This window comes from Amycolatopsis sp. NPDC114503, assembly GCF_055633655.1.
In genome coordinates this window covers 1-53064 of the sequence record NZ_JBVKDT010000024.1, presented here as the reverse complement: position 1 = coordinate 53064, position 53064 = coordinate 1, and the positions used below count along the sequence as shown (strand labels likewise).

Here is a 53064-nt window from a genome sequence, read left to right as displayed (position 1 = left end):
ACTGGTAGAGGAAGTACGCGGCCCGCGCCCACCGCCGGACCGCGGCGCCGGTGTCGCCGGCGGTGCCCGCGGCGAGCGCGGCGGCCAGGGCGGCGACGGCGGCCTGGCGCAGCCGGGCCCGGTCGCGGGAGGAGGCGGTCGCGGCGTAGACCGGGTCGCCGCCGGTTTCGAACCGGCTGGCGTCCAGGCCGCGGGCGACGATCCGGGCGACCATCTCGTCGCCTGCGGCGGCCGCGGCGGCTCCGCGCAGCAGCCGGTTGCCCGGCACCGTGCCGTCGTCGAGTTCCACGAGGTTCTGCAGCACGTCCTGGCGGGGCGCTTCGGCGGCGAACCGGTCGGCGGCGCAGCGGCCGAACACCGCCAGTGTGTGAAACGCCGGAGTGGCGATACCGCCGCGGTAGGTGCGGGTGGCCTCGTCCCAGACGGCGCCGTCGCGGACGCGGCCGCAGTAGCCGAGCCGGTCGTAGTTGGCGTCAGAGTCGGTGACCGGGGCGCGGAACCGCTGCGCGGTCACGGGGATGCCGTGGCCGCCGCGGTCGTCGGCGAGGTCGAGCGCCAGCCGGTAGCGCCAGGACGCGGCCGAGGCCAGGGCAGTGATGCTCGCGCGGGCCAGGTCGCGACGGGCCGACGCGGCGGCGAGGTGGTGCACGACGGCGGCCGCGATCGTGCGGGCGGCGGCGGCCTGGTGCTCAGCGAAGCTGTAGATCCCCGCCAGCCGGGCCGGGTCGTTGGTGCGGAGGGCCAGCGCCGGCGTCGGGAACGCGGCCGCGGTGATGCTGTCGACGGCGGTGTCGGCCGTGGCGTGCTGGGGCATGAGGTGCTCCGGTTCTGATCAGCGGATATGGAGGCGGAAACGGTTGTGCCGCAACGACAAGGGACGGCGCGAACCGAGTTGGTTCGCGCCGTCCCTTCGTCGTTGCGGGGTCCTCGCTGAGGTTTTGTCCATCGGTGTTCCGTGCGCAACGCCTTGGTCGCGTCGTCGACGACCGTGGGTCAGGTTGCCGCGTCGCACGCTTCAATCAGCCACGCCAGCCGCTGGCGCACCGGGTCGTAGGTGGCTGGAACCCGCGGACAGGAAGGATCCTGTCCAGCGCAGGCTGAGCCATCCGCCAGGCACTCCATCACCTGATCCAAACGACTCCGGCTGAACGACGAGGCCAGGTCAGCTGGCCGGGCGTTCGACAGGACCCTGACTTGGACAAACGACGGGCGTCATCGCCCCATCTTGCCGATCTCGCTCTCGTGCCAGTCGGCGCTGTCGCGCCATCGCTGCAGGGTCTCCGCACTGAACTCACCGCTGTATTTGTCGGCGTCACTGCGCAAGCACTCGGCTGCCCATTGGTTGTAAGCGTCCCAATCGGCCGGGGTGTATTCGGTGAAAGGTTTGTCGCTGGTCGATGTGCGATCTGGTAGCGGGGCGTCATCCGTCATGACGGGACTCCCCACGGTGTTGGCAGTACCGAACTCCTCGTCGAGAAGATTGTCCGGCACCCAGGGGGCTTGTTCGTGGGCGCTGACGCCCGCGTCGCCCTGGGTCTTCATCTGGGCGGCCAGATCGCGGTACTCGCCCTCCAACGCCGTCAGCTGGCCATTCATGTCCTGGACCGGACCGGTCACCTGGGCGCCCCATTTCCTGCCGCCGAGGGTGTCGGCGAACGCGCCCAGATCGGCGCGGTACTCCGCGACCCGGTCGGCCGCGGCGATCAGCCGGGTCACTGCCTGCTCGTACACGGTGGTGCCTCCTGTTGTAAGGAATGTCGTCGACGGTCGGGGTCAGGTCGTCGCGTCGCACGCTTCGATCAGCCACGCGAGCCGTTGGCGCACCAGGTCGTAGGTGTTGACTCCGCGGACGGGAGGGATCTTGTCCAGCGCGGGCTTGGCGTCTGTCAGGCGCTCCATCACCTGTTCCAGGTGACTCCGGCTGAACGGCGAGGCCAGGCCGCTTGGCCGACCGTGCCCGGGCGTGTCGCTGTCCTTCGCCAGCCAGGCCAACATGAAAGGCGAGTCGAAGTTGATCAGTCCGTCTTGCTGTTGTATGGCTCCGATGAACGTCGCATCGTGGTCGATCGGGTGCACCGCGCCGTCGTTGTCGACGATCCAGTTGGAGGAGTTGCGGTCGATGTTGAGCGCCAGGTAGTCGAACAGGCCGATCTCCTTGGCCCCCGGAGCCCGCAGCCACGGCTTCAGGTTCTCGCGGTACTCGTCATCGGCCTTCGACCACCTCGCCAGCCACTCGGGGTCCTCGACCTGCTCGCAGGTGGCGGTCTCGTCGTCCAGCAGGGCGACATCCTCCGGCGACATGGCCGAATGGGCCAGCTCTGTGCCGGTCCGGCCCTCGAAGTACGTCATGAGCACGGTGTTGGCACCGACACGCCGCACCTCGAGGTCGGTGATGCCCACCGCGTTGGCCACCGCCGCCGCAGCGACCTCGCGATCTGCCCGGTACGGGTCGTCGGGGTCGGGGTGGAAGACCTTGCGGACCGCCACGCGCCCGTCCGTGTCTTGGACCAGATCCACCGCGGCGCTTTTGCCAGGAGGAAGGGTCTTGACCACCTTCAGCTCGCTGCGGGGCAGCCCCGGGGGCTTGGCGGCATCCGCCATGACGGAACTCCTTACAGCATCGGCAGTACTGAACTCCTCGTCGAGAAGATTGTCCGGCACCCAGGGCGCTTGTTCGTGGGCGGCGACGCCCGCGTCGCCCTGGGACTTCATCTGGGCGGCCAGATCGCGGTACTCGCCCTCCAACGCCGTCAGCTGGCCATTCATGTCCTGGATAGGACCGGTCACCTGGGCGCCCCACTTCCTGCCGCCGAGAGTGTCGGCGAACGCGCCCAGATCCGCGCGGTACTCCGCGACCCGGTCAGCCGCGGCGATCAACCGGGTCACTGCCTGCTCGTACACGGTCTTTTCCTTTCGTCAGGCGCGATCGAGGATCGCGGGAGCCGGGGACTGGCCTCCGGGGCGAGGCAGTGCGGGCGCATACGAAGTGCTCCTTTGCAGACGGTCAGTCCGGAAACGCCGCAGGGCGGCCCGGCCGGAGTTTCCGGCCGGGCCGAGGGGCGGACGACTCGCGTCTTCCCTGAAAGACAGCGGATTCCGGAAGAAGCGATGGTGTGCTTCGGGTCAGCCGCAGCGGCGCAGGACCGAATCGAGCGCGTCGTGCTCGGCCGGGTCGACGGTTGCGGCGTACTTCGTCTTGACCGCGACCCACTTCTGCCCCGTACTCGCATTTGTGCTGGTCAGGAAGCCATCGTGCCGGATCCTGCGATCCTTTCTGGCGGTTCGCGCGTTTGGTGACGGCCAGGAGGACGTCGGGGTCGTTGGCGTAGGCCTGCCGCTGGGCCGGGCTCCAGCCGCGGGTGCCCGAGCGGCCCATCTGCTCGAGCGGGACCATGTGGTCGATGTCGAGGTCGCCGGGGTCGGCGGTGGTGATGTTGTCGTAGGGGCTGGTCCAGGAATTGCCGTGCCCGACGTAGGGCTGGCAGGTGCGAGGGTCGCGTGCGACCGGGCCGCCGCCCGCGTGGCGGCCGTCCCGGATCAGCACGAGTTCGCGGGTGTCGCAGCCCGGCCCGGCGCCCGGCTGCGGGATCCAGTGCTTCCAGTCCGCCCGTTTGTAGTGGGCTCCGGTGTCTTCCGGCGCGATCCGCAGGGCCGCCAGCTGGGCTCGCGCGGCGGAGGCCGCCGGCTGGGTGCTGGCGGTGCTCGGACCGCCGGGGGCCGCGGCCGGAGGCGTAGCGGTCGCGGCAGCGTGGCCGAACCCGCAGCCGGAGAGGCTGAGCGACAGGAGCGCGGCGGTCGCCGCTCGGATCCGAGCCGCTGTGGGAACGATCATCGCGACCACCGCCGCACCGGCTTGCCCTGACGTTCGGCGGAGGCGATCTCGGCCTTGGTCGAGGCGCCGATGTAGCCGGTGGAGTCGGAGACGACGACGATCTCGTCGGCGAGGTCCATCTTCGCCCGGTGCAGCGCGTCCAGCCGCGGTTTCAGCGCGGCCTTCTTGGTCTCGGTGTCCCACAGCGGATGCGGCTGCTTCAGGTCGCATCCGGGAGCGAGGACGATGCAGCCGGCGGCGGTGAGTTCCCGGTTGGCTTCGTGCATCTGGGCCATGAAGCGCGTCGAGCCGCACAGGCAGACGACGAGGGGCTTGGTCGCGGTCGTCACGGGCACACCTCGCCGGTGACGTGCTCGCTGCGATCGCGTGCGGTCCGGCGGTTCACGTCGCGGTGACTCAGATCGACCGGCCAGCCGGCGAGGCGCAGCCGGGCGGCGATGTCGACGGAGACGACGACCGCCCGGCGCGTCCCGTCGGCGTCGCCAATCGCGAGCGTCGCCGGGATGTTCGCCTCGAACAGCCCGGTGACGAGCATGGCCAGATGGCTGATCAGCCCGGCGGCGCCGCGGCTGTTCAGCACGGCGGAGCGGACGGGTGCCTCGTGCCCGGTCAGATCGCGCAGTGCGGGGTCGAGGCTGGGGTCGGGCAGAAGTTCTCGCAGGTCCACGGTCACGGCGGACGGCGGAGGAGGGCTGTTGAGATAGCCGAACGAGTGGATCTCCACTGGCTTGGTCACGACGGTGTCCTTCGGTGAAGTGGCGAATGCAGGGTGAGCCGGTCGGCTCCGCCAGCGCCCGGGACCGTCCGGACAGGACGGTGCCGGGCGCTGGAAGTGCGACCGGGCCAGGACTGGGCGGCAAGGAGTTGCGGAAACGAGGAAAGGGGCGGCCCGGCCGGAATCTCCGGCCGGGCCGCCCCTTCGCGGGCGGTTGGTGTTTCTGCGGCTGGGTCCGCCCGCGGCTATGCCCGCAGAGCGCTGCTCCCCGATTGGCGGGGGCTGAGGTCCCACGGGGACGCCGTGATCGGCTGCCGCGCTGCGGCGGTGCCGGCCGGGTCCCGGTCGCAGTGGTCCAGACCGTCGACGACGGCGGTGATGCGCCGGACGCGGGGCTGCTCTTCGTCCAGGTAGTCGTGTTCGTCGCGCCAGTTCCACGGGCGGCCGCGCAGCAGTTCGGCCACGATGCCGGGCACCTGCTGGTCCGCTCGGCTGGCGATGTAGGTGGTCAGCGCGACCAGTTGCGGGTCGGTCAGCTCGGCGGCGGAACCGAAGTCGCGCACGAAGTGTTCGTACGCGGACGCGTCGGCTTCCTCCCGCGCCTCGGCGACGCGATCGAAGCGGCGACGGCGGAACATGCCTGCGACAGCGAGCACGAGGCTCGTCGCGGCGAGAGAGGTGGCGGCGTTGGCGACGCCGGACCGGACAACCGGACCGGACAGCGGTCGCAGCGTCGCGACGGGCAACTGCGTGACGATGTCGTGCCCGGCGTGTCCGGAGAGCAGCCACCGCAGCACGTTCACGAACGCGCTGAACACGAGCAGGAAGGTCAGCACTCCCCCGATCACGGTCCCGGCCAGCGCTGCGGCGCCGCGCGGGTCGGTGTCGACGAACCGCAGGACGTCCTTGGCGGTCTGCTTCAGCAAGGTCAGGCACCGGGTGGCCCAGCCCGGCTTCGCCTCCGGCGCGGCCGCGGGCTGTTCGACGTCGTCGACGGAGGCGGCGGTGTTGTTGTTGGTGTGCATGGAAAAACCCGATCTGCGTGGTGGTTTCCGGTGATATGGCGGTGATTCAGGGCGGCGCTGCTTACTGGTCGCGGCCGAGCAGCTGGGAGATCAGCCGGATCTTCTCGCCGGATCCGCCGCAGCGTGGGCACTTGTCCCAGTACTTGCCGCTGGGCGAGTAGCTTTTCTCGCCCTTGCACTTGGAGCAGCGGGCGTAGGGGAAGTGGTAGGCGAACAGCAGGTACACGGCCGCGATCGCCGCGAGGACAAGGAATGGCACGGGACTGCCTCCGATCGGTGTGCTGGAGCGCGGAAACCGCGACGGGCGGGCCTCCAGGTTCTGGAGGCCCGCCCGCCCGTGGTCGGTCGATGCTTGGTCAGAAGCTCGGGAACGCTGCTGCCGTGGTTGGCTTGTTCTCAAGGCGGAGGGCGGTCTGGATCTCCGCGTCGGCGTGGCTTTCCCAGGCGGCAGCGAGGGCGAATCGCGTGTGGACGTCGTACGGGCGAGTGGAGGGGTCCCAGGCGCGCAGCACGGTCAAGACTTCCTCGACCGCGGCGAAGACCGTCGTGGTCACGTCGGTCCGGTGACGGACGCAAGGCTGGCGCATCGTGGTGTCGCTCAGCAGCAGCTTCACGATCCGCGCGGCCTCCAGGTACTGGGGGCGTCCGAATCCCTGATCGGCGGCGAGGACCAGGCGGTGGTGCAGGGCGAGCAGCCCGGCGGGCAAGTCCTCCCCGAGCAGGCCGGCAGCGGTGGCCTCGTTCAGCCATTCCGGCGACCGGTGCGGAGTGCCGGGCGCGAACGGCTCGGCCGGGGTGGCCGCGGCGATCGCGCAGTTTGCCGGGCGCTTGCGACGAAACATGTTCTCCTCCAAGGAAATGCGGATGCCCCCTTCTGCGGAGGCTGCGGTTCACTCGCAGGTGGGGACGGATGGCTCGTTGCTGCCTGCGGTGTCGTCCGGAGCGGCAGCGCAGGATTGATCAGGGTCCGTGTTCAGCGCGTCGAGCGAGGCGGTGAACTGGGCATCGGATTGGTAGACGGTGCCGCCGGAGCGATGGCGGGCGGCACGGCGGCGGATGCCTCGCCGGGTGGGTTTGCGGATCGGCACGATGTGGTTGCCTCGCTTTCCGTTGCGGTTCCTGGCAGACCGGGAAGCCCGCCAGTCATGGTCAGGCTGGCGGGGAACCCGGACGGTCAGGCGTCCTGTGTGGCCGGCTCGTACACGCCGCGCCCGGTCTGGCGGATCAGGCGGAGGCCGCTGAGCGTTTCCAGGGCGTCGTAGACGCTGGAGCGGGCGGCTTTCGCGGCGTCGACGATGTCGCCGGTTTTGGTGGTGCCGCCGCGGACGATGGCCAGCACCTCCGACTGCACCGGGGAGAGCTGGTCGCTGGGTGCGGGTTTGGCGGCGGCGGTGCCTCGCTGTCCCCACCGGCCTTTCTTCGGCGCGGCGGCCGCGACCGCCGGCGAGCCTTTGCTGTTGAGCAGCTCGAGGTCCGGGAACGTGTGGGTCGCCCCGGGCCCGCCGACCTGCCAGCGGCCGTTGACCGCGGGGCCGAGGATCGACTCGATCGCCCGGACGTCGGCCGGGTGCGGGTCGGGCTGGTTGAAGAACGCGTCGAACGCCGACTCGGTGGTGTAGGGCGGTGCGGGCTTCCCCTTGGCCGCCATCCGGTCCGCGTTGGCCTGCGAGGGCAGGAAGTCCCAGCGGGTCGGGGCGTCGTAGTGGGCGTGCACGGCCATGCCCGGCACCGGACGGCCCTCCTCGTCGACGGGCAGCTCGTTCGGGTCGAAGTTCAGGCCCGGCACGAGGTCGGAGCCGGACTTGGAGTTGACCCGGAACGCGACCACCTGGGACGCGAACGCCGAGCGGGCGTGGTCGGTGCCCCACTCGGGCTGTCCCTGGGACTGGTTGAGCGCCACGCCCCAGATCCCGTACGCGCGAATGATGTTGACCGTCTCGGTCCACACCTTCTGGCAGAACGGGTCCTTCGCGACCAGCGAGTACTCGTCGTGCAGCCACATCCAGCCCGGGATCTCGGCGCTCGGGAAGATCTGGTCCGCTCCGAGCTCGGCGGCCAGCTCGCCGCGGGCGGCGAGCATCGCCATGACCAGGTACGGCAGTTTGAGCACGTTCTCCTTGCCGATGATCGCGATCCGGGCCCGCTTGGCCAGCGCGGTCGAGGAGTTGCCTTTCGGGTCGGCGTAGAGCTGGTTCATGATCTTGGTGGACAACGCGTTGACAGTCAGGACGTTGGCGGCGCCGGACTTGCCGCCGCCGGTGGAGCCGACGACCATCGTGGCGACCATGCCGCCGTCGTCCCACATCGTGATGTCGATCTCGCCGGAGCCGTCGATGAACCGGGCGACGCCCTTGATCTTGCCGTCCTCGACGCGCGGGCCGGTGAAGAAGCGCGTCTCGGCGACCGGGTCCTTGACGATGACGGTCAGCACGGCCTTGCTGGCGCCGGAGCCTCGCGGGGCGCGCTTGAACAGGACCCGCTCGAGGTCCTCGCCGAGCCCGCCGGCGAGTTCTTCCCGGTTGGCGAGCAGGTGTTTGAGCGACTGGACGCCGCGTTTGAGCTCGACGTCGTAGGTGACGGTGAACTCGCTGTCGCGGCGGTTGGTCAGCCTCGATCCCTTCGCTTTGCCTTCGCCGGTGGCGTTGTTGTCGTTCCAGGCGATGCAGTACGGGTCCGTTTCCGGCGGCGGGACCCGTTTCGCAGCCGGTTCCGGCGCAGCTTCGAGTTCGGCGACGGGTTCGGGCCGGTAGGGCTCCAGGGGCGGCACGTCCGGGCCGACCGGGTTGGCTTTCCACCAGCGGGCGCCGCCGGCGAGCGTGCCGACCATGACCGCCAGCACGGCCGGCCAGGACAGCCCGGCAGTGCCGACCCAGTAGACGATCCCGGCCGAGCCGAGCCCGGCGAAGACGGCTTCGGGCAGCCACCGCGGCTGCCGATGGTGCAGCGTCACCGCGACGACGGCCAGCACCGCGACGACGGCCATGCCCGCGGCGACCGCTCCGGCCGAGACGCTGGTCGTCCAGGTGAAGAACCGCACGACCTGCGTGGCGAGCAGGCCCCAGACGAGCGCGGCGGCGCCGGGCAGCCAGGGGTAGCGGCGGCGGCGGTTGCGGGCGCGGATCATCCGGCGGCGTTCCTGTTCGTACGGGCCGGTCGTGGCTTGTTCCGGTTGCGGGGTCTGGCCGGGGTTGCCGCCGTTGATCTGTTCGGCGGCGGCGACGTGCTGTTCGCTGGCCCACCGCCGGCCTTTCTTGGGGCGGCGCTCGTCGACGAGCTTGTCGGCGTTGCGCTGCGCGCGGCGCAGTTCGGTCGCGAGGGAGTCCGCGAGCACCGCGTCGAGGTTCTTGGCGGAAGGCTTGGCCACGGCGCCGGGTTTCGGCGCGAACCGGGTCTTGCGGGTGACCTTGGCGTTCTTCTTGTTGTTGGCGAAGCGGGTTTTGCGGGTCGCGGCGGTGGAGGGCATGACGTGTCCTTTCCTCACGGGGGATGGCCGGATGCTGGCGTCGGGGAAAGCGATCAGCCCCGCCCACCGGGGAGGCGTGGGCGGGGCTGATCGCAACCCGGGCGGCAGTCGCCGGTCAGCTCAGGCCGAGCGATTCCTTGGTGGCGTGGGTGATCATGGTGTTGTTCAGGCGCGCGTCGCGCACGATCTGGCCGCCGACGCCGATCTTGTCGGCGACCTCGACGAGGCTTTCGCGGACGGAGCTGATCCGGTTGTTGGCGCCGGTCAGGACGTCCAGCCCCGCCCAGCGCTGTTCCTGGAATTCCTGCAGCAGGGCGTCGTTGTCGTTGGCCATCGTCTCCAGGTCGCCGGCGGCGTCAGTGAGAGCCTCGGCCATCTGGTCGGTGGAGGCGTCGCCGTTGATGTTGGTCATGCGGTGTTTCTCCGTTCTGCTCAGACGAGGATGGAGTCGTCGGCGGGCACCCAGGGGGCTTGTTCGTGGGCGGCGACGCCCGCGTCGCCCTGGGACTTCATCTGGGCGGCCAGATCGCGGTACTCGCCCTCCAACGCCGTCAGCTGGCCATTCATGTCCTGGATAGGACCGGTCACCTGGGCGCCCCACTTCCTGCCGCCGAGAGTGTCGGCGAACGCGCCCAGATCCGCGCGGTACTCCGCGACCCGGTCGGCCGCGGCGATCAACCGGGTCACTGCCTGCTCGTACACGGTGGTGCCTCCTGTCGGGGTGGCCGGCGCCGCGCTGGTCGCGGTGCCGGTGGCGGGGGCGGAATCGTCCTCGACCACTTCGGCGTCGAGGACGTTCGGGTCCTGGTCCGATGCGGACGCCGAACCGGCTTCCAGCTGCAGCGGTTCCGGCGGGTGGGGGCGCACGACCTCGCTGTCCACCCGGATGGGGTCCTTCTTTTCGGAGTCGCGTCCGGAGTCCTCGGGCGGATCGAAGTCGGAGGCGCGGCCGTATTGATGACGCCGCGCCCATTCCTCGTCTGTCGGGGGAACGTCTGTGCTGCCCATGGACGCGTAGTAGGAGTAGACCGACTCTTGCGGCCCTTGTTCCCGCGCTTGCTGGTAGAACGACTGCGCGGTCTCCGAGCCGTTGAGGTTGTCGGCTGCGGACTTGCCGCGGCCGGAACCAGGCGCGGGGCCGGCCCGGGTCTCGGTCTCGGCGGTGCCGGCCGGGTTTGCGGAATCCTGGTTCGCCTGCTCGCCGCGGTTTCCTGCCGGTTGCCCGGCAGCGGACGGGTTCGCGGGACCGGGCCCGGCGGCCTTCGGGGGTTCGGTTCGCCCGCGCTCGGTCTGGCCGGTCTCGTCCTGCCACATCCGGTAGAGGATTTCCTGGTGCGTGGGCAGGGAACCGTCCGGTTTGACGCCGAGGGCTTCCATGGCGTTGCGGTACCGGGCCCATTCCCCGGAGCGGGCCTTCTCCCGCCATTCCTCCCGCTCGCGTTTGCGCTGCTTGTCCTCGCCGCGGGTCAGGCCCAGGAACCAGTCGCGCCACCGATCCGCAGAGGCTTTCTGGTTGTTCAGTCGCTGCTGGCGCTTGTCCAGTTTCCGCTGGCGGCGTTCGGTGTAGGCCGCGTCGCGGGTGTCCTTCTGCGAGTCGAGCCAGTTCTGGCGGCGGCGGTGCCGTTCGGTCATGCGATCGGCGGCGCTTTGGCAGGCGTTGGCCCACGCGGTCGAGGCCATCAGCCCCAGCCCGCTGCGCCCCTTGGGCCGGCCGCGGCGAGTCTTCGGCGCGCCGCTTTTCTCGTGCGCCAGCCGGGCTTTGACGACGTTCGGCGGTTCTTTGCCGTTGTGGTAGGCGGCCTGTGCGGTCTGGGCGTTCTTGTGGGACTTGAACAGGAACGCGACCGCCAGGAGGGTCATCAGGAACGGATCCACTGCTGCTCCTTTCGATTCGGTCCGGGTTGGTCGGTGTGCGCGCGCCGGGCCGGGACTCGAACCCGCCCACCGGCACCGCCGGAAGTGGCGAGGCCGGTGCCGTTCCTGGATTTCGGCGCTGCCCCAACGGGTCGGGGCGTCACTTGAACAAGGAGAGCGCGGCGGTCCCCATCGTGTGGACAGCGCTGTCGGCCCAGCCGTAGATCATCGGGATGGCGGCGAGGACGGTGCCGACGACGGCCAGGACGCAGACCACGAACAGCGACTTGAACTTGCTTTTCGCGGCGATGCCCTTGCCGCGCACCCGGGAGTAGGCCCACAGCGCCATGCCGATGACGAGCGCGCCGACGAAACCGACGCCGACGGCCTGGGCGGTGAGCTGCTGGCCGTTGCTCAGCACGCTTTTGGAGGTCGAGGCGAAAGCGTGGCCGAGCCAGCCGCCGGCCGCGCCGCCGACGCCGAACCCGCCGACGACGGCGAACCCGGCGGCGACCTTGTCCCAGGGAACGCCTTTGCCGGGCACGTCCACGAACACCAGGATGACGGCGATTACCAGCAGGATCCCGCCGAGATAGAGCATCGAGGTGGGAATGATCCAGGTGAGAGACATGATGTGTCCTTTCCGGACAGTCGATTTCGGTCAGAGGATGTGGCTCAGGACGAACAGCAGGGCGAGGGTGATCACGAACCCGACCGGTTTGCAGCGGGCGACCTGGATGGCCCACAGCGGCAGGTAGGTGAGGCCGAACGCGGCCAGCACGCACAGGCCGTGCAGCACGCGCAGGACCGTTTTCTCTTTGGCGGTCCAGTCGCCGCTGCTCGCGTAGGCGAACACGGCGGCCGAGGAGGGCGAGCGCTGCGACCAGTGCGGGCGCAGCGCGAGGATCTCGCCGAGCCAGTCCAGGAACCGCACGTCCAGCGGAGCCAGCGACGGGACTGCGGCCTCCGCCTCGCCCGCCTCGCCGCGTTCGGCCTGCCCGGCCGGGGTGTCGGGCGCGGCGGGCACGACCGGGATGGGGCCGGTGATCTCGGCGTCGGTTTCCGGCGGCGCGACCGCCGGCACCAGCTTCAGGTCAGGCCGCTGGCCCTGTGGCTCCGGTGCCGGGGGCTGTGGGTTCCGGGTGTGAGGGGCAGGGGTGGGTTCGGGCATTCCGCCTCCTTTCGTTGCGTTCGATCCGGCGCTGGTCCGCGCGGAGGGCTTGGTCGGCCCGGGTTTCCTGGGCCTCGTGCAGCTGCGCGAGCAGCGTGGTCATCGCGTCGGTGATCCGGTCCAGGTGCCGCGCCGTCTCGTCCGGGTCCGGCTGGTGCGCGCCGTCGGCGGCCGCGGCGCGCAGCGCGTTCGCCGCGGCCGCGAAGCGTTCCTGCGCGGTGACGGCCCTGCCGTAGTCCGTGGCGAACCGTTCGCGTTGGGTGCGCACCCGGCGCAGCGCGGCGAGGGCCGTGCGGACGCTGCGACGTTGCCGGGACGCGTGCGGGACGGGCACCGGGGTTGTCACGGCGGGTTCCTCCTTCGGGATCGGTGGTCGTGTCGGTGGTTGCGGGTACCGTTGAGCTGCCGGAACACAGGAAGGGAGCGGTGCATGGGACGCCGAGACCGCTACGAGCTGCGGATCGCCCGCCTGGACGGCCGCGCGCTGCGGCACGATCCGGGGCCGGTGACCGAGTTCTTCGAGCTGGAGGACGACGAGGAGTTCGAGAAGGCCTGCGGCAAGCACTTCGTGCCGCTGGCGTGCGCGGCCGAGCAGTCGCGGGTCTACGACCGGCTGCGGGACATGCCGTTCCTCGACGACTACGTGCTGGAAGTCCTGCACCAGAACCGGACCAAGCCGGTCGCGACGTCCCGCTCGACCTACGGCCGGGACATGACCGAAAGCCGGTTCGGCTAGTTCTTTCCACTTCAGGCGAGCCGTCCGACTCCCACAGCGCCCCGGCCCGCTCGCAGGGCCGGGGCGCTGTGACTTAGGGCGGTTCAGCCGGCGTCGGCCAGGGCTGTCTTGATGTCCCTGCACCAGTTCTCGATCGTGGTCGAGGACGCGGGCAACGAAAAGCCGGCGGCGGTCAGCGCGTCGCGCAGCTTCGCCGGGGTGGCGGCCTTCCGCTCGACTCCCACGCGCAGGGCGTCGGCTTTGCTCGCCCGCCCGCCGCGCTTGCCGACGGGCTTCTTCTCCGCCGTCGCTTTCGGGGCCGAGCCGGTCGCCGGAGCGGTCGCCGGGGCGACCGGTTTCCGGACGGATTCCCGACGCTGCTTCGCCACTTCGGCCCGGTAGGCGTCGTACGCGGCGCGTTCGGCGTCGGCGCGGGCCTTGATCTCGGCTTCGATCTCGGCTTTCTCGGCCTCCCACGCCGCCAGTGCCAACCGCCGCTCCAGCTCCTCGAACAGGTGGCTGAACACGTGCGCGGCATAGCCGAGCAGGCTCACGGTTCCGGCGGCCAGGCCGAGCCAGCCGGCGAAGTGGTTGACGTTCATGTAGGCGGCGAATCCGGCTGCGGCGGTGCCCAGCAGCAAGAACGGGGTGAACTCCCGCCAGCTGCGGTTCAGGCCGATCGCGCGCAAGCCGCGGCTGGAGCAGGCCACCATCATGAACTCGAACACGCCGCCCAGCACCGCGGCGACGACCCAGGCGACTGGTCCGCCGCCGAAGAACTCGGCGAACCCGAAGACCTGCCCGGCCAGTCCCGCGACGACCGAGAGCCACACCACGTGCGGGAACGCCTTCGCCCACCAGTCGACTACCTCGGACCCTTGGCGTTGCGGCTTCGACGGGACCACCAGCTCCGGCGGGGGCGGCGGTGCCGGCAGGCCGGCCGTGGCAGGCGGGGGAAGCGAGTCGGCCGGGGGCTGGGGCGGAGTGGGGGCCGCCGTCCGCTCCCGGTCGGCGTTCTGCACGGGAGCGGGCAGCGGGGCTGGGGGCGGTTCCGGCGCGGCCGGGGCCGTATCCGGTTTCTGGCCGGCGGCGACCTCCTGCTCGATCGCGGCCGTGTTGATGGCGATGTCGGCCGTGATGGCGTCGAACAGGTAGCGGTCGTCGGGCTCGGGGGCGTTCGCGCCGAGGGCGTCCACGACGTGTCTCCTTCCAGACAGCGACGGAGGGGGGATGCGGTGAAGTACGCCGGCCGAGGTCGCCCTCGGCCGGGAGGACCGGACGATCCGGTGGCCGGGGGAACACACGCGGGTCGGGGAAGGAACCGGGGCGGGGAGGATGGCCCCGGTTTTGCCCGCGTGTGCTCCCCCGGTGCCGGAGCACCGGGTCAGATGGCTTGCAGGTTCGCCAGGGAATCCCAGAGCTGGCTCTCGTGGGCTTCGACCGCAGCCAGCCGGAACTGCGCGCGGCCGGCGTCGACCGCGGTCGGGGCTTCGGCGATGTCAGTCCGGTACTGCCGCAGGTAGACCTCGTCGGCGCCGATCTCGGCCCACACGCTGCGTCGCATCTCGTGGCCCAGGTCTGTTGTGGCGATCATTGCGCACCTCCGTATGTGAAGTGGTTCCAGTGCCGCTGCAGGTGCTGGCCCGCCAAGGTCGGGGCCAGCCAGGCGTCGCACTCGGCGCCCGGGTGCTTGCCGCGCAGCCGGGCATCGCCGGGGGCCAGGGCCGCCAGGTCGTTGTCGAGCAGCTCCGCGATCGCACGAAGTTCGGCGTCGGTGGCCGGACGGCCGTCGACGCGCCACTGCGTACCGTCGTCGGTCCAGGCAGTGGCCTCGCAGGCGGCCTGCAGAACGCGGTGAAGCGGCCACTCCGCTCGTGGCGCCGGTTCCTGAGGCCGGTAGTCCTCGAGGATCGCGATCCGGGCGGTCACGCCGCCCGCCGCGACTCGTTCTGCTTCTGCCGCCGTGCCCGGCGGCGCTTGAGCGCCCGGCGCTCGTCCTCGGTCATGCCGCCCCAGACGCCGGCGTCCTGGCCGGAGGCCAGAGCCCAGTTCAGGCAGTCCGACTTGACCGGGCAGCGCTGGCACACGGCCTTGGCTTCGCGAGCCTGGAGAACTGCGGGGCTGGACGTGCCGACCGGGAAGAACAGCTCCGGGTCTTCTTCGCGGCAGGCCGCGTCGTGGCGCCAGTCGCTCATGCCGCACGCTCCAGGTCGAGGTCGTCCGGCTCGTCGACGAGGGCGAGAGCAGGCAGTTCGGCCCGCAGCCGGAGCAGGTCGCTGTGACGAGCCGCGACCGCAGAGGCGGTGTTCGCCGCGGCGAGCCGCTGGTCGATCCGGTCCTCGTCGGCCCAGTGCTCGACCGCCATCAGGTCGGCCGCGGTGGGTTCGTAGTCCGGCAGGTCGTACCCGGGCAGGTCCGAGGGCGGAATCTCGATCGCCGACAACGCGGTCGCCGACAGCAGGTCGCGGTCCCGCCCGCGCACCGCCAGCGCGTCGTCGTGTCGATCTGCCGGGGCGACGAAGTCGGCAAAGCCGAAGAAATCAGCTGCGGCGACGTACGTGGCGTCGCCGAAAACCTCGAACTGGTCAGTGGTGCTGCAGGTACTGGTGGTGGTCATGCCGTACTGCTCCCTTCCAAGGTGGCGGCGCTAACGAGGTGAGGCCCGCCCCGACGGGCCAGGTCGTCGGGGCGGGCCTGAGGGGTGGTGGTTCCCCGGCACGTCCTCACCCGCAATTGCTCGCCGCGCGAAGCGCGCGGCGGGACGGCGATGCGGGTGAGGACGACCGGCAAACACCACGGGGTGTCTGCGGAAAGCCGCCTCCCAGTCGGTCCGCGAGGGGAGGAACGCGGACGGGGTGCGACCGGAAGACGGCGAAGCCTTGATGTAGGCGGGACCGGCCTTTCAGAGCACGTCCATCACCAGGTGGGTGAGCGGGACGACAGGCGGTCAGGTGCTCATTCGCTCGCTATGCAGTTCTCTGCGGTCCCCGCGTCTACAAGGGATTTCCGACCGGCATAGCCGGGGAGGTGGACCGAACCACCACGGGCGCAGGCCCGGTTCGCGCTGTCCTCGTCAGGGCTGGGACCTGGCCGAGGGCCGACAACCGACTTTGTGCATGTTGGTTATCGTGGTTATAACCAACATAATCACTCAGCACTGTCGGACTGTCAAGGGGTTGGATATGGTGGTTATAACCAAGCCGCGAAGGAGGCACCGCGTGCACGCTTACGAGCGCATCGCGCAGACGCTCGCCCGTGAGATCGACGAAGGCGCCTGGATCCCAGGCACGTCGCTGCCCACGCTCCCCGAGCTCGAGGAGCGTTTCGGAGCCTCGCGCATCACCGTGCGCGGCGCGATCGACCAGCTGATGAAGCGCGGCCTGGTCTACACCGGATGGGTCGACGGCCGACGCGGCACGATCGTCCGCTACCGCGGCCGCACCCCGATCGTCGCGAACCTGGCACTGCGCCCGGACCGGCCCCGTTCCACCAACACCGACGCGTTCACCGAGGCCGCCGAACGGGCCGGCCGGACGCCGTCCAAACGCTTCGAGATGAAGATCGAGATCCCGCCCGAGGCCATCGCCGACCGGCTCGGCATCGACCGGGCCGAACCGGTCGTGGTCCGCATCCTCACCCAACTCCTGGACGAGGAGCCCTGGAGCATCGAGGCCGGCTACTACCCGATGGACCTCGCCCGCGAGGTCGGGCTCGACAGCCCGACCGACATCCCCGGCGGCACCATCCGCAAGCTCGCCGAGGCCGGCTACGCCGAGATCGCCCACGTCGACGAGGTCACCGACGAGAGCGCCGACGCCGACGAGGCGTTCCACCTGGCCATCCCGGTCGGCAGCCCGCTCCTGGTGCAGGTCCGCACCGCCGCCACGGCCGAGCGCATCACCCGGGTGATGCGCTACCTGCGCCTCGGCGGCCGCACCCGCCTCGTGTGGGAACAGGGCGACCAAGACGGACTCGACCTCATCGCCGCCAAGCAGCGGGTACAGGTGAATCCATGAGCGGCTACCTCATGCGCCAGGCCACGGCCGACGACGACGGCCAGGTCATGGCCCTGCTCGACGCCCGCACAACCTGGCTGCGGACCACGGGCACCGACCAGTGGTCCACCCGGGATTTCGCGCCGATCATGGCCGACGCCATCGAACGCGGGGAGACCTGGCTGCTCTTCGACGGCGACCAGGCAATCGCCACTCTGACCCTGACCACCGTCGCCGACAAAGACTTCTGGAGCCCGAAAGAGCGACTGGCCCCGGCCTTCTACCTGTCCAAACTCGCCACCCGGCTCGACCGGCGCGGCGAAAACCTCGGCGCCCTGCTGATCGACTGGGCCCTCGGCTACGCCTCCGAGCGCGATGTGCTGTGGCTGCGCTGGGACGTCTGGCGCGGCAACGAGAAACTGCAGCGCTATTACCGCGATCTCGGCGCCCAGCAGCTGCGTGTCGTCGAGAAACCTGGACGCCACAGCGGCGCGCTGTTCCAACTCAGCAAGGCGCCGCGAGCACTGGACGTGACCACCGTGACCGAGTTCGCACCTATCGCGACCTTGCCCAGCCATCCCGAAGTCGTCATCCGCGGCGAGTTCGACGATCTCTCCACCGGCAACCCGACCGGTGGCCACGAACATGTCCTGATCGTCGACGACTGGATGCTGACGGACACGATCCCCCTCTCTGTCACCCACCAGCACCGGCCAGTGCTATTCGATGCTGGCGACGGATGGCACGTCAGCAGTTATTTCTCCTACGCGCTCAACCCCTGGCCGCCCAATCTCGACGCCACGCTGCTCCGCAGAGGACACACCTACCTCCTCCGGCTCGGAGACGACCCGAACACCGTCGTCCTCGTCGGCAACCGAACTCCAGACTGCACATCCACCTGACCGCAGTCGCGATCCCGCATACGGAGCCCTCGCCAATCAGGTGAGGGCTCCGTATGCGTATATGGCCGTTTCCACTGTGAAGTTCTCAATGAACACCTCTACCCGCATCAGGCTTAGTCATCCTCACTTTGACTAAGCCTGTGCATGAAAAAAGCCTGGTCAGAGCCGAGCGACGTAATCATGTCGGACGCGCGCGATCTCGCTGCGGGCTTCGTCTCCCCAGGACACGAGGGGCTGGATTTCGGCCCAGTAGTCTTCGTATTCCTTGAGGTTGGTCGGGTCGGTGATCACGGCGGTGGCGCTGATGGTGCCCAGCAGCGCGGCGTGCTCGTCGTACAGGGAGAACGGGTGCAGCGCCGGCACTGTGGCCGGTGTGGTGGACGGGATGATGCCGAGTTTCACGTTCGAGCGTGTGCTGACCTCGGCGAGGTGGTCGAGTTGTTCGACCATGGTCGAGGCGCTTCCCATGCACCAGCGCAGCGCGCCCTCGGCCATCACGATCTCGATCTTTCGGCCGGTCGTCAGGATCGCCTGGCGTTCGAGGCGTGCCCGGACGGTGCGGTCCCGGTCCTCTTCGGACAGTGATTCGCCGAAGAGGGCGGTCGCGTAGTTCGGGGTCTGCACCAGGCCGACGACGACGGAGGGCGAGAACTCCCGGATCAGTTCGGCGGTGTGCTCGATTTTGCCGATGCGTTCCTGCATCGCCCAGCCGCCTCGTTGGAGGATCACGCGGGCGCTGTGGCTGGTCTCCTGGAGGTCTTTGGCCATCTGCATCAGCTCATTCCGGGTCTCGACCGGGGCTTTGTAGGCGCGGCAGAGGGCCTTGACGTCGTCGGGGCTGGGCACGCCGGCACCGCGTTCGATCCGGGAGACCTTGCTTTGGGACAGCCCGGCCTGCTTGGCGGCGGCGATCTGGCCGAGGCCCGCGTCTTGGCGCAATGCGCGCAGCGACGCGGACAACGGCGGGGTCGGGTTCGTCAACGGGGCTCCAACGCGGCGGGTCAGGCGACATTGCGATTGCTGCGCCAGGCCCCGGGATGGGCGGCCCAGTAGTCGCGGAACGGCTGCGCCGCGGACCAGGCGGCGCGCACGCATGCTTTGTAGCGCACCAGCTGTTGCGGATCGGCGACGGGTTCCGCACCGGTGAACCGGCCGCCGTCGTCGTAGTGCATGAGCACCAGGTGCTGCTCGTCGATCAGCCAGAAGTCCTGGAAGACCAGGTCGGCGGGCGCGTCGCGTTCGCTGAGGTCGAGGATGCCGACGTGCTCGCCGGCTTCCTCGTTGAGCTGGTAGCCCCATTCGAAGGCGTAGCGGAGGTAGTCCGTCAGCGGCGAGCGGACGACGTGCACCCGGTAGGTGTGCTTGCCCTCGGCGACTTCGCCGCGCAAGACGTCCAGCCAGGCTTTCCGGCGCGTCATGTCCAGCGGGAGGCCTGCGACGTAGCGGCGGAAGTCGTCGCCGTCGCTGTCCACGTCGAGGTGGTCGTGGGTTTCCAGGCGCCATAGCGTGCGAGTGAACCGCGCGTCGATGTAGTCGCCGAGCTGCTGTTCATCGAGCATGGGAAGCCTCCTTCGCGTGCGCGGCCGCGACCTCGACCGCGTCCTCGCCGTCGGGCATCTGCAATTCGGCCAGCGCTTCCGGATCCGTCACGCGCTGCCCGACCACCAGCACGGTCTCCCGCTCGGTCGGCAGCAGCCGGGTCTCCTCGGCGACCACGCCTTCGCGCAGCAACCCCACCGGGATCTCCACCACCGTCTCCCCCGCCGCCAGCCCGACCTCAACCGCGGCGACCGGGTCGACGACGTAGCCCTGGACCACCACCGTGCCGCGGTCCGACCGGTTGACGTTGGGACAGGTGCGGCCGTTGGTGCACATGGTCTCTTCCAGCGTGAGCTTCATCCGGCACTCCCGGCGAGTAGCGCGACACGAACGTCACCGAGTGTGCGAGCACGACCCGTCTTAGTCAATACCAGGATGACTAGCTTCGCCTCGACCTAAGCTCGAGCTAAACAGCCCTGATGTACAGGTCGTTATACAGCGTGTTTCCCCTGGTAGATGACACGTGTCCACATCTCAGTCGACGTACAGGAAAGATTCGTTTCCCGTACACAGACAACCGCTGCGACACGCCCGACCGCGGACTCGATGCGGAAATTTCTAGATTTTCAGGTAGCTTGGCCGCCACGCGCACCACAGGAGGCCCAATGACCACGGCAGTCTCAGAACCATCGACGAATACCGTGTCGATCACCGAGCTCCACAAGGACATCGGCATGATCCGTGAGGCCGCTCAGTCTGGACGCGAGATTCCGCTGTCGTACCACCACCGGCTCATCTCGCACGTCGTACCGGACGACGTGCGAGCACAAGAGCGCGCGGAGATTGAACAACTCCGCCGCGAGGTCGCCGACCTGCGGAACAAGCTCGGAAGGGTGTCTGCTGTGTAGCCCCAAACTGTCGCTGCGGACGCCTCACCAGCGTCGGCGCGAATGACCCCAGACAGACGGAAACCCCCTGCGTTCTCGTTCCTGGCCAGGAATCCGCAGAGAGCTCCGCAACGAAGTGGGAACACCACTCACCATTTAGCCGCCCCTCACGGGAACCACCACGTCGGACCTCTCGGCCCGCGGCTTTTGGTGATAGTACCGCATCCACTCGGCCAACCCCGGGGTTTCGGGACCATCATCACGGTGACGTGGTGCTCCACAAGATCCACAAGGAGCACTACCTCTCATGAAGCGCAACGCACCACCCGCGCAGCAATCCGAGGCGTTCAGCATCGAATTCGCGATCTCGCATGCAGACCCAGCTATCACGACCCGGCACGAGGCGCTCCGGCTTGGAGCGACGGAGGTGTCGGCATGAACCGCAGCTCTCTCCCCCAGCAGATTCTCCGGGGTCCAGGAGACACCAGCAGCACGTTCGCCGACACAGCACCGTATGTGACCGCGATGGGCATCAGCCCGGCGAAGGCGGAAGTGCCGCTGTGGGTCAATGCCTGTGTTCTGTTTGATCCTCCGGCGGTCAACGCGGCCGACAAGGTCATCACGGCCGACAAGGTCATCACGGCCGTGACGTTCCTGATGGCCTCAACGGTTCGCGTACACGGCGACCTGGCGGTGAAGCTCTCGCCTACGCGCCTGGCGCTGCTGTGCGGGTTCAAGCGTCCTGAAAAGTCGAAGTGGCTGACCGACTATCTGCAGAAGATTGGCTTCCTTCGGATCGTCGACGGCGGCGTCAATCCGAAGACCGGTCGTCGCCAGGCTCGCCGCGACGCCAAAGGCCGGCCGATCGAGAACGAATTCCTGGTGTACCCCAACCCGCCCACGCATTACCGGGGGCCGCAGACCCTGGCCGAGATCGACGCGTTGATCGCCGAGGACATCGCTGAAGCGGAACTCGCGCACGAGAAGGCGTCCGGATCTCGAAGCAAGCGCAGTAAGCCGCGCACCATCCCGATTCGCCCGCGAACACTGTTCGAAGAATCGCCAGGCCAGCCCACACTCCCCCCTAGGGGGATGGCTGATCAGACCACCCTCCCCCGGGAGGGGATGGATGAAGATCTGGATCTGTTTTCGCAGGTCAGCCCATACGCCCCAGAAGGGGGACGGGTTCCGAACCTCCATCCCCCCCAAGGGGAGGATGGAGAAGTTTTCGCAGGTCAGCCCACTCCCCTTGAGGGGGGGACATATCAGATCGATCGATCTTCGATCTCCGAAGGAGAGATCGAAGATCTGATCGAGCCCGTGCCGGGCGGAGCGGCGGAGCCGCCCGCCACGGGCAAAGACGAGCGCCGATTGGCAGAGGTGCGACGGGTGGTACGGCGCCTGCCGTGGCGCAAGTGGGCGGAAGTCAGCGGGGTCGAGTTCCAGCTGATGGAGAGCGACGCCGATCTCATCCAGGCTGCGATCTGCCAGGCGATGGCCACCTCGGACATCACCCTGGACCAGGTCGCCGAGATCGGCCGGGCCGCATTGGGCGAGGCCAAGCGCAAACCCGTCGGATACGTAGCCGACGCGTTCCTCAAACACCTGCCCAAGCGCCTTCGAGCCTTGTCCGTCGAGCCATTGGACGAGGACCCGCTGCCTTTGCCCGGTGTCGCGAAACCACAGGCCAGCACGGCCAAGGCGGTCAGTCACCAGGCGGTTCCTGCTGGTCCCGAGCCGACGCCGGTGCTTCCGGCTTGCGCGACCTGCGATGCGTGCGAAGGCGAGACCTATCCGAGCGCGCGGACTGTCACCGGTCCCGACGGTCGGGAACAGCGCTGCCCGGACTGTCTTCCGCCCGCTGTCGCCTGATCACTTGTTCTGACCTGCACGAACTGGAGAATTCACATGACCGACACGATGATCGTCGATCCTGGTTCCGATTACGGCGACAGCTCGATGCCGCCGCACGACATGGTCGCTGAGCAGTCCGTGCTCGGCGGGATGATGCTCGCGACTGACGCGATCGGCGAAGTGTCCGAGCGGATGTCCGACGGAGACTTCTACCGTCCTGCTCATTCCGCGATCTACCAGGCGATTCTTGCCCTCTACGGCAAGGGGGACCCGACCGACCCGATCGCGGTGTCGGCCGAGCTCGAGCGCCGCGGCGAACTCGGCAGGGCAGGCGGGGCACCGTACCTGCACAACCTGATCGCCGTGGTGCCAACCGCGACCAACGCGGGCTACTACGCCGAGATCGTCGCCGAGAAGGCGAAACTTCGTCGGCTGGGCGAGGCCGGGATCCGCATCCAGCAGCTCGGCCACGTCGGGGTCCAGGGCGGCGACGAGATCGCCGCGGTCCTCGACCGCGCGCAGGCTGCGCTGGACGCGGCCGTCGACGATCGCTCCGCCAGCTCCGGGTACACGTTGTTCACGGACGGCCACGTCGACTGGCTGTCCGCGCTGGACGACATGCAGGCCGGGCGGATCGAGCCGGGCCTGCCCACCGGGTTTCTCGACCTCGACGAGCTGACCGGCGGGTGGAAGCCCGGCCAGCTCATCGTGATCGCCGGCCGCCCTGGATTGGGCAAGTCGACCCTGGCTGTGGACATGGCCCGCGCTGCCTCGGTCAAACACGGCAAGACCAGCGTGATCTTCTCCCTGGAGATGTCCGAAAGCGAGCTGCGGAACCGGATCATCTCCGCTGAAGCGAAGCTGCGCCTGCGCGACATGATGACCCCGCACACGCTCCAGCCCGAGAACTATCAGCGGATCTCCGATGCCTTCCAGCGCCTCTCCGCAGGCGGCCCGCTGATCATCGACGACACCGCCAGTTCGACCGTCGCGCAGATCCGCGCGAAAGCCCGGCGGATCAAGGCCAAGCACGGCCTGGGCCTGATCGTCGTGGACTACCTCCAGCTGATGAGCTCCGGCAGCAGGGCGGAAAGCCGGCAGGTGGAAGTCAGCGAATTCTCCCGCCAGCTGAAAATCCTCGCCAAGGAGCTGGAGGTTCCGGTCATCGCCCTGTCCCAGCTCAACCGCGGGCCCGAACAGCGCCAGGACAAGCGGCCCATGCTGTCCGACCTGCGCGAATCCGGCGCGCTGGAGCAGGACGCCGACGTGGTGATCCTGGTGCACCGCCCGGAGGTCTACGAGGACGACTCCGGACGCAACGGCGAAGCCGACCTGATCCTCGCCAAACATCGGGGCGGCCCCACGCGGACCGTCACCGTCGGTCAGCAGTTGCACTACAGCCGCTTCGTCGATCTGGCCCGGTCATGACCAGGCTGACAGGCGAGGACGACAACCGTGGCTACACCAGCCTGGAACAGATATGGGAGCAGGCCGCGACGACGTTGTGCACCGTGACCGTCGCCTACCAGCTGCACTATTGCCGGTTCGCCAGCCGTGCCCGGCAGTGATCCACATGCCCGATGTGCCTGCTGAAAGCCCTCTGAGCCTGCCTCTGGCAGCCGAACGGCCACATCTTCGCCCCAGGACGCCGGATGGCTGCCCGCGAGGCTCTCCGGGGCGCTGAGCGCCTGCCCAAGATCGTGAAGCGGCATGTTGAACCCTTTGGAGAAGGAGATGTTCATGCAGGTCAAGAGGGGTTTCGTGCTTCGGTTCAGCCCGGACGCGGTCCGTCGGCTCGCCGACGGTACAAAGCGGGCCACCGTCCTGCGCGCCACCCAGGCGGCCCGGCTGCGCGTCGGACAGGAGATCACCGCGATGGTCTCCGGCATCGACGACGTGCGGCTGCCGTTGCGGGTCGAGCAGCTGCACACGCTGGCGAACCTCGGCGCCTTGCCCGCAGCCGCGCGCAAGGCCGGCCTCGCCTTGGCTGACTTCACCGCACTGCCGGACTGGCGCAGCTACCAGCGCACCGCCGCCCGCGGCAACGCCGGCGCGGCCGCGATGCTCGTGCTCGCCCTGGCCGGGCCGGTCGCCGGCACCATCCCGGATAAGCCCGTCCGTCGCCGCGCCTCCCCGGACTCGGTGAAGGGACGGCCGTGGCACCGGGTTACCGACGCGACCGACATCCGCCCGGCCGACCAGCTCCACGACGCTGACCGCGACGAACTGCGCACCCGGATCGCCGCGGCGATCCGCGCCGGCCGACCCGGTCGCGACGAGATCCGCGCGCTCGCTCCGGTCACCGACGCACTGCTGCGCTCCGGCCGGTGCGGACCGGCCGGTCTCGGCAGGCCGCACCGCCGGCGGCTCGCCGGCGAGCTCTCCCCCGCGCTCGCCTGGCTCGCCGAGCGCGGCCTGCTCGCAGGGGACGATCCCGACCGGACTTGGAGCCGTGACCTGCTGACCGGCCTGCGGATCAACCAGGACGACCGTCCGCCACAGCCGGACCACACCCCAGAACGTCACTCTCGGTGATAGTCCGGAAGTCCGATCCAGATCCCGGCCGGACAGCCGGGTTCGGACCCCAACGCGTGGCGCGCGCACGCGTACGCGTTAGGCCTGCTGTTGTCAAGCCGAAGTCCGGCGTGAAGTCCAGGCCGCCGGACTTTCACGGAGCGTGAAAGTCCGGCGGCAGGCGAGGACATCCTCTGGACAGCATGTCCGCTGTTCCTGCGGCATTGGCCCGCTACCGCATGCCGGTAGCGCTCCTGCGCTAGTTGCGTTCCCCAGCTCGCTGAGACACGGCAAACAACTGTTTCCGATGCTCGTACGCGCCCCGCTTGGCCGAGGAGCGGGTGGTGGAGCTCCACGGGGCCGGGTTCTGCCTTTCCCCGGGGCGTGCGGCCCAATCGATCACCTGGTTGCCCGATCGCCGTTCTCTGGGGCGCGCCGCGTCTGCAGCGATCGCCGGTTTTGTCCGCCTGCGACCGGGCGGCGAGGTTCGGCAGCCGGTCAGGTTCTGGGGTGTCGCCCGCACCCCAATCGGCGCTCCGGGTTCAGGGCTGGATGCGACGAGCTGCACCCCAACTGCGCGTCCGCGAGGGAAGCGCCGAACCGCCCCACCTGCCACCCCAATCGCAGTCCTGCCGCCGCCCGTGAATTGGGGCTGCCGACCGCCTCAGCGTCAGCACCCCAATTCACGGGTTCGCCTGCGGATTTGGGGTGCCAGGTGGGGTGTGTCGCCGGGGTGGTCCACTCCGGCTGGCTTGGGGTGGTCGAACCATCTCTGGTCGGGTAGCGCTCCTCCCCTCTTCGGGCCGGAGACAGGGCTCTCTGCGAACTGCCGTGGGGACCTCCGCCGGACGCGGAACGAACGTCAGCAGAGCTGTGTATAACGAACTATACGGCGTGGCTGAGTGTCATCTCGCGGGCGGCCGAGCCGACCTGACCGCAGCCGTTCGAGGGCCGGCGGTCCCCTTGGGGGCAGGTGCCACCTGGCCAAGAAGCGCAGGGCCGCGGTGACCGAGGCCAGCAACGGTCACGGCTTGGCCAGCGAGATCGCCGACCAACTCGGCCACGTCAGTGCACGCGGTCTACAAGGCACGCCGCGCTCGGAATGGCTCGACCTGACCGTTGAGGCGCCCCTGCGTCCTCGGGGAGCGCGAAGTTTCCGAAGGCCCTCGCACGTAGCAGGTTGGACCTGACCGCAAGGCCGCCGGCTGAAACCAGGGGCGACGCAGTCATCGGCCCCGCGCATCCCAGCGCCGCGGCGAACAGATATCCGCCTGCTCCCTGGTTCCCCCGTCGGCGACGTGTCCCTTGATCGCACCAACCCAGAAGCCCAAGAGGGCGGAAACGACTGCGCCCCGCCAATCCTCGGGAGGAAAGGCGGGGCGCATCCTGTGTCCAGGAAGGGGCGTGCTCAGTTAGGACTGCGCAGTTACTCCGCTCGGCGGGTGAAGAAGTCAAGATCGACCGCAGGGCCAGCGTGCTTGGCGATGAACTCGTCCAACTCGAAGCGATGCTCGACGAGGAACTGCACGATCAGTTCGCCAACCTGTCGCTGATCCAGCTTGTAACGCGCGCCCAGCACGCTGGTCATCGTCCTGCCGGTCTCGTAATGGCCCTCGGAGATGCGCAGGCCCCAGACCTTGGCGTTCGCCAGCTGCTGCTTCTCGGTCATCTCCAGATCGCCCTCGCCGGCAACGTTCACGGCCGGGCTGGTCGACAGAGGCGGTCGGGCTGGCTTTTCACCACCACCAGGAAGAGCGCCGCGGCGACGTGTACGCGGTTGCTCGCCGCCGGGGACGGCACCGTCGCCATCCGGGTAGTCGTCGTCTTTGGCCATGATCAGATCTCCTCGTTGATGGTGGTCGTGGCCAGCTGGTGAATCCTGCTGGCGATCGGCTTGTAATGCGCGGTCAGCGCGGTTTTCTCGGCACCGTCTTCAAGGAACGCGACAGGCTTCAACTGGTCGTCAAGCCGCGACAACGTCGCTCGCAGCGGAACAGTGCCCCAGTGCCGTTCCTCGCCGAGGTCGTCGATGATTCGCTTCGTCCAGTGCTGATGGTTCTTCGTCTGCTCCCGGACGGCATTGATGACGAACCCCACGATGTCAAGGTCTGGGACAAGCAGCTTCTCCCGGACGTAGTAGAGCTGCGCCTGAGTTCGTTTCAAGCCCCGGTAGGAGCGGAAGCTGGGCTGCGTTACGAGCATGACGTCATCGGCGTCTGCCCATGCCATCTGCGGAAGAACGCCAAGCGAAGGCGGACAGTCGTAGAGAGTGACGTCTACGTCGTCGTCAGTGCCCTCGAGCGCCGCGCGCAAGCGCAAGTAGTGATCAAGGTTAGGGGCGACCGAATTGGCCTCTTCGAGATCGAAGCGCGCTGGGATGAAAGTGAGGTTTGGACCCCAAGGCACATCCCATCGGCATGCCTGGATTGCCTTAGAAGCCGTGCCGGTCACTAGTCGCTGACGCTGATATGCATCGGTGATTGCTTCGAAGACGCTGGGAGCGTCCTCTTCTTCCTTGACCTCGAACCCGAGCGCCGCTGATGAGTCGGCTTGCGGGTCAAGATCGATGATTCGAACACGCAGGTTGTAGAGCGTGATCAGAAAGACTGCAAGGTTGATGACCTCGTTCGTCTTGCCAACTCCGCCCTTGTTGTTGCACACAGCGAGTCGATAGCTCACACGAGCACCCCTCCCGAGACTGCGAACGTTAAGACGTTACGAACTTAATGATGAGCGTTAAGAACGTAACTCTCTAACGTCTCCTAGTCACGCATGAGTGCGCGTGTCGTCTTCATTGGACCTCGTCTCCTGGCTGTTCTTGCAGGTGGGAGACCAGTCGAGAGCTACTCGGCGGCGCGCTTGAGCGCGTCGAGCCGTTCGGCGAGCTCGGAGGCCTGCTGCGCGGCCAGTGCGCGGGCGACTTGGTCGGCCTGCCCGGCCGCCGCTTCGAGCAGTGCCGAGACGGCGACGTGCCGGGGAGTGTCTCCGCCGAGCGTGTTCTGAACCTTCCGGACGGCCTGGTCGAAGCCGTCGAGTGCGGACTTGGAGGCGTACAGGGAGCCGCGTTTCATGCCGGGCGCGTCGGCCTTGGGGCTCCGGCCAGGCGGGGTGCTGGATGTCGGCATAGGAGAGAGCGTAAGCCCATACCGGCCCGGACCGCGTGCATCCGCGACCCCGCAATATGTATGACCAGGTAATCACCTGTATGGGCCATGTATGGGCGTGTGCGGGTGGGTTATGGTGGGTTGATGAGCGAGATCGATGAGTTCGAGGCGCTGGGGCGGGTCACCGTCGACGGGCGCCGTCGGGTGCCGCTCGGGCAGGCCGATGCCGAGCCGAAGGCCCGCTACACCGTGTTCGTCGGATCCGGCGGCGAGATTCTGCTGCGCCCGGTGCGCGGCGGGACGGCCGGCGAGGAGGCGGCGGAGACGACCGCGCGGCAGCCGAAGCCGGCGGGGCGGTTCGGCGTCAGCCCGGCCGGTTGCCCGGTCTCCAGCGTCGGCGGGCCTGCCGCATAAGCCGCCGGGTGACCTGCGCTGACACGCCGTCCAAAGCATGAGTCGCGCAGGCCACCCGGTTCCAGCCCCGCTTCCTGCATTCGCCAGAACACGAAAAGGGGGACCTTCAGTGTCTCATCAGGACCGCGCGCTCGACAGCGCGCTCGCCTACCACCAGCTCGTCGCCGACGGCATCGACAGCGCCGAGGGCCACCGCGCGGCCGCGAGCCTCGCCGGCGACGTCGCCCGCGCCTACGACACGCTCGCGGAATCCGCCGGTGCCGCGTCGATGGCGCAGGCGTTCGCGACGGCCGCGCGCAAAGCCCGCCGCACCCGCGAGGCCCATCTGGCCGTGGCGGGCCTGGCCGACGAGATCACCGCGATCGGCGAGCAGGTGAGCGGCCGATGACCCGGCTGCGCCGCCGCCGTGCCGAACAGGCCCGGCGCCGCAACCGCGTCTTGCTGCTGGCGGGCCTGGCCGGGTTCGCCGTCGCGGCCGTCGTGTTCTTCGCGGCCGGGCTGGTCGGGCCCGGCCTGGCGGCGGCGGTCGCCGGCGCGCTGACGGTGGTCGCGGCCGGGTGGCATGCCCGGCCGGCCAACTGGTCGCCGGAAGGCCGCGCGGGCAAGCGGCGGTGACCGGTCGTGGCTCTGGTCGAACTGGAGCTGTGGGACGGGCGGCGCACCTGGTGCCACGGCGTCCGCGAGGGCTTGCCCTGGTGGAAGTGGCGGTGGGCCCCGGACGGGCTGATGACCAAGCGGCAGCTGCACGCCGCCGGGCGGCGGCTGCGTCCCGGCCAGGAGCCCTACGGCCTGATCACCTGCCATCGCGGCAAAAGAGTGGGCGTGCTCTGGCGCGTTGACCAGACGCTGCCCGCGGCCCGGGTCACCGATGCGAAACGCGCCGCGGTCGCGGCGATGGAACGCGGCGCCCGCACCTGCCGCGGCTGCGGCGAAGTCCGCAGCTACCGGATCCCGGCCAGCACCCGCCGCTGCTGGGACTGCATGGACGAGACCGGCGACTACGGCCAGTCCGCCGTCGCCTGACCCCGAAACCCCTGTGACCCTTGGAGGAACCGATGGGCGCCAGCACCATCGAATGGACGGACCTGACCTGGAACCCCGTCACCGGCTGCGACCGCGTCTCCGCCGGCTGCGACAACTGCTACGCGCTGACCATGGCCAAGCGGCTGCAGGCGATGGAAGCCCGCCGGATCGAACTCGGCCAGCTCGACCCCGCGCGGGCGAAGTACCAGGCCGACGGCGACCCGCGCACGTCCGGGCACGGGTTCGGCCTCACCGTGCACGAGGACGTCCTCGCCGACCCGCTGCACTGGCCCGGCGCACGGAAAGTGTTCGTCAACAGCATGAGCGACCTGTTCCACGACCAGGTCCCCGACAGGTTCATCGCCGCGGTGTTCGCCGTGATGGCCCTGACCCCGCAGCACACCTACCAGCTGCTGACCAAGCGCCACGTCCGGATGCGGTCCCTGCTGGGCCGCGCCACCTTCGCCCACCTGGTGGCCGAAGAGGGCCGCGCCCGCTTCGCCGGCTGCCAGCAGGACTGGCTCGCCGCCGGAGCGATGCTCGGCGGCCGGGCCCTGCCCAACGTCTGGCTCGGCGTCTCGGCCGAGGACCAGGCGACCGCGAACCTGCGGATCCCGGCCCTGCTGGAAACCCCGGCCGCCGTCCGGTTCGTCTCCGCCGAGCCGCTGCTGGGACCGATCGACCTGACCAGGCTGCAGCGCCGTCCCGGCGGCCCGTTCGTCGACGCCCTGGCCGGCGACGTCCGCGACCACGACGGCACCGTCTACGCGGCCGCGCCCGGCTGCCTCGACTGGGTCGTCGCCGGCGGCGAATCCGGCGCCGGAGCCCGCCCGATGCACCCCACCTGGGCCCGGAGCCTGCGCGACCAAGCCCGCTACGGCAGCCCGGACGGCACCGGCCGGGATCCGTGGGTCGACGCGGAGCCCGACGCCTACATCCGCGACCACGACGGCCGCACCGTCGACGAGGCGACCGCGATGCGCGAGGACGGGCCCTGGTGCGGCGTGTTCCGGGTCGGCAAGACCCGCGCCGGCCGCCTGCTCGACGGCCGCACCTGGGACGAGTACCCGGCGGCGACCCGATGACCGCGGTCGCCGACTCCCCGGTCCTGGCGCTCACCGTGCGCCCGCCCTGGTCGCACTGGCTGGCCGCCAGGATCAAGACCGTCGAGAACCGCACCTGGGTCCCGCCCGGCGAATGGCGGGGAAACTCGTGATCCACGCGGGGCAGACCCTCGACCGCACCGGTTTCTGGTTCGCCGCCCGCCTCGGCCACCGCGTCGGCGAGGACGAGGTCGCCCGCGGCGAGTACCTCGCCGTCGCAGCGCTGGCTGACGTCCATCTCGCCGGCGCCGACTGCACGGGCGACTGCGCCGACTGGGGCGAGCCCGGCTGCTTCCACTGGCTGCTGGCCGACGTCCGCCGCCTCACCAGCGTCGAGGGTCGCGGCCGCCAGCGCCTGTACGTCCCGCCGCCCGACGTGATCGAGCAAGCGCTCGCAGCCTGACCAACTGCACGACCAACCCGTCCGCGAGAGACAAGGAAATCCGCAATGACCACCATGAACACCGCCGCGATCCGGTTCGCTGTCGTGTCCGTCGTCCGCTCGGCCGCGCACCAGCTCGCCGACTACTGGGTCCGGACCGACCACCAGGCCGTCACCAAGGGAAAGCCCGGTGCTGAGGGCGGCGCGGCCGCGCTGGCGCACGTCGCCTCCGATTCCCTGGTGTCGGCAGCCGCCGTCGCGGTCGCGGACCGGCTGTTCGGGCTCGGCCTGTCGGTCCGCGGGCAGGTGCTCGGAGAGCTGGTCAGCGCGACCAGCCACTACGCGGCCGACCGGCGCGAGCACGGCCTGCTCTTCCCGCTCGCCCGCCGCCTGGGGAAAGGCAGCTTCCTCGAACATGGCGGCGCGCCGCTGCTCGATCAGGCTTGGCACTCCGTGTTCACCGCCGCCGCAGCTGGCGTGACCGCTTTGGACGCCGACTGAACTTCTGCTTCTGCCGGCGGCCCGCGTGCCTGCGGGCTCCCGCGCAGCCGAACCCGACAAGGAAAGGGAAACCGATGCCTGCCTCCCAGTCTGCCGCTCAGCAGCAGGAGTGGCCCGCTCCGTGGTTCACCGCCGACGTGGTCCTGATCTCCGAAGGCCACGGATCGGCCGCGCACGTGCTGCTGGTGCGCCGCGCCTCCTGGTCGGACGCGTACCCGGACCACTGGGCGCTGCCCGGCGGTTTCGTCAACCCGGGCGAGACCAGCCGGGCGGCCGCCGCCCGCGAGCTGGCCGAGGAAACCGGGATCGAGATCGGCCAGGACCGGCTCCTGCTGGCCGCGATCGGCGACGCCCCGCATCGCGACTCCCGGCACTGGACCGTGTCCGCCGTCTACGCCGCGCTGATCGGCGAGATGCCGGCCCCGGTCGCCGCCGACGACGCGGCCGAGGCCGAGTGGATCCCGGTGGAGCAGGCGTTGGCCGCGTGGCTGGCGTTCGACCACAACCACCTGCTGCAGGAGTCCGTCGCACGGCTCCGCTGACACCGAGCCCCGTCCGCCCAACAACCCGTCATGGAAGGAACACACCGATGTCCGAAGCGAAATCTGCCGAACCGGCGGCGGCCGACGCGCCGTACGTGGTCGGCCAAGGCGGCGACTGGAAGCACGCCGTCCCCCGCGGCCGCGCCGCGGCCGTGCTGGTGCCTCCCCGCCGTGCCACCCTGGTCGCCGTCGCGCTGTGCGGGGACCCGGCGGTCCCCGTCCCGTCCTGGGGAGGTTTCGACCGCGCCAACCCGCTGTTCGCCGCCGACCGCGGTGCCGGGCGCTGCCCGCACTGCGTGTGGCGGTTGGCGTTGGAACAGCGCGCCGGGGCCGCCGAGCTGGCCATGCTCACCCCGGTCGGGCGCGACCTGACGGTGCTGACCCGGTTGCTGCCGGACCCGATGCTCGTCGTGCGGATCTGCGAGGCGATCCTCGCCCGGGCCGAGGACGACTACGACCGGGACCATCCGCACGTCGCGCAGCTGCTCGGGCACGTCACCGCGCACGCTCCGCAGATCCTGGTCCCCGAGGAGTGCGCCGAAGGCGGCTGCGAGCACGTGCGCGACGACGGGGTCGCGTTCTGCCCGCGTCCGGACGCGACGGTCGCCTGCGCGGTGTGCAGCGTCCGCGCCGGAATGTGGGCGGGGGAGTGGGAAGGGCAGTTCGCGGTCGAGTGCATCGTGGCCGCGCCGTGCGACGTGCTGCGCACCGCCGCCCGCTACTTCGGCATCGCGGCCGACGGCCCCGGCTCCGCCCCGCACGCCCAACAGGGGACCGGACGGCCCTCCGCCTCGGGGGTGCGCGCATGACCGCCGCGAGGATCGCGGCCGCGGTCTCCGCCGCCGTGCTGACGGTGCTGGCCGTGACCGGATGCCGCCCGGTCCCGGGCGGGACCGGGGCCGGGGATCCGCACCGGTCAGCCGTCGAGCAGTTCCAGGAGCCCGCGCACGACCAGGAGGATCCGGACAAGGCCTTGGTGGTCTGCGACGAGAACGGCGCGATCGTCGAGTACTCCCCGCGGACGCCCGCCGGCCGCCGCTACGCCGAGAAGTTCTGCGGCACCGACTACGCCGGAATGATCGAGGACGGCCTGCGGGAGCGGGGCATCACCCGCTTCGGCGGATAGCCCGCCGCGGTCCCGGCCGCGTTCGTTTCCGCATCCGGCCCGGCTGGCCAGGACGGCCCGGATGACCGACCAGATCGACCACTTGCCACCGCTCACCACACCGACCCCGAGGGAGACCGACGATGAGCACCACCGCGACCCAGCTGGCGGTCCGCCGCGAACTCGACGAACAACGCCCGATCCGGACCGCGCGGATCCCGCTGGCGAAGCTGCGCGTGCACTCCCGGCACGTGCGCCGCGACATGGGCGACCTGGCCGAGCTGGCCGAGTCGCTGGCCAACGACGGCCAGCACCAGACGATCACCGTGGAACGCCGCGGCGAGGTCTGCCAGATCCTCGACGGGCACCGCCGCTTCTGCGCCGCGTCGATCGCGGGGCTGCGGGGCCTGAACGCCGAGATCGTGCCCGCCCGCACCGACGCCGAGGCGATGGCGATCATGCTGACCACCGGCGTGCACACCAAGCCGCTCTCGCCCGCCGAGCGCAGCCGCGCCGTGCGCGAGCTCGTCGACGACGAGCGCATGCCGATCGCCGAGGTCGCCGCCCGCTGCGGCGTCACCCCGGCCACGGTCCGCCGCTGGTACCAGGCCGAGGACCCCGCTGCGGAGACCGCGCCCGCGAGCCCGGCCGCGCCGGCGGCCGCAGTGCCGCGTCCGCGCCGGACCGCCGAGAACCGCGCCCGGACCCGCCGAACCTCGATCGGCGTCAGCCACCTGCGGGCCCTGGCCGACGCGTGGGCCGGGCGCTGCGAGCAGGGCCTGTCGGCGGCGGATGCCCAGGCGCTGATCGCCGAGATCCGCGCACTGGCCGCAGGCACCTCCTGACCGCCGGATCTCCCTTGTCCGATCCGGACCGGATCCGCCGAACGTGTATACACCGCCCATACATACGTGTGGGCGGTGTATACTTAGCATTGGATACGGCAAACAATCGTTTGACGTAGTTGAGCTGAGTCGCTAGGTTCGGATCGGCGCTCCCGCCCGCGCCTGCGGCGCGACCAGCACAGACGCAGCGGAACGACGCGAAAACCGTTGGGAGACAAGGCGAACATGGCAGAGGCATCGACGTTGCGCGGGGACCTGAACGCCGTGGTCGGCGAGGTCGCCGCGCAGTACCACGAGCGGGACGTCGAGGCCCGCATGATCACGATCGGGATCCTGGCGAGCGCGCACACGCTGCTGCTGGGGCCGCCGGGGACGGCGAAGTCCGCGATCGTGCGGGAGCTGACCTCGCGGATCACGGGGGCGGTGAACTGGGAGATCCTGCTGTCCAAGTTCACCGCGCCGTCGGCGATCTTCGGGCCGATCGACGTGGGGGCGCTGGCGCAAGGGGAGTACCGGCAGGTCTACGCGGGGCACGCGACCGAGGCGAACATCGCGTTCCTGGACGAGATCTTCAAGTGCTCGAGCGCGGCGCTGAACAGCATGCTGGCCTACCTCAACGAGCGGGTCTACCACCCCGAAAGCGGCGGCTCCCCGGTCGAGTGCCCGCTGATCAGCGCGGTGTGCGCATCGAACGAGCTGGGGGAGGACGAGGCGACCGCGGCGCTCTACGACCGGCTGCTGATCCGGCTGGAGGTCGACTACCTCGCCGAACCGGACAGCTTCGAGCAGCTGCTGCGCTCGGCCGTCGCGTCCGCAGGCGGCGGGGCCGAGGTCCGGACGACGGTGACGCTGGCCGACCTGCGGCACGCGATCGGCCGGGAGGTGCCGGCGGTGGAACTGCCGGCCGCGGTGATCGCGTCGATCCGCGACCTGCGCGCGGAGCTGCGGCAGAAGGAGATCGTCAGCTCGGACCGCCGGTGGAAGTCGGCGGTCCGGGTGCTGCAGGCCTCGGCGTGGCTGGACGGCCGCGACGAGGTCGTGGTCGACGACCTCGCGGTGCTCAACCACGTGCTGTGGGACGTCCCCGCCGCCAAGACCACGGTCGCACGGATCGTGCGCGGCTATCTGTCGGCGGGCCAGCGCAAGGTCGGCGACCTGCTCGACGAGGTCGACAAGATCGCCCTCGACCTCGGCAAACGCCTGGAGAACGCGCGCAAGAGCCTCGACCCGGACGAGAAGCACCCCGACTCCGCGATCGCCGAGCAGCTGAACGAATGGGGACTGCGGACCAACCTGGCGCTGGCCGACATCGGCCGGAAACTGCGCCGCGGCATGGCCACGGCGGCGGCGGAGAACCGCAACACCGGCGAGCACCAGCGCGCCCTCAACCGCACGCAGCAGGTCTACGCGCAGCTGATGACCACGGTCCTGGGCATCGGCGCGGACCAGGTGCCCGACGTCGGGGCCGGCCGCTGATGGCCGGGCGCACGACGCTGGGGCAGCTGCGCGGGCAGGCGCAGCCGTGGCTGTCGCGGCCGGCGCGGCGTCCCGTCGACGAGCCGGTGGTCGACAGCCCGGACCGCGCCGACCTGGCGGTCTGGGACAAGATCCGCTCGGAATCGGCGCTGCTGCGGGAGCTGGAGCGCCGCCTGGCCAAGGACCACGGCGTGGAAGGCCTGGTCAGGGACGTGTGGACGGCCGCGTACGCGCGCACGCCGCAGCTGCTCGGCCCGGACGAGGTCACGCCCCGGCAGCGGTCCCGGCGCGCGGTCGCGGCCGCCATGCTCGGCACCGCCGAGTACCGCGAGCTGCGGGAATCGACCGTCGGCGATGCCTACGCCTCGGCGCTGGCCGTGCTGTCGATGGGCACCGACCTGGCCGTGATGCTGTGGGCACTCGACGAGAAGAACGCCGGCAAAGACGAGCGGCAGGCCCGCCGGGACACCGACCGCCGCGCGAAAGACGTACGCGACCGCTTCAAGAAGGCCCAGGCCGCCGCCGCCGAGAACGCCGGCGACAGCGACGGCTCCGGAGCCGATCGCGACGGCGATAACGCTGACGCTGATCGGGACGACGCCGGAGCCGGGGACCTCGGCGGGCAGGACGGTTCGGAAGCGCCCGGGAAGGACGCGGAGGGTCGAGTTCGACAGGATCCGGAGGCGGCGGAGGTGCCGCGCCCGGAGGCCGTCGACGTGCAGCGCGCCGTGACCGAGGCCCAAGCCGCAGAACAGGACGAAGCCGCCGCGCTGGCGGCGCTGGCCGCGCTGGGCGAGGGCGACGAGGCCGGGGAGCAGGCCGCTATGGCGGTCCGCGCGACCGCGCGGGAGTCGCTCGCGGCCGCGGTCGAGGAGGTCGCCGCGCAGGAGACAGCCATGGCGGGCTGGGGCCTGGGCACGCAGGTGCAGGAACGGCTCGACCCGGACTATCGGCTGGGGCTGGCCAAGAAGCTGAACACCCCCGAGCTCAAGATGTTCGCCGAGATGATCGGCCGGTTCGCGCAGCTCGCACGGGCCCAGCGGGCCCGCCGGGTGGAGCACGCCCGCGGCGAGTACGTCGGGGTGAGCATCGGCGACGACCTGGGCAGCCTGATCCCGGCCGAGCTGGTCAACCTGGCCGTCCCGGCGCTGCGCGCCAGCTTCGCGGCCCGCTACGCCGAACAGCAGCTGATGATCTACGAACAGCGCGGCGACGACCACGAGGGACAGGGCGCGATCATCGCCTGTGTCGACGTGTCCGGCTCCATGGGCGCGATCGACTACCGGACCGGGTACTCCGCCGAGGCCTACGCCAAAGCGATGGCGCTGGCCCTGCTGGACCAGGCCCGCGCCGCACGCCCGGCCCGCGACTGCGTGGTGATCCTGTTCGCCAGGGACGTCGTGGACGTGTTCCGGTTCCCGGCAGACCGGCCGGTCGACCAGCTCGACCGGGTCCGCCTGGCCGCCGCGCCGCTGGCCGGGGGCACCAAGTTCACGGAACCGCTGCGCCTCGCGGTGCGGCTGCTGGACGAGGAGTTCAACACCGTCGGCCGCCAGCGCGGCGACGTCGTGTTCGTCACCGACGGCAAGTGCTTGCTGCAGGAGGAATTCCTCGACTGGTGGCGGTCGGAGAAGAAACGTCTCGGGTTCCGCTGCTTCGGCGTCCTGATCGAGGAAGTCCGCCGGATCTGGCGGCCTGCCTACGGGGACGGCGGGGCGGAAGAGATCGCGGCGAGCGTGCTCGGCACGTTCTGCGACGACGTCCGCAGCATCGCCGACCTGGCCGACACGCACGCCACCGCCGACATCTACCGCGCCGTGTGAGGGGAACGACCGCCATGACCTCCGCCCAGAAACCCGCCCCGCAGCCGCCGGACGTGCAGACCCGCAACCGTGCGTTCAACAGCTACCTGGCCGAACACGGGTCCGCGGAGAACCTGCTCGGGCAGGTCGTGCTCCTGTCGGTCGGCACCGTCGAACCGGTCACCCACAGCGAGCTCAAGGGCTGGTTCACCGAGCTGGCGCTGGAACCGGGGTTCCTGCCGAACCCGCCGCGCCCGGTCGACGCCTACGAACGCGCCACCGGCCGCGCCAAGACCAAATACCCGCTGGGCGGATCCGGCCCGGGCGGGCACAAGAAACAGAAGTTCGACGCCACCGGCCAGACCGTGACGCTGATGGTGCGGCACGTGCTGCGCGACGAAACACGGATCGTGCGGCACCTCGTGCGCGAACTCGCCGACCACGCCGACGTCGCCCTGTCCTACGAAGTCCGGCTCGCCGAGGCCGAGTTCGTCCGCGAGATCGCGCCGGACCTGCCCGAAGGCTCCGGGGACATGACGCTGACCACCGTCGACGAGGAAATTGACGCGCTCGCGGCCGAGGAACGCGCCACGATCGGCGACCTGATCGCCCAGATCCAGGCCGACTACGACCACGGCCGGGCCCACATCCCCGCCGCCCGGATCGCGAAATGCCTGCGCGACTACCTCGAAACCCGCTGCGGCGCCATCCGCATCCAGAACGGCGCCTACTTCGTGCCGACCAAGCACGCCGAACGCCTCGGGGCCCTGCGCGAACTCGCCGAACGGTGCGGGGCCTCGATCGCCCGGATCCCGCTGCCCGACACCAGCGAGCAGCGCGAGCTGGTCGCCGACGCGTTCGACGCCAAAGTCGGTGCCGACCTCGACTCGCTCTCGCGCGACATCGTCCGGGAGAAGACCGCCGGCGCAGCCCCTTACCGCGTGGCGAAGCTGCACAAGCGCTACCTCGAGGTCGAACGCGAAGCCCGCGAATACCAGGACAACCTCGACGCCGAGATCGGCGACACCACCGCCCGGCTGGGACTGATCAACGCCCAGATCGCGAGTCTGCTCGTGTCCGTCGACCCGGACAACCTGTCCACCGAATGACGTCCACCGCCTCCCTGCCGCAGCGCGGCCGGGGCATGCCGGGCCGGGCTTCTGGCCGCGGCGATCGAGAGGGGAGAGGCAGATGCAGATCTGGCAGACCGTGATCACGGTCGTGGCGACCCTGACGGGCGCGTTCGGCGGCACGATCGTCGGCGGGATGATCAAAAACCGGTCGGACCGCGCCGGCCGGGTGCACGAGTGGCAGGTGACCGTGGTGCAGACCTACCGCGAGCTGATGGTCGCCCTGTCCAACCACCGCGCGAAAATGTGGGACCTCGAAGCGGCCAGACTGCGGGGCGACGAGGACGAGATCTCCGCCACGAGCACCGCCATGGAGGCGACCCGGGCGACGGTCACAGGACCGCACGAGGCGTTGGTGATCCTCGCGCCGCAGCTGCGCGAGCGGATCGACGCCGCGGTGAAAGCGACCTATGCCATCGGTGCCTGGGGCCACCCCGACCGCACCCAGGAGCTGCTCGACCGCCGCCTCCAGGAAGCCAAAGACGCGCGAAGAACTCGCCACCGCGACGGCGGCCGCGCTGGGCAAGCTGGGCGTGGGACTGCCGCGCTGATCCCATCCGGTCGTCCAGGGCATTCCGGTGCGTGTCAGGCCAGGCCGGGAGGTCCCTGGCCCGGCACACTGGGCGCACCGATCGCGACCCGAAGCGAGGTGCGGCGTGAACGCGTCCAGCGGAAATCCCGGCGAATTCGACCCCGGCGACGCGGTGCGGGAGCTGATGGACCGGTACCACCCCCGCGCCAGTGCGTCCGACGGCGGTCGCGTGCTGATCGACCCCAGCCAGGTGCTGGAGAACATCACCGAGGCGATGGAACGGCTGGACCTCGACATCAACACCCCAGTCAGCATCGAGGAGGACGTCGCTTCCGTCGACGACCTGGCCAGCGTGATCCAGGGTTTGCAGATGGGGGCGCTGCTGGCGGTGCACGTGGCGAACACCGCGCTGCGGATCATGTCCGCGCGGTATCCGGCCGAGCTGGTCGCCAGCCCGCTGCCGGAGGGCTACGACTTGCGCAAGATCTTCCCGTTGCAGGTCTCCGACCGTGACCACAATCTGGCGAAGTCGATCTTCAACCGGCGCACCGCCGCCTCCGGCGACCTCGAGGCCGAAGACGTCTTCGCGGAGCTGGACGCGGTCGCCATGGGCGGTCAGCTGCAGGTGTTCGTCTGCCTGTTCTGGATGTACGGCACCAAGCTCAGCGCGCTGAAGCAGCGGACCGGCATCGAGTAGCACGAGAGCGTCGCCACCCGGAAATCGTGTTGTTTCCCCGATACGTCCTCAGCGGTTTTTTCGCTGCTGGCGTTCCCGTGCGCGGCGTTGTTGGCGGCTCAGCGGCACGAGGTTCTGCAGGGGCCGCTCCGGGCCGCGCGTGGCGCCCGGCTGCTGCGGGTGTCGTCCGGCCAGCGCGGCGTAGAGCCTGGAGACCGCGTCGACCAGGTCGGCCAGCTCGTCCGCGCTGCGCACCAGCGACAGCGGTTGCTCGCGGGCCTGCCGTGCCAGCGTTTCCAGCAGCGGCATCCAGTCTTCCGCGGTGCGCGCGGCGACGCTCGGTACGGGTCGGTCGCGTTCGACGACGCGCTCGACGACCTCGCGCACGACGGTCGGCATCACCTCGCCGCGGTCCAGCCGTGCCGCGGCCTGGCGCAGTTCGTAGGCGCGGCTGCGGCAGGTCGGCGAGCAGTACCGCGGCCGCCGGCCGGTTCCGGAGTAGGCGACCGGGTCGCCGCAGTGCGCGCATTCGATGCTCACCGCGCACTCGCGCACACGGTCGCCGCGCTGTCCGTTCCCGGCCATTCCGCAGCCTCCTTTCGCGCGCGTCCGCGGGCCACGTTACGTCACAATGAAACCGGTCCATGGCACATGCAAAAGGTGCTGTGCGGCGTGCGGGTCGTCGGCGCGACGGGCGGCGGCAGGGTCGAGGTGCCCCGGTTGCGGGCGGAAGACGACGTCCGGCTGCCCGCGCGTTTCGGGTGCCGAGGAGGCGGGCGCGGAAGCAACGCGCGGGAGGCTGCGGCGGGCCAGCGAGATGTAGGGACAACCCCTGGTTAGCGCTCGGGCCGCGCGGCCGCTGGCATGATCGAGAGCACGCGACGCACGGTCCTTCCCCCCCCCGGGGCCGGACGTCGCCCGGCCGCCAGCGCGGCGAGACGGAGCCGCCCCTGCCTCTCCGCTGCGAGACCGCGGCCGGGCTCGACTCGATCAAGGGGGGCGGGCAGATGCCCGACAACATGCGTCACTACGGCCGGCGGCCGCGGGTTCCCGGCGGCTATCCGCACGCGCTGGAGATCCGGCTCACGAGCGGCGACCGGATGCTGCTGGCCGTGGCGGCCGCGCGGGCGGAGCTGGCGGACGGCGCGTACGCCGGCGAGATCGTCCACCGGTACCTGGCCGCGGAGTTCGACGTCGTGCCGGCGGACTGGCGGGCGGTCATGGCGCAGCTGCTGGAGCACCGGGCTGTGGTCGCCGGGCTGCGCGGGGACGTCGCCGCGGCCGGCCGGCTGCTCAACCAGCTGGCCCGCGCGGCCAATTCCGGAGGAGTCGTGCCCGGGGCCGTGCTGGCGCGGCTCGGGGCACGGGTGCACGCGGTGCTGACCGCGGCCGAGACGAGTCTGGCGGAGCTGGACGCGCTGACCGCGAAAGCGCGGGACCGGCTGTGATCGGCGTCCGGATTCGTGACGATACCCTAGCACAGTTGTTGATCTTGATTCGCGCGAAGAGCCGGTGGGACCGGTGATCGGGCGGGTCGTCCGCGGCTGGCGGGCGCGCGGCCTGCTGGCGTATCTGTTCGGTCCGGGCCGTCATCACGAGCACCGCGATCCGCACGTGGTGGCGGTGTGGGACGGCTGCGAGCGGCTGCACCAGCCGCCGGAGGTCGCGTCGGGCCGGTTCGACGTCGGCGGCCTGGCGGCCGTGCTCACCGCCGCGGCCGCGGCCGCGGGCGTCCCGTCGCGGCCGCCGGAGGCGCGGGAGGGCCAGGCCCCGCCGCCGGGTCCGGTGTGGCACTGCTCGCTGCGCGCCGCGCCCGAAGATCGCGAGCTGTCGGACGAGGAGTGGGCCGAGGTGGTGGCCGACGTGCTGGACCGGACCGGGATCGCGCCGCGCGGCGACCCGGGCGGGTGCCGGTGGGTCGCGGTCCGCCACGCGCCCGATCACGTGCACGTCGCCGCGGTCCTGGTCCGCCAGGACACGCTGCGCCGGGTGCATCCGCGCTGGGACTACCGGCGGGTGCGCGAGGCGTGCCTGGCCGCCGAGCGGCGCTACGGGCTGCGCGCGACCAGCCCGGCGGACGGCACCGCTCCGTCCGCTCCGGAGCGCGGCGAACGCGAGAAAGCGGCCCGGCAGCGACGTGAACCGAGCCGCGAGCAGCTGCGCCGCATCGTCCGCTCGATCGCCGCCCGCACCGCCGGCGAGGAGGAGTTCCTGCAGGAGCTGGAGGACTGTCCCGGGGTGAACGTCCGGGTCCGGCGCACGCCCGGCGGGCAGTTGGCCGGCTACGCGGTGGCCGTGCGCGGCGACAAGGACCAGGAGATGGAGCAGGTGTGGTTCGGCGGGCGGACGCTGGCCGCGGACCTGTCCGCGCCCCGGCTGGCCGAACGCTGGGCCAGCGCCCCGGCACCGCCAATCCCGGCCAGCCGCATGGACGAACGCCGCGGCGCGGCCTGGACCGCCGCGGCCGAGGCCGCCGAGCAGGCCCGCGCCGGGCTGGCCGCGGACCCGGCCGGGATCGCGCACGCCACCGGGGACCTGCTGCTGGTCCTGGCCCACGTCGCCGACCCGGCCGACCGGGCGCGACTGGAGACCGCGGCGGCGGACTTCGAGCGCGCCGCCCGCCACCCCGGCCACGGCCAGCCAGCCGCCTGGAGCCGCCAGGCCGCCGGGCTGCGGACCGCGTCCTGGCGGCTGGCCCGGGTGCGCACCGGCCGCAGCACCAGCACCGCCGCCGTGCTCGCGCTGCTGCTGGCCCTGACCGCCCTGATCGCCGAACTGGCGGCTTGGCGGGCCCAGCGCGACCAGCCCGCGGCCGCCGCAGCCGCCGGCCGCGCGTGCGAGGCCTTGGCCGAACACCGGGACCGGCTCGCTGACCAGCAGCGGGACCAACCCGCAAACGCCGGACCGGCGGCGGTGAGCCGTCCTCGAGGAGAACGCCTCGCGCGGAAGCCGCCGGCGCGCGGGTCGCGCGGCGCGCCGGTTTCACCCGGGGTCCCTGGGCGTCGGAGGCGCTAACGTGCAGGCCATGGCGAATCCGCAGGACGACCGGGAACGCAGCCGCACGCTGACGGTGCGGCTGGCGGTCAAGGACGGTGGGGTCTGGACCGGCGTCGGCGTGTGCCTCGGCTGCCAGCCGGACACGGAGGTGCGCCGGACGTTCTCGTGCGACGGGCCCTGCCCCGCGTGCGGCGGCCCTGGCGAGCTGGAATGGCGCCGCACCCCGGACATCGACCACCTCGCCGGGCGCATCTCCGAGGGCGAATTCCGCGCCTGACCGTCTCAAACCTCCGCGCCCGCCCCGTGCCAGCTCGGTCTCGTGGCCTGGCGGGGTGTTGTATAACGTCGCCTACGGCTGCGGGACGATCCTCGCAGTGTCCGGCTCGGGCCGACGCTGCGAGGATCGGGGGATGAGCGACGACGTCGATCAGGCACTGCTGCGGATCGCGTCCGCCGCCGTCGACGACCGGGATCGCGCGAGCGAACAGCTGGAGGCGTGGTTCGGCCGCGCCCCGAGCGCGGCGGGCGAGCGCAAGCTGCGCGAAGCGCCGCGGGCACTGCCCCGGCTCCTGGCCGCGGCGATGCAGCGCGACGATCCGGCCGGCCCTGACGACAGCGGCTATTGGGCGCCGGACTTCGACGAGCCGGGGATACCGCTGCCGGTCCAGGTCGTGATCCGCGCTACCGCCCGTCACCTCAACGGAGAACCCGAGTTCGCCGACGCGCTCGTGCAGGCCCACCTTGCCGTCCACGGCCTGGCCGGCGGCTGGGACCTCACGGTCGCGGCGCTGAACCTGCTCGCGACCGAGCTGGCTGAACAGCGCGAGCGCCGTCGTCGCCGGTGACCGTCCCGCAGTTCCCGGCTGTGCACGGGAGGCCTTGGCCGGCCACCCTCGTCTCGTCCCGCAGCCGCCGATCGCCCGGTGCGCCGGTCAAGCCCACCCGGCGCCGCCAGCGCCGGTCGTTCCCTGCCGCGCGCGACCGGACCCGCCGCTCCGCAACCGCACAGCACCTATTGCATTCTGTCCGGAGCCGGGCGTTGTTTCGTGATGACGAAAGTCCCGGACGTCGGAAGTCGGGGGATCGGGCAGGAGAAGCCCGGCCGGGTTGGATACTCAGGCGGTGAAGATCGAGGGGCTGGAGCTGGTCGTGCTCGACGAGGACGACCCGGCCGACGTGTCCGGCCCGGTCGGGCGGATGTCGCCGGCGGCCGCACGGGAGATCCTGAGCGAGCTCGACGCCGAACTGGCGGAGCTGAGCAGACGTCGGCGCGTGGCCGAGCAGCGGGCCGGTGCGGTCCCGCCGGCGTTGGACTCCGCGACGGTGCACGAGCATCGGCAGCGCGTGTTCGGCTCGGCGGACACGGCCGGGAAACAGGCCGTCGCCATCGACCAGCTGACGCCCTTGCGGAACCTGGTGGCCGGGGCGCTCGCCGAGTACCGCGCCCGCGGCGGGGCCCGCTGATGGCGACGCCGACCTCCGAGGCGACCCGGATCTTCGGCGAGCGGGTCCGGGAATTCCGCGACGAACTGGGCATCAGCCAGGAGCAGCTGGCCAAGCTCGCCGGCGTGCACTGGACGTTCGTCAGCCAGGTCGAGCGCGGCCTGCGCAACGTGAACCTGCACAACCTGCTGAAGTTCGCGCAGGGCTTGCAGGTCGACCCCGGCGACCTGGTCGCCGGGCTCGAGCCTCCGCCCGTGCCGCCGAAACCCGAGAAGGAACCGCCCGTGCGGCGGGCACCGGCCAAGCGCGGAACGCGCGCCCGCGGCACAACCGGCCGCCGCGGCTAGCCCTCCGCAGAACTGAGCCGGGGGCCGCGGACCGGCGGACGATGCGGTCAGGGCTTGATCGTCCACCCGAGGATCGCCCACGGGGCGTCCTTGCCGAGCCGGGCGAGGCGTTCGTGGCGGTCGCGGAGGACTGCCTCGTCGGGCGGGACCGGCGCGGGCCGGCCGCGGTTGGGGTAGCGGATCCGCATCCCGAGCGCGGGCGGGCTGTTCAGGTAGTCGGCGAAGGGGCAGTCGTCCGGGTGCGGGCACCGGTCCACCACGGTGTTGCACCACCGGCACAGCAGGCCGCGGACCAGGCCGCTGCCGTGGTCGTGGTCGACCCGGTCCCCGAACAGGTTCCCGCAGGCCGCGCACAGCGGTCCGAACGCCGCGACCAGCCGCGTCCGGATCCGCGCGACCGGCGTGGTCCCGGTCGGGTCCGGAGCCAGCGACGGGTGCGTCATCCCGGGTTCGGGGCCGGGCACCTGGCACCGGCCGGTGGCCGCGATCCGGATCAGGCGGTCGGCGAGCTCCGGATCGGCGTCTCTGGGCGGAGCCGGAGCCACCTTCGGATCGGGAAATTGTTCGCACGCCTTGCTTCCCGGTGGGGTGCGCGCGGGTCGCGTGATGCGGAAAGTCCTGTCTTGTCATGGTCGCGCCGTACGATTCAGCGAGCGGCATCCCGGGGTCCCGCAAACCAGGGGGAGCATGGGGGCAGAACGTGGCTGACCTGGCCATCCGTACTCCCGAGAGGCACCAGCCGTTAGGCTTCGAGAAGGAGATCTCAGACAGCGCCGGGAAGTGAGGACCCGCGGAACCGGCGGGGCCCGCTGGAACGGCGGCAGACGCAAAAACGGCCGGAAGCGGAGCCAGCCCTGCGCCAACAGGGTTTGTGCCCGGCGCCGCATCCGGCCTTCCCGTAATCGACCCAGTCGCCAAGAGAGGAGCGATCCGAGAAACCTACGTTCGCACAGTCTCGTCGTCGTTGTCATGTCGGCCCCGACGTCAGAAGCCATGCTTCGTGCTCGCCTGACTTCTGTGCGTACTTCTATGACGACTACCAGACAACTAACAGTGCTTCGCTGGAACTATCCCCCCGTTCTGGGGGTAAACATCGCGAGTTAAAAGCTGTCTGCACACTTTCGCACAGCGTCCTGGCCGTGTCCTGGGCTGCGTCGGCGCAGGTGGGTGGCAGGTCACCCCGCAGACTGCGGGGTGAGGCGGTTGTGACGCGCGTCACTCGACACTTGGCGTATGGCGCGGGGGTTCCGACCAGCGGAAACGCGGAGCTGGACAAACCCGAACGCCTTCACCTCACAGGGTCGCTTGCGGGAGGGCACACGCGGTGCTGTGCTAATTACGAAAGGGGCCTTTCCGGGACCTCCGGGCACGCCAATGCCCGGTCCCTCCGGAAAGGACGACCCAGTCGCCAAAGAAAAAAAATAGGAGTTCGATCCATGTATTCGTTCATGTTTCCCGTCGCGGTCCCGCGGCGGTCGTGCGGGGCGATCGGCGTGCTGGAGGCCGTGACCTTCGCGCTCGCGGTCGCCGCGGTGATCGTGTTCGCGCAGCTCGGCGCCGGTGTTTGGGCGGCTGTCGGGTTCGTGGTGGTCCTGCTGGCGCTGGTGCGCGGTGTGCCGGTCCCCCGGTTGCGGCGGCGCGTGCTTCCGGGCGCGGCCGCGTGAGCCGCGAGCCCGCCGAGGCGGGCCAGACGCTGGTCGCGGTGCTGGAAGTGGCCCGGCAGGTTCTCAACACCGACGGTCCGGTCGAACCGGCTTCGGCCAGGGTGCGCCGGCAGTTCAGGGTGCGCCGGCAGTTGCGGCAGTGGATCGCGGAGCCGGGGCAGCGCGTGACGGTGCTCGGGACGGCGCCGGAGGCCGGCGGCGGGACCGGCCCGGACGAACGCGAGCAGCTTGTCGCGGCGACCCGGAGCCGGGAGGCGCGGGACCGCACCCGGGAACTGCACCGTGCCCTGGCGGCGCTGCGCCCGGAAGAACACCAGTGGAAGATGATCAAGGCCGGGCTCCCGCCCGCGGCGAGCAAGGCGTGGGATCCGGACGAGACCACGCTGCTGGACAAGAAGATCTACCGCGGGGTCCTGGCGGCGGTCGACCCGCCGCAGGTCACGGTGCGGCAGATCTGGTCGCGCTACAACCGTGCGCTCCAGGCGGTCGCGGCGGTGACGGGATCGCGGGCGGCGCCGGTCGCCGTGCCGCGGTGGGTCGGCGGCTCGGCGCGCGAGCAGGACGTGATGATCGCGCCGCTGCGGTTCATCGACAGCGAACCCGCTTTCCTGGCGCATCTGCGGTTCCTGCTCGACGAGTCGACGCTGAGCAGCCGCACGCTCCACGCGCAGCTGGCGCAGGCGGTGCCGGGGTCGCCGGGGCACTCGACGCTGGCGGGGTGGCTGCGCGGCGGCAAGCTCCCCGCGCAGCTGAGCGAAGTCGTGCTGCGGACGATCGTGGAATTGCTGGCGGGCAACATCGTCGGCGGCGGCCGCGGCGTGAGCCGAGCGATCGCTGTCGAGCACGTCGCGACCTATCGGATGCTGCTGGCGGCGCGGCACAGCGACGCGTTGCTCTCGGGTCCGGTCGCTCGTGCGCTGGCCGTGTTCGACGAGCAGGAGGCCGGTCTCGACCTCGACGATTCCGAGGACCGCGTCCGGTTCGAGGCTCTGAAGGAGGTGCGCGAGCGCGTGCTCGCCGAACTCCACGCTGACCGTGTCGCCGCGCTGCCCGCCCTGACCGCGTCGGGCTGAACCGCGCTGCCCGGCACCAAGTTGGTGCCGGGCAGCGCGGTTTCGCGTCAGCGGGTCGGCGCGGCGGTGGTTTCAGGGTGCGCTCGTCCTCGTACGTGCACGGGTCCGACGGTGATGTCGACGGGGGCCAGGCACAGGCCCGCGAAGGTCACGGTCGTCAGCGCGCCCGTGAGCACGAGCGTCCGCGTGGTGTGACCCCAGCTGCCGAGGATCCGACCGGTCAGGCCGATCAGGTCGCGGGGCGTCGTCGACCGTTCGTCGTTCTCGTCATGTTTCGGCGGGGCCAAAGACTTGTGCTTGTCGTCGTGCTCAGGCGTCCGCCGGTCGTCGCGCGGTGGAAACGGGGTCGCGCCCCTGCCTACAGTCATTTCTGTTGGTCCTGTCGGGTTGATTCGGTTGTGGATGTTCACGGTTGAAAACACGTGTCACCCAGGCAGGCGAACACAGCGGCGGCCTCCTCCTGGCCGAGGAGGCCGCCCTCCGCACGCGTGGATGACAACCGCATTCGAGCCTATGAGCGCCCTGGAACGCACGAGAACCCGTCGCGCGGCAACCGGCCGTCATCGCGCGTTGAAGGGGGAACGGGAATCGGTCCGGCGGACACGGAGTGCTCGACGAACGGCGAGCAAGCCTCGACCAGCGACGCGCGGGCGGTGTCGCGGTCGGGCCCGGTCCGGCGGTGTTCGTGCCGCTACGGTGTGCGCATGGGCACGGGGGAGCAGGACAGGGAGAACCCGGACGACGGTCGCGGGCGTGGCGGGTTGGCGGACTACATGGCGCCGGACGAGCCGTTCCCGCCTGTCGAGTCGCCGGAGTGGTCGGCGCGGATGCAGTCGGCGGAGGCGGCGGGGCAGCTGCTTCTGCTGCATGTCCTGGCGTCGGTGACGGACGCGGAGCGCGGCCTGGACATGCCGGTGCACCTGACGGCGGAGCAGGGCGCGGACGAGTCGGACGCGGATTACGCGCGGCGGCGGGAGATGGCGGCGAAGGTCGCGCGGGTGCAGGTGTCGGGCGCGGACTGGTCTCCGGAGGTGGCCGAGGAGTTCTTGCACATGCGGCCGTCGGACGCGCCGGTCGCGGTCGGGGCGATCGTGCGGGTGTTGCAGGGCTGGGCCCGCGATGCCGGCCGCAACCCGGATCTGGCCGACCTCCGGGATCGGGCGGAGGCGGTGCTGGATGCGCTCATGCCCCCGGAACGACGCGAGCTGGCCCGTTCCGGGATGGAGCGGGTGACCGGCCGCAACGCGCTGGGCCAGGCCGGGAATGTCGAGAGGGACGCGCCGCGGCTGATCACCGGCGCGGAGGCCGAGCCGTTCGAGGGCTTGCATCTGGCGGTCGCGTTCGCGGCCGCGGTGTTCCAGGACCGGGCGTGCGTGCCCGACCCGCGGGCGGCGGTGCGGGTGCTGGCCGAGGACACTCTCGCCCGGTACGACCCGGACTACCGCGCCCCGGCCGTGCCGGCGCCGGGCCGCGGCCGCCGCGGCGAGCACCGCCCGCCTGCGGAGTCGCCGCACGAGCGTGCGGAGTCCTCGGGGTCGGCGGAGGGGGAGATGACCGGCCGGGAGGCCTGGCGGTTTCTGGACGACATCACGGTCGGCGAGCGGACGGTGGCCTGCCCGGAGTGCGGGCGGACCCGGCCGCTGGCGATGACCGAGGACGGGGGCCTGCGCTGCGAACAGGGGCACGCGTGGCGGGACGAGTTCCTCGGCGCGCGCCATTACCGCGCGTTCAGCGCCCAGCGCGAGGCCGGCGTGTTCGTCGACCGCGACGACCTCCCGGTGCGGCAGCCCGCGGGCGTCCCGGTCGACGCGGCGACCGACCTGACGCACCGCACGGAGCTGGACGAGTGGCTGGGGTGGCCGGGCGGGGACGCGCCGGACGGGCTGGCCGACGACGTCGACGGGGGATGGCGGGAGATCACGGTCTTCCCGGTCCCGGTCGCGCAGGCCTGGTGCGACTGGCTGGTGTGGCGGGGGATCGCGGTGCCGGTCGCGCCGCCCGAGGCGGCGCGGCCCGGGGTGCGCGCGCTGCTGCCGGCCTCGGCCGCGCACCAGCTGTGGCGGCTCGCGCACGCACACCTGCGGCCCCACCCCGGCGGCGTGCACTGGCCGGACGAATCCGCCCTCCTGACCGGCCCGGCCCTGCCGTCGGCGGCCGACCGTGCCCGGGTCGCCGCCCGGATGGCCGCGCCTTCGGACGGGGCGTGACCGTGGACGACACCGAGCTGCTTGCCCTGGCCGCGACGTCGGCGGCGGCCGACCCTGTCGCGGCGCAGACGGTCGCCGGGCTGGCGGCCGGGGACATCGCCGCGTCGGGCGGCGGCGACTTCGATCCCGCGGCTGCTGCGGCCCTGGTCGCCAGCCAGGAGCACCGCTTCCGGCCGCGGCCGCCGGAGGCGCTGGCCGACGAGCTGCACCGGTTGCACGGCTGGCGGCGGCCGGCGGCAGAGGCCCGGGACCGGGCGGCCGGGCCGCGCCGGCGCGTGCTGGAGTCATTCGTTTTCGACATCGACGCGGCGGTGATCAGCCGCGCGCAGCTGATCACCGAGCCGGTGGGGGCGTTGTCGGGCGGCTGGGTTTTCGACCGGCCCGGCGGCCCGCCGTGCGTGCTGCTGACCGCGCAGCTCCCGCCGGACCTGCGGCCGTGGCCGGATGCCGGGCTGCCGTTCCCGGTGTGGCGGGAACGGCAGTCGGCGGAGGCGGCGCTGGCGGACCTGCGCGCTTGTCCGCCGGAACCCGCCTACGGCGACAGCGCCCGTTTGCGCACGTGCTGGACCTGTTTCCAGGCCTGGGATGCCGAGCTGGGACCGGTCGTGATCGACGAGGATTTCTGGGAGAGCCGGTGAACGGCGACCGGTGGGCGGAACAGGGGAGGACGCGGGGATGACGGGGATGGTCCGGTTCGTCAGCTGGAACCTGCTCGACTACGGGAAACCGGGCGAGGACCCGGCCCGGATCGAGCGGGTGCACCAGGTGATCCGCGGCGAGCGCGACGCCGCGCGGGCCGCGGGCGACGCGCTCGTGCTGGCGGTGCAGGAGCTGATCGCCGACGGCGAGGACAAGGAGCGGCTGGCCGGGCACCGGCTGCAGGAGCTGGCCGAGGCGACCGGCCTGGAGTGCCGGCACGCGCCGGACCGGCCCGCGGTGGCCGTCGGCAACCACCGGTTCCACACCGGTCTGCTGTGGACGGACACCGTGGTCCCGGCCGGCGGCTGGGGCGCCTACTCCGGCGCGAACGTCTGGCACAGCATCGCGAAGCTCAGCTTCGACGTCGGTGCGGGCCGGCCGGTCGCGCACGCCTCCTACCACGCTCCGCCGTTCGGCAGGCACCGTCGCCAGGACGAGGCCGAGCTCGTCCTGGCGGTGATGACCCGCCCCGGCGGCCCGGGGCTGGTCGGCGGCGACTGGAACGCCGTGTCGGCCGACCGGGTGCTGTGTCCGGGCTTGGACAGCGACGACGACAGCGTGCCCGACTCCTGGACGTACTACGACGGGGATCCGTACGCGCGCGTCGAGTGGTTCGACGACCTGGTGTACCAGGTGCGCTGGCGGCGTCCGGAGAACGCGCTGGAATCGCGCGGCCGCACCGTCGGGGTGATCAAGTCGTGGAAAGCCGACCGCGGGGCGGGCGAGATCCTCTACAGCGGGGGACTGTGCGACGTCGCCGCGGAACTGGACGCCGAACCGTGGACCGCCACCACCGGGCACTGGCCCGGCGATCCCTACCCGCCGCGGCGGATCGACGCCGTCCGGGCCACCCGCGACCTGGAGGCCTCGCTGACCGGCTACTACGTCGTCGCCGGCGCGCGCGACGCGTCTGACCACCTGCCCGTCGCGGCGGTCTACGACCCGCAGCTCATCGCCCGCGGGGCCGCGGATTCCGGCGATTCCTAGCCGGTGACGCGGGCAGGCCTCAGCGCGGCTCGCCGCACGGCGCGTAGGACACGACGAGGTGGCCCTCGCCGGCCTGCTGCCGCAGGACGAGCCGGCCGAGCTGCGGCCCGGGCGGGCCGGCCGTTGCGCCGTCGCCGAGAACCGAGCCGAAGTCGAGGCGGCAGGCGTCGACGCGAAGCCCGTCCGGGCCGGGGACGGCGGCCGAGCCGGGCAGGCTGACGTTGTTGGTGTAGTCGAGGCCGGTGACCCGCCGGGCGAGGGTTTCGGCGGCGGCCGCGCAGTCGGGCGCGCGCAGCGCGGCGGCGAGCTGGCGCGCGGCGGCGTCGGAGAAGTTGAAGCAGAACGCGGCGATCGCGTCCTGCTCGCGGGGGATCGGGGCGTGGGCCGGATTGCCGTGCCGGGCAAGGGAAATGTAGGCGAGCTGCTCGGTCAGGGCGAGCACCATCGCGCCCGCGCCGTGCGGCCGGATCCGCGGAACGGCCTGGTCGTGCGCGGCGTGCAGCGCGCGCTGGGCCTCGGCCCGGTCGGCCGCGGCGGTGACGGCCAGGCCGACGATCCCGCCGGCGAGCAGCACGACCCCGACCGCCAGAGCAGCGAGGACGTGGCGACGTCGGGTCCGCAGCCGGGTGGCGATCGCCGCCGCGGCGGCAGCGCCGACCAGAACAGCCCCGGCCAGCACGGCCCACCACCACGGAGTGACCAGCGTCAGCCACCACGCGTCCGCGACGGCGACGGCGAGCGCCGCCGTCCAGACAGGCCCGACACGGCCCGGAACCCGCAGCAGCGCCAGCACGACCAGCGTCCCGGCCGCGCCGGCCAGCGGCCACGCGTCCCACCCCGACAGCCACCACGCGAGGACGCCGACCAGCGCCGTCACACCCATCACGGGAGCGGCGATCACCCGCGCCAGCACCGCCCACCGGCGCGCGCGGGCCTGCCGCCGCGCCCACGCCGCCTCCGCTCGCTCGAACAGACCGTCGCCCTCTCCCACTCGCCCCATGATCCGCACCCGCCGCCGTCGGCGCAGCAGAAACCCGCTACGCAGGTCCGGATACCGACACCGTCCCTTGACCAGGTCCGGAGCAGAGGCCGTTACGCCGCCTCTGTGCGAGAATCGCACGTATGTTCGAGGCGTGCGACGACGATCCCGGGTATCCGCAAGCCCTGCGGACGCTGGATCCGCCGCGGCCGGTGTGGGTGCGCCTCGTCGGCGTCCTGCCCGAGCCCTCGGTGCGCTGGGGCCGGCAGACGCCGATCGCGCTGCGCGCCGGCGGCCTGGCCGCCGGCCAGATCGTCCGCGGCGACCTGCTCGCCTGGGTCGCCGATTCCCGCGGATGCTGGTCCGCCGTCGTGCGGGTGACCCTGCGCTCGGGCAACGGACGCCTGAGGCTCGACCTGCCCCGCCAGCTCGTCCCCGCCGACGCCGTGATCCCGGCGCGGCCCGGCGAGCAGCAGATGACGCACATGCTCTTCGACAAGACCCTGCAACGTCGGCTGCTGAACCGGCCGCGCACGTGACGCCGGGGGAGCGTGGCGTTCTCGTTGTGCAACGCCCTTGTACAGGATTCGCGAGGGTCAGAACTGCTGGCCGGGGTCGCCCCAGAGCAGGGTTGCGGCGTCCAGCGCGGCAGCGTTGCCGAGGGACTGTTCCCTCGCGTTCTTGCGTCCGGCGAGGGTGCCGTCGCCGCCGGGGGCGGTGTGGTGCCAGTCGGCGACCGCGCGGCAGTGCAGGACCAGCCGCTCCCACGCCGTTGCGGGCGAGCCCGGTGCGGACAGGTCGCGGGCATCGAGCCCGGCCAGGACGTCGCTGTAGCGGTGCTGGGCGGTCTCGAAATCGGCCTTGGCGAACTCGTCCGGCGCGGAGCTTGGGCCCAGGGTCGCCGGTCCGCGGCGGGTCGCGCCGGCGGTCATCAGGGCGGCGATTTTCCCTGGTGCGGCGACCTGGTCGGCGAGTGCCGAGGTGGGCAGGCCCGCGAGGTCGTTCGGGTGGATCCTTCGCATCGGGAATCCGGTCGCGAGCCGGTGCTGCTCGGCTGCGCGCTGGATCGCCAGAGCCAGCACCAGCACCGCGTCGGCCGCCTGGCCGGGGTCGAGGTCGTGTTCGGGGCGCGCGGTGTCGGGGGCGTCCTGGTCGAACCAGGACGCCAGCTCGTCGGCCCACGCCACGGCCGCGCTCCACTGCGACCACAGCCGCCGGCCCTCCAGCCGCGCCAGCCGCATTTCCACCGCTGCCAGCTCGTCGCGATGGCGCAGCACCTGCCGCCAATAGGGCCTGTCCCCGTCCGGGACGTCGTCCGCCGCGATCCGCGCCAGCTCGGTCTGCACGTCGATGTCGCCGCGCAACCATCGCGCCCGCTCCGTCGCCGCCGCCGCATCCATGTCCTCGACACGCACCCGGCCGCTGTCCTCGCTCATGCCCACAGAATGCCCGGCCCCCGCCCGCACCACCACGGCCCGGGACTCCCGAAGCTGACCCGAGCCGCAAAGTAAGAGTTTGTTCCTGGTCAGGGATGGCCGCGGTCGTGCTGGTGCGGGGGTGCGGGGTC

68 protein-coding genes and 1 tRNA gene (1 of these 69 only partly in view) are annotated in these 53064 nt (G+C 71.0%); 36 read left to right on the top strand and 33 right to left on the bottom strand.

The features are described from left to right. The 17 genes from ACZ7OI_RS48260 to ACZ7OI_RS48180 form a co-directional block, all read right to left on the bottom strand. Positions 1 to 814: the 5' portion of a hypothetical protein gene (locus tag ACZ7OI_RS48260; protein WP_470270836.1), read on the bottom strand. 179 nt of this gene lie to the left of the window's left edge; only the first 814 of its 993 coding nucleotides appear in the window; it begins with the start codon at positions 812 to 814; its stop codon lies off the left edge, out of view. 398 nt (positions 815 to 1212) lie between these two features. Beyond that, the gene (locus ACZ7OI_RS48255) at positions 1213 to 1731 is read right to left on the bottom strand and encodes a hypothetical protein (protein ID WP_470270835.1); all 519 of its coding nucleotides are present in this window, start codon (positions 1729 to 1731) and stop codon (positions 1213 to 1215) included. 42 nt (positions 1732 to 1773) lie between these two features. Further along, on the bottom strand, positions 1774 to 2901 hold the full coding sequence (locus ACZ7OI_RS48250) for a hypothetical protein (RefSeq protein ID WP_470270834.1): 1128 nt from the start codon (positions 2899 to 2901) through the stop codon (positions 1774 to 1776). 103 nt (positions 2902 to 3004) lie between these two features. Beyond that, complete coding sequence (locus ACZ7OI_RS48245; protein ID WP_470270833.1) at positions 3005 to 3832, bottom strand: GmrSD restriction endonuclease domain-containing protein; 828 nt, start codon at positions 3830 to 3832, stop codon at positions 3005 to 3007. Then, positions 3829 to 4161: a hypothetical protein gene (locus ACZ7OI_RS48240; RefSeq protein WP_470270832.1), complete on the bottom strand. Its 333-nt coding sequence runs from the start codon at positions 4159 to 4161 to the stop codon at positions 3829 to 3831. The genes ACZ7OI_RS48245 and ACZ7OI_RS48240 overlap by 4 nt, the downstream gene beginning before the upstream one ends. Further along, positions 4158 to 4568, bottom strand: a complete 411-nt coding sequence (locus ACZ7OI_RS48235) for a RapZ C-terminal domain-containing protein (RefSeq protein WP_470270831.1) — start codon at positions 4566 to 4568, stop codon at positions 4158 to 4160. Before ACZ7OI_RS48235 ends, ACZ7OI_RS48240 begins: the two co-directional genes overlap by 4 nt. A 224-nt stretch (positions 4569 to 4792) precedes the next feature. Continuing rightward, entirely contained in the window at positions 4793 to 5572 is a 780-nt protein-coding gene (locus tag ACZ7OI_RS48230) for a hypothetical protein (RefSeq protein WP_470270830.1), read from the bottom strand. A 61-nt stretch (positions 5573 to 5633) separates the two neighbouring features. Beyond that, on the bottom strand, positions 5634 to 5831 hold the full coding sequence (locus ACZ7OI_RS48225) for a hypothetical protein (protein ID WP_470270829.1): 198 nt from the start codon (positions 5829 to 5831) through the stop codon (positions 5634 to 5636). A gap of 97 nt (positions 5832 to 5928) precedes the next feature. Then, the gene (locus ACZ7OI_RS48220; RefSeq protein WP_470270828.1) at positions 5929 to 6414 is read right to left on the bottom strand and encodes a hypothetical protein; all 486 of its coding nucleotides are present in this window, start codon (positions 6412 to 6414) and stop codon (positions 5929 to 5931) included. A gap of 48 nt (positions 6415 to 6462) precedes the next feature. Then, complete coding sequence (locus tag ACZ7OI_RS48215) at positions 6463 to 6660, bottom strand: hypothetical protein (RefSeq protein WP_470270827.1); 198 nt, start codon at positions 6658 to 6660, stop codon at positions 6463 to 6465. Between the two features lie 86 nt (positions 6661 to 6746). Further along, positions 6747 to 9035, bottom strand: a complete 2289-nt coding sequence (locus ACZ7OI_RS48210) for a P-loop NTPase family protein (RefSeq protein WP_470270826.1) — start codon at positions 9033 to 9035, stop codon at positions 6747 to 6749. 115 nt (positions 9036 to 9150) lie between these two features. Beyond that, positions 9151 to 9447, bottom strand: coding sequence for a hypothetical protein (locus ACZ7OI_RS48205; RefSeq protein ID WP_470270825.1), 297 nt, complete (start codon positions 9445 to 9447; stop codon positions 9151 to 9153). Between the two features lie 20 nt (positions 9448 to 9467). Next, on the bottom strand, positions 9468 to 10910 hold the full coding sequence (locus ACZ7OI_RS48200) for a hypothetical protein (protein WP_470270824.1): 1443 nt from the start codon (positions 10908 to 10910) through the stop codon (positions 9468 to 9470). 40 nt (positions 10911 to 10950) lie between these two features. Further along, positions 10951 to 11029: transfer RNA gene (locus ACZ7OI_RS48195), tRNA-OTHER, on the bottom strand. A 20-nt stretch (positions 11030 to 11049) separates the two neighbouring features. Beyond that, positions 11050 to 11520 carry a hypothetical protein gene (locus tag ACZ7OI_RS48190; protein WP_470270823.1) on the bottom strand — a complete coding sequence of 157 codons (471 nt, stop codon included), beginning with the start codon at positions 11518 to 11520 and terminating at the stop codon, positions 11050 to 11052. Between the two features lie 30 nt (positions 11521 to 11550). Then, complete coding sequence (locus tag ACZ7OI_RS48185) at positions 11551 to 11973, bottom strand: hypothetical protein (RefSeq protein ID WP_470270822.1); 423 nt, start codon at positions 11971 to 11973, stop codon at positions 11551 to 11553. Positions 11974 to 11983: 10 nt separating this feature from the next. After that, a complete protein-coding gene (locus ACZ7OI_RS48180) occupies positions 11984 to 12406 on the bottom strand; it encodes a hypothetical protein (protein WP_470270821.1) in 423 nt (140 codons plus the stop codon). Between the two features lie 84 nt (positions 12407 to 12490). Here ACZ7OI_RS48180 and ACZ7OI_RS48175 point away from each other — a divergent pair, with 84 nt between their 5' ends. Then, positions 12491 to 12796 carry a hypothetical protein gene (locus ACZ7OI_RS48175; protein ID WP_470270820.1) on the top strand — a complete coding sequence of 102 codons (306 nt, stop codon included), beginning with the start codon at positions 12491 to 12493 and terminating at the stop codon, positions 12794 to 12796. 83 nt (positions 12797 to 12879) lie between these two features. Here ACZ7OI_RS48175 and ACZ7OI_RS48170 read toward each other — a convergent pair whose 3' ends face one another. The 5 genes from ACZ7OI_RS48170 to ACZ7OI_RS48150 form a co-directional block, all read right to left on the bottom strand. Then, complete coding sequence (locus ACZ7OI_RS48170; RefSeq protein ID WP_470270819.1) at positions 12880 to 13971, bottom strand: hypothetical protein; 1092 nt, start codon at positions 13969 to 13971, stop codon at positions 12880 to 12882. A gap of 188 nt (positions 13972 to 14159) precedes the next feature. Beyond that, entirely contained in the window at positions 14160 to 14369 is a 210-nt protein-coding gene (locus ACZ7OI_RS48165) for a hypothetical protein (RefSeq protein WP_470270818.1), read from the bottom strand. Next, on the bottom strand, positions 14366 to 14704 hold the full coding sequence (locus ACZ7OI_RS48160) for a hypothetical protein (RefSeq protein WP_470270817.1): 339 nt from the start codon (positions 14702 to 14704) through the stop codon (positions 14366 to 14368). The genes ACZ7OI_RS48165 and ACZ7OI_RS48160 overlap by 4 nt, the downstream gene beginning before the upstream one ends. Then, on the bottom strand, positions 14701 to 14970 hold the full coding sequence (locus ACZ7OI_RS48155) for a WhiB family transcriptional regulator (protein ID WP_470270816.1): 270 nt from the start codon (positions 14968 to 14970) through the stop codon (positions 14701 to 14703). Before ACZ7OI_RS48155 ends, ACZ7OI_RS48160 begins: the two co-directional genes overlap by 4 nt. Continuing rightward, positions 14967 to 15392 (bottom strand): hypothetical protein, encoded by a 426-nt coding sequence (locus ACZ7OI_RS48150; protein WP_470270815.1) that lies wholly within the window; start codon positions 15390 to 15392, stop codon positions 14967 to 14969. The genes ACZ7OI_RS48155 and ACZ7OI_RS48150 overlap by 4 nt, the downstream gene beginning before the upstream one ends. A 601-nt stretch (positions 15393 to 15993) precedes the next feature. On the opposite strand from ACZ7OI_RS48150, the gene ACZ7OI_RS48145 reads away from it, so the two are divergent. Both ACZ7OI_RS48145 and ACZ7OI_RS48140 read left to right on the top strand, forming a co-directional pair. Next, positions 15994 to 16791, top strand: a complete 798-nt coding sequence (locus tag ACZ7OI_RS48145) for a GntR family transcriptional regulator (protein ID WP_470270814.1) — start codon at positions 15994 to 15996, stop codon at positions 16789 to 16791. After that, positions 16788 to 17672 carry a GNAT family N-acetyltransferase gene (locus ACZ7OI_RS48140; protein WP_470270813.1) on the top strand — a complete coding sequence of 295 codons (885 nt, stop codon included), beginning with the start codon at positions 16788 to 16790 and terminating at the stop codon, positions 17670 to 17672. Before ACZ7OI_RS48145 ends, ACZ7OI_RS48140 begins: the two co-directional genes overlap by 4 nt. A gap of 159 nt (positions 17673 to 17831) precedes the next feature. Here ACZ7OI_RS48140 and ACZ7OI_RS48135 read toward each other — a convergent pair whose 3' ends face one another. The 3 genes from ACZ7OI_RS48135 to ACZ7OI_RS48125 are packed head-to-tail and all read right to left on the bottom strand — an operon-like array spanning position 17832 to position 19571. Next, entirely contained in the window at positions 17832 to 18653 is an 822-nt protein-coding gene (locus ACZ7OI_RS48135; RefSeq protein ID WP_470270812.1) for a helix-turn-helix domain-containing protein, read from the bottom strand. A 20-nt stretch (positions 18654 to 18673) separates the two neighbouring features. Further along, entirely contained in the window at positions 18674 to 19231 is a 558-nt protein-coding gene (locus tag ACZ7OI_RS48130; protein WP_470270811.1) for a DUF6879 family protein, read from the bottom strand. Then, entirely contained in the window at positions 19221 to 19571 is a 351-nt protein-coding gene (locus ACZ7OI_RS48125; RefSeq protein ID WP_470270810.1) for a hypothetical protein, read from the bottom strand. The genes ACZ7OI_RS48130 and ACZ7OI_RS48125 overlap by 11 nt, the downstream gene beginning before the upstream one ends. Before the next feature lie 305 nt (positions 19572 to 19876). Between ACZ7OI_RS48125 and ACZ7OI_RS48120 the strand changes: the two genes are divergently transcribed. The 5 genes from ACZ7OI_RS48120 to ACZ7OI_RS48100 all read left to right on the top strand — a co-directional run bounded on the left by ACZ7OI_RS48120 (position 19877) and on the right by ACZ7OI_RS48100 (position 24487). Continuing rightward, positions 19877 to 20119, top strand: a complete 243-nt coding sequence (locus ACZ7OI_RS48120; protein ID WP_470270809.1) for a hypothetical protein — start codon at positions 19877 to 19879, stop codon at positions 20117 to 20119. 414 nt (positions 20120 to 20533) lie between these two features. Then, positions 20534 to 21970, top strand: coding sequence for a hypothetical protein (locus ACZ7OI_RS48115; RefSeq protein ID WP_470270808.1), 1437 nt, complete (start codon positions 20534 to 20536; stop codon positions 21968 to 21970). Positions 21971 to 22006: 36 nt separating this feature from the next. Further along, the gene (gene dnaB / locus ACZ7OI_RS48110) at positions 22007 to 23380 is read left to right on the top strand and encodes a replicative DNA helicase (RefSeq protein ID WP_470270807.1); all 1374 of its coding nucleotides are present in this window, start codon (positions 22007 to 22009) and stop codon (positions 23378 to 23380) included. Then, positions 23377 to 23520, top strand: a complete 144-nt coding sequence (locus ACZ7OI_RS48105) for a hypothetical protein (protein ID WP_470270806.1) — start codon at positions 23377 to 23379, stop codon at positions 23518 to 23520. Before dnaB ends, ACZ7OI_RS48105 begins: the two co-directional genes overlap by 4 nt. A 172-nt stretch (positions 23521 to 23692) precedes the next feature. Then, positions 23693 to 24487 carry a hypothetical protein gene (locus tag ACZ7OI_RS48100; protein WP_470270805.1) on the top strand — a complete coding sequence of 265 codons (795 nt, stop codon included), beginning with the start codon at positions 23693 to 23695 and terminating at the stop codon, positions 24485 to 24487. Between the two features lie 1405 nt (positions 24488 to 25892). On the opposite strand, the gene ACZ7OI_RS48095 is transcribed toward ACZ7OI_RS48100, so the two are convergent. The 3 genes from ACZ7OI_RS48095 to ACZ7OI_RS48085 form a co-directional block, all read right to left on the bottom strand. Then, a complete protein-coding gene (locus ACZ7OI_RS48095) occupies positions 25893 to 26300 on the bottom strand; it encodes a hypothetical protein (RefSeq protein ID WP_470270804.1) in 408 nt (135 codons plus the stop codon). A 2-nt stretch (positions 26301 to 26302) separates the two neighbouring features. Further along, positions 26303 to 27145, bottom strand: coding sequence for a ParA family protein (locus tag ACZ7OI_RS48090; protein WP_470270803.1), 843 nt, complete (start codon positions 27143 to 27145; stop codon positions 26303 to 26305). Positions 27146 to 27309: 164 nt separating this feature from the next. Then, complete coding sequence (locus ACZ7OI_RS48085; RefSeq protein ID WP_470270802.1) at positions 27310 to 27591, bottom strand: hypothetical protein; 282 nt, start codon at positions 27589 to 27591, stop codon at positions 27310 to 27312. A 123-nt stretch (positions 27592 to 27714) separates the two neighbouring features. On the opposite strand from ACZ7OI_RS48085, the gene ACZ7OI_RS48080 reads away from it, so the two are divergent. From ACZ7OI_RS48080 to ACZ7OI_RS48005, 16 genes are all read left to right on the top strand, one after another. Further along, positions 27715 to 27984 (top strand): hypothetical protein, encoded by a 270-nt coding sequence (locus tag ACZ7OI_RS48080; protein ID WP_470270801.1) that lies wholly within the window; start codon positions 27715 to 27717, stop codon positions 27982 to 27984. A gap of 109 nt (positions 27985 to 28093) precedes the next feature. Further along, positions 28094 to 28372, top strand: coding sequence for a hypothetical protein (locus tag ACZ7OI_RS48075; RefSeq protein ID WP_470270800.1), 279 nt, complete (start codon positions 28094 to 28096; stop codon positions 28370 to 28372). Next, positions 28369 to 28599, top strand: coding sequence for a hypothetical protein (locus ACZ7OI_RS48070; protein ID WP_470270799.1), 231 nt, complete (start codon positions 28369 to 28371; stop codon positions 28597 to 28599). Before ACZ7OI_RS48075 ends, ACZ7OI_RS48070 begins: the two co-directional genes overlap by 4 nt. 6 nt (positions 28600 to 28605) lie before the next feature. Beyond that, a complete protein-coding gene (locus tag ACZ7OI_RS48065; RefSeq protein WP_470270798.1) occupies positions 28606 to 29007 on the top strand; it encodes an RRQRL motif-containing zinc-binding protein in 402 nt (133 codons plus the stop codon). A gap of 32 nt (positions 29008 to 29039) precedes the next feature. Beyond that, complete coding sequence (locus tag ACZ7OI_RS48060; protein WP_470270797.1) at positions 29040 to 30092, top strand: DUF5131 family protein; 1053 nt, start codon at positions 29040 to 29042, stop codon at positions 30090 to 30092. Beyond that, positions 30089 to 30223, top strand: a complete 135-nt coding sequence (locus ACZ7OI_RS48055; RefSeq protein ID WP_470270796.1) for a hypothetical protein — start codon at positions 30089 to 30091, stop codon at positions 30221 to 30223. Before ACZ7OI_RS48060 ends, ACZ7OI_RS48055 begins: the two co-directional genes overlap by 4 nt. After that, entirely contained in the window at positions 30205 to 30513 is a 309-nt protein-coding gene (locus tag ACZ7OI_RS48050) for a hypothetical protein (protein ID WP_470270795.1), read from the top strand. The genes ACZ7OI_RS48055 and ACZ7OI_RS48050 overlap by 19 nt, the downstream gene beginning before the upstream one ends. 45 nt (positions 30514 to 30558) lie before the next feature. After that, entirely contained in the window at positions 30559 to 30993 is a 435-nt protein-coding gene (locus ACZ7OI_RS48045) for a transcriptional regulator (protein WP_470270794.1), read from the top strand. A 74-nt stretch (positions 30994 to 31067) separates the two neighbouring features. Further along, positions 31068 to 31535: an NUDIX domain-containing protein gene (locus tag ACZ7OI_RS48040; RefSeq protein ID WP_470270793.1), complete on the top strand. Its 468-nt coding sequence runs from the start codon at positions 31068 to 31070 to the stop codon at positions 31533 to 31535. Between the two features lie 47 nt (positions 31536 to 31582). Next, a complete protein-coding gene (locus ACZ7OI_RS48035) occupies positions 31583 to 32344 on the top strand; it encodes a hypothetical protein (protein ID WP_470270792.1) in 762 nt (253 codons plus the stop codon). Further along, positions 32341 to 32661, top strand: a complete 321-nt coding sequence (locus ACZ7OI_RS48030; RefSeq protein ID WP_470270791.1) for a hypothetical protein — start codon at positions 32341 to 32343, stop codon at positions 32659 to 32661. The genes ACZ7OI_RS48035 and ACZ7OI_RS48030 overlap by 4 nt, the downstream gene beginning before the upstream one ends. Before the next feature lie 122 nt (positions 32662 to 32783). Then, positions 32784 to 33485, top strand: coding sequence for a ParB/RepB/Spo0J family partition protein (locus tag ACZ7OI_RS48025; protein ID WP_470270790.1), 702 nt, complete (start codon positions 32784 to 32786; stop codon positions 33483 to 33485). A gap of 225 nt (positions 33486 to 33710) precedes the next feature. Then, the gene (locus ACZ7OI_RS48020; RefSeq protein ID WP_470270789.1) at positions 33711 to 34961 is read left to right on the top strand and encodes an AAA family ATPase; all 1251 of its coding nucleotides are present in this window, start codon (positions 33711 to 33713) and stop codon (positions 34959 to 34961) included. After that, on the top strand, positions 34961 to 36784 hold the full coding sequence (locus ACZ7OI_RS48015; RefSeq protein WP_470270788.1) for a VWA domain-containing protein: 1824 nt from the start codon (positions 34961 to 34963) through the stop codon (positions 36782 to 36784). Before ACZ7OI_RS48020 ends, ACZ7OI_RS48015 begins: the two co-directional genes overlap by 1 nt. A gap of 14 nt (positions 36785 to 36798) precedes the next feature. Further along, positions 36799 to 37872, top strand: coding sequence for a DUF6744 family protein (locus ACZ7OI_RS48010; RefSeq protein WP_470270787.1), 1074 nt, complete (start codon positions 36799 to 36801; stop codon positions 37870 to 37872). Between the two features lie 677 nt (positions 37873 to 38549). Continuing rightward, complete coding sequence (locus tag ACZ7OI_RS48005; protein WP_470270786.1) at positions 38550 to 39122, top strand: hypothetical protein; 573 nt, start codon at positions 38550 to 38552, stop codon at positions 39120 to 39122. A 48-nt stretch (positions 39123 to 39170) separates the two neighbouring features. Here ACZ7OI_RS48005 and ACZ7OI_RS48000 read toward each other — a convergent pair whose 3' ends face one another. Further along, on the bottom strand, positions 39171 to 39686 hold the full coding sequence (locus ACZ7OI_RS48000; protein ID WP_470270785.1) for a hypothetical protein: 516 nt from the start codon (positions 39684 to 39686) through the stop codon (positions 39171 to 39173). A gap of 422 nt (positions 39687 to 40108) precedes the next feature. On the opposite strand from ACZ7OI_RS48000, the gene ACZ7OI_RS47995 reads away from it, so the two are divergent. The 6 genes from ACZ7OI_RS47995 to ACZ7OI_RS47970 all read left to right on the top strand — a co-directional run bounded on the left by ACZ7OI_RS47995 (position 40109) and on the right by ACZ7OI_RS47970 (position 43888). After that, the gene (locus ACZ7OI_RS47995) at positions 40109 to 40549 is read left to right on the top strand and encodes a hypothetical protein (RefSeq protein ID WP_470270784.1); all 441 of its coding nucleotides are present in this window, start codon (positions 40109 to 40111) and stop codon (positions 40547 to 40549) included. 64 nt (positions 40550 to 40613) lie between these two features. Beyond that, positions 40614 to 42116, top strand: coding sequence for a relaxase/mobilization nuclease domain-containing protein (locus tag ACZ7OI_RS47990; protein ID WP_470270783.1), 1503 nt, complete (start codon positions 40614 to 40616; stop codon positions 42114 to 42116). Between the two features lie 10 nt (positions 42117 to 42126). Next, positions 42127 to 42375, top strand: a complete 249-nt coding sequence (locus ACZ7OI_RS47985) for a hypothetical protein (RefSeq protein ID WP_470270782.1) — start codon at positions 42127 to 42129, stop codon at positions 42373 to 42375. Between the two features lie 133 nt (positions 42376 to 42508). Beyond that, positions 42509 to 42943 carry a hypothetical protein gene (locus ACZ7OI_RS47980; RefSeq protein ID WP_470270781.1) on the top strand — a complete coding sequence of 145 codons (435 nt, stop codon included), beginning with the start codon at positions 42509 to 42511 and terminating at the stop codon, positions 42941 to 42943. Positions 42944 to 43220: 277 nt separating this feature from the next. Beyond that, the gene (locus tag ACZ7OI_RS47975; protein ID WP_470270780.1) at positions 43221 to 43562 is read left to right on the top strand and encodes a hypothetical protein; all 342 of its coding nucleotides are present in this window, start codon (positions 43221 to 43223) and stop codon (positions 43560 to 43562) included. After that, positions 43562 to 43888 carry a helix-turn-helix domain-containing protein gene (locus ACZ7OI_RS47970; RefSeq protein WP_470270779.1) on the top strand — a complete coding sequence of 109 codons (327 nt, stop codon included), beginning with the start codon at positions 43562 to 43564 and terminating at the stop codon, positions 43886 to 43888. The genes ACZ7OI_RS47975 and ACZ7OI_RS47970 overlap by 1 nt, the downstream gene beginning before the upstream one ends. 47 nt (positions 43889 to 43935) lie before the next feature. Here ACZ7OI_RS47970 and ACZ7OI_RS47965 read toward each other — a convergent pair whose 3' ends face one another. Further along, complete coding sequence (locus ACZ7OI_RS47965) at positions 43936 to 44433, bottom strand: endonuclease domain-containing protein (RefSeq protein WP_470270778.1); 498 nt, start codon at positions 44431 to 44433, stop codon at positions 43936 to 43938. 891 nt (positions 44434 to 45324) lie between these two features. Here ACZ7OI_RS47965 and ACZ7OI_RS47960 point away from each other — a divergent pair. Together ACZ7OI_RS47960 and ACZ7OI_RS47955 are read left to right on the top strand one after the other, a co-directional pair. Further along, positions 45325 to 45552, top strand: coding sequence for a hypothetical protein (locus ACZ7OI_RS47960; protein ID WP_470270777.1), 228 nt, complete (start codon positions 45325 to 45327; stop codon positions 45550 to 45552). Further along, complete coding sequence (locus tag ACZ7OI_RS47955; protein ID WP_470270776.1) at positions 45549 to 46625, top strand: hypothetical protein; 1077 nt, start codon at positions 45549 to 45551, stop codon at positions 46623 to 46625. Before ACZ7OI_RS47960 ends, ACZ7OI_RS47955 begins: the two co-directional genes overlap by 4 nt. Positions 46626 to 46672: 47 nt before the next feature. Here ACZ7OI_RS47955 and ACZ7OI_RS47950 read toward each other — a convergent pair whose 3' ends face one another. Then, positions 46673 to 46993 carry a hypothetical protein gene (locus ACZ7OI_RS47950; RefSeq protein WP_470270775.1) on the bottom strand — a complete coding sequence of 107 codons (321 nt, stop codon included), beginning with the start codon at positions 46991 to 46993 and terminating at the stop codon, positions 46673 to 46675. A gap of 336 nt (positions 46994 to 47329) precedes the next feature. On the opposite strand from ACZ7OI_RS47950, the gene ACZ7OI_RS47945 reads away from it, so the two are divergent. From ACZ7OI_RS47945 to ACZ7OI_RS47935, 3 genes are read left to right on the top strand one after another with little or no spacing between them, the layout of a single operon-like run. Continuing rightward, entirely contained in the window at positions 47330 to 48832 is a 1503-nt protein-coding gene (locus ACZ7OI_RS47945) for a hypothetical protein (RefSeq protein ID WP_470270774.1), read from the top strand. Next, a complete protein-coding gene (locus tag ACZ7OI_RS47940; protein WP_470270773.1) occupies positions 48829 to 49470 on the top strand; it encodes a hypothetical protein in 642 nt (213 codons plus the stop codon). Before ACZ7OI_RS47945 ends, ACZ7OI_RS47940 begins: the two co-directional genes overlap by 4 nt. A gap of 37 nt (positions 49471 to 49507) precedes the next feature. Then, complete coding sequence (locus ACZ7OI_RS47935; protein WP_470270772.1) at positions 49508 to 50518, top strand: endonuclease/exonuclease/phosphatase family protein; 1011 nt, start codon at positions 49508 to 49510, stop codon at positions 50516 to 50518. Between the two features lie 19 nt (positions 50519 to 50537). Here ACZ7OI_RS47935 and ACZ7OI_RS47930 read toward each other — a convergent pair whose 3' ends face one another. Further along, complete coding sequence (locus ACZ7OI_RS47930; protein ID WP_470270771.1) at positions 50538 to 51518, bottom strand: hypothetical protein; 981 nt, start codon at positions 51516 to 51518, stop codon at positions 50538 to 50540. 122 nt (positions 51519 to 51640) lie between these two features. Between ACZ7OI_RS47930 and ACZ7OI_RS47925 the strand changes: the two genes are divergently transcribed. Then, positions 51641 to 52036 (top strand): hypothetical protein, encoded by a 396-nt coding sequence (locus ACZ7OI_RS47925; RefSeq protein ID WP_470270770.1) that lies wholly within the window; start codon positions 51641 to 51643, stop codon positions 52034 to 52036. Between the two features lie 57 nt (positions 52037 to 52093). On the opposite strand, the gene ACZ7OI_RS47920 is transcribed toward ACZ7OI_RS47925, so the two are convergent. Continuing rightward, on the bottom strand, positions 52094 to 52933 hold the full coding sequence (locus ACZ7OI_RS47920) for a hypothetical protein (RefSeq protein WP_470270769.1): 840 nt from the start codon (positions 52931 to 52933) through the stop codon (positions 52094 to 52096). Between the last annotated feature and the right edge of the window lie 131 nt (positions 52934 to 53064).

Bases quoted from the DNA above. Each gene is read 5' to 3' on its own strand.
- ACZ7OI_RS48010 (WP_470270787.1), top strand. From the start codon at position 36,799: ATGACCTCCGCCCAGAAACCCGCCCCGCAGCCGCCGGACGTGCAGACC.
- ACZ7OI_RS48210 (WP_470270826.1), bottom strand. From the start codon at position 9,035: ATGCCCTCCACCGCCGCGACCCGCAAAACCCGCTTCGCCAACAACAAG.
- ACZ7OI_RS47980 (WP_470270781.1), top strand. From the start codon at position 42,509: ATGAGCGACGACGTCGATCAGGCACTGCTGCGGATCGCGTCCGCCGCC.
- ACZ7OI_RS48095 (WP_470270804.1), bottom strand. From the start codon at position 26,300: ATGGCCAAAGACGACGACTACCCGGATGGCGACGGTGCCGTCCCCGGC.
- ACZ7OI_RS48080 (WP_470270801.1), top strand. From the start codon at position 27,715: ATGAGCGAGATCGATGAGTTCGAGGCGCTGGGGCGGGTCACCGTCGAC.
- ACZ7OI_RS48070 (WP_470270799.1), top strand. From the start codon at position 28,369: ATGACCCGGCTGCGCCGCCGCCGTGCCGAACAGGCCCGGCGCCGCAAC.
- ACZ7OI_RS48190 (WP_470270823.1), bottom strand. From the start codon at position 11,520: ATGTCTCTCACCTGGATCATTCCCACCTCGATGCTCTATCTCGGCGGG.
- ACZ7OI_RS48140 (WP_470270813.1), top strand. From the start codon at position 16,788: ATGAGCGGCTACCTCATGCGCCAGGCCACGGCCGACGACGACGGCCAG.
- dnaB (WP_470270807.1), top strand. From the start codon at position 22,007: ATGACCGACACGATGATCGTCGATCCTGGTTCCGATTACGGCGACAGC.
- ACZ7OI_RS48115 (WP_470270808.1), top strand. From the start codon at position 20,534: ATGAACCGCAGCTCTCTCCCCCAGCAGATTCTCCGGGGTCCAGGAGAC.
- ACZ7OI_RS48175 (WP_470270820.1), top strand. From the start codon at position 12,491: ATGGGACGCCGAGACCGCTACGAGCTGCGGATCGCCCGCCTGGACGGC.
- ACZ7OI_RS47935 (WP_470270772.1), top strand. From the start codon at position 49,508: ATGACGGGGATGGTCCGGTTCGTCAGCTGGAACCTGCTCGACTACGGG.
- ACZ7OI_RS48085 (WP_470270802.1), bottom strand. From the start codon at position 27,591: ATGCCGACATCCAGCACCCCGCCTGGCCGGAGCCCCAAGGCCGACGCG.
- ACZ7OI_RS48060 (WP_470270797.1), top strand. From the start codon at position 29,040: ATGGGCGCCAGCACCATCGAATGGACGGACCTGACCTGGAACCCCGTC.
- ACZ7OI_RS48030 (WP_470270791.1), top strand. From the start codon at position 32,341: ATGACCGCCGCGAGGATCGCGGCCGCGGTCTCCGCCGCCGTGCTGACG.
- ACZ7OI_RS48130 (WP_470270811.1), bottom strand. From the start codon at position 19,231: ATGCTCGATGAACAGCAGCTCGGCGACTACATCGACGCGCGGTTCACT.
- ACZ7OI_RS48220 (WP_470270828.1), bottom strand. From the start codon at position 6,414: ATGTTTCGTCGCAAGCGCCCGGCAAACTGCGCGATCGCCGCGGCCACC.
- ACZ7OI_RS48025 (WP_470270790.1), top strand. From the start codon at position 32,784: ATGAGCACCACCGCGACCCAGCTGGCGGTCCGCCGCGAACTCGACGAA.
- ACZ7OI_RS48045 (WP_470270794.1), top strand. From the start codon at position 30,559: ATGACCACCATGAACACCGCCGCGATCCGGTTCGCTGTCGTGTCCGTC.
- ACZ7OI_RS48040 (WP_470270793.1), top strand. From the start codon at position 31,068: ATGCCTGCCTCCCAGTCTGCCGCTCAGCAGCAGGAGTGGCCCGCTCCG.
- ACZ7OI_RS48050 (WP_470270795.1), top strand. From the start codon at position 30,205: ATGGCGGGGAAACTCGTGATCCACGCGGGGCAGACCCTCGACCGCACC.
- ACZ7OI_RS47960 (WP_470270777.1), top strand. From the start codon at position 45,325: ATGTATTCGTTCATGTTTCCCGTCGCGGTCCCGCGGCGGTCGTGCGGG.
- ACZ7OI_RS48105 (WP_470270806.1), top strand. From the start codon at position 23,377: ATGACCAGGCTGACAGGCGAGGACGACAACCGTGGCTACACCAGCCTG.
- ACZ7OI_RS48165 (WP_470270818.1), bottom strand. From the start codon at position 14,369: ATGATCGCCACAACAGACCTGGGCCACGAGATGCGACGCAGCGTGTGG.
- ACZ7OI_RS48020 (WP_470270789.1), top strand. From the start codon at position 33,711: ATGGCAGAGGCATCGACGTTGCGCGGGGACCTGAACGCCGTGGTCGGC.
- ACZ7OI_RS48245 (WP_470270833.1), bottom strand. From the start codon at position 3,832: ATGATCGTTCCCACAGCGGCTCGGATCCGAGCGGCGACCGCCGCGCTC.
- ACZ7OI_RS48125 (WP_470270810.1), bottom strand. From the start codon at position 19,571: ATGAAGCTCACGCTGGAAGAGACCATGTGCACCAACGGCCGCACCTGT.
- ACZ7OI_RS47925 (WP_470270770.1), top strand. From the start codon at position 51,641: ATGTTCGAGGCGTGCGACGACGATCCCGGGTATCCGCAAGCCCTGCGG.
- ACZ7OI_RS48000 (WP_470270785.1), bottom strand. From the start codon at position 39,686: ATGGCCGGGAACGGACAGCGCGGCGACCGTGTGCGCGAGTGCGCGGTG.
- ACZ7OI_RS47950 (WP_470270775.1), bottom strand. From the start codon at position 46,993: ATGACTGTAGGCAGGGGCGCGACCCCGTTTCCACCGCGCGACGACCGG.
- ACZ7OI_RS47970 (WP_470270779.1), top strand. From the start codon at position 43,562: ATGGCGACGCCGACCTCCGAGGCGACCCGGATCTTCGGCGAGCGGGTC.
- ACZ7OI_RS48100 (WP_470270805.1), top strand. From the start codon at position 23,693: ATGCAGGTCAAGAGGGGTTTCGTGCTTCGGTTCAGCCCGGACGCGGTC.
- ACZ7OI_RS47930 (WP_470270771.1), bottom strand. From the start codon at position 51,518: ATGGGGCGAGTGGGAGAGGGCGACGGTCTGTTCGAGCGAGCGGAGGCG.
- ACZ7OI_RS48205 (WP_470270825.1), bottom strand. From the start codon at position 9,447: ATGACCAACATCAACGGCGACGCCTCCACCGACCAGATGGCCGAGGCT.
- ACZ7OI_RS47920 (WP_470270769.1), bottom strand. From the start codon at position 52,933: ATGAGCGAGGACAGCGGCCGGGTGCGTGTCGAGGACATGGATGCGGCG.
- ACZ7OI_RS48035 (WP_470270792.1), top strand. From the start codon at position 31,583: ATGTCCGAAGCGAAATCTGCCGAACCGGCGGCGGCCGACGCGCCGTAC.
- ACZ7OI_RS47985 (WP_470270782.1), top strand. From the start codon at position 42,127: ATGGCGAATCCGCAGGACGACCGGGAACGCAGCCGCACGCTGACGGTG.
- ACZ7OI_RS48230 (WP_470270830.1), bottom strand. From the start codon at position 5,572: ATGCACACCAACAACAACACCGCCGCCTCCGTCGACGACGTCGAACAG.
- ACZ7OI_RS48055 (WP_470270796.1), top strand. From the start codon at position 30,089: ATGACCGCGGTCGCCGACTCCCCGGTCCTGGCGCTCACCGTGCGCCCG.
- ACZ7OI_RS48015 (WP_470270788.1), top strand. From the start codon at position 34,961: ATGGCCGGGCGCACGACGCTGGGGCAGCTGCGCGGGCAGGCGCAGCCG.
- ACZ7OI_RS47995 (WP_470270784.1), top strand. From the start codon at position 40,109: ATGCCCGACAACATGCGTCACTACGGCCGGCGGCCGCGGGTTCCCGGC.
- ACZ7OI_RS48155 (WP_470270816.1), bottom strand. From the start codon at position 14,970: ATGAGCGACTGGCGCCACGACGCGGCCTGCCGCGAAGAAGACCCGGAG.
- ACZ7OI_RS48120 (WP_470270809.1), top strand. From the start codon at position 19,877: ATGACCACGGCAGTCTCAGAACCATCGACGAATACCGTGTCGATCACC.
- ACZ7OI_RS47945 (WP_470270774.1), top strand. From the start codon at position 47,330: ATGGGCACGGGGGAGCAGGACAGGGAGAACCCGGACGACGGTCGCGGG.
- ACZ7OI_RS48150 (WP_470270815.1), bottom strand. From the start codon at position 15,392: ATGACCACCACCAGTACCTGCAGCACCACTGACCAGTTCGAGGTTTTC.